The organism is Thermopolyspora sp. NPDC052614, from assembly GCF_040678635.1.
Classification (GTDB): domain Bacteria; phylum Actinomycetota; class Actinomycetes; order Streptosporangiales; family Streptosporangiaceae; genus Thermopolyspora.
On record NZ_JBFATZ010000017.1, the window covers coordinates 1 to 56,269 of the forward strand.

Annotated in this window: 52 protein-coding genes and 1 pseudogene; 29 read left to right on the plus strand and 24 right to left on the minus strand. The window is 71.6% G+C overall.

Annotated elements, in window-relative coordinates; genetic code table 11:
- Positions 1 to 198: ATP-binding protein (locus AB0K60_RS28860; protein ID WP_364061867.1), on the plus strand; the 198-nt coding region annotated here is incomplete at its 5' end.
- Between the two features lie 61 nt (positions 199 to 259).
- Here the strand turns inward: AB0K60_RS28860 and AB0K60_RS28865 are convergent.
- The 12 genes from AB0K60_RS28865 to AB0K60_RS28920 form a co-directional block, all read right to left on the minus strand.
- Positions 260 to 700 carry an Hsp20/alpha crystallin family protein gene (locus AB0K60_RS28865; protein ID WP_364061870.1) on the minus strand — a complete coding sequence of 147 codons (441 nt, stop codon included), beginning with the start codon at positions 698 to 700 and terminating at the stop codon, positions 260 to 262.
- Between the two features lie 382 nt (positions 701 to 1,082).
- The gene (locus AB0K60_RS28870) at positions 1,083 to 2,237 is read right to left on the minus strand and encodes a PAS domain S-box protein (RefSeq protein ID WP_364061873.1); all 1,155 of its coding nucleotides are present in this window, start codon (positions 2,235 to 2,237) and stop codon (positions 1,083 to 1,085) included.
- Position 2,238: 1 nt separating this feature from the next.
- The gene (locus AB0K60_RS28875; protein ID WP_364061876.1) at positions 2,239 to 3,294 is read right to left on the minus strand and encodes a SpoIIE family protein phosphatase; all 1,056 of its coding nucleotides are present in this window, start codon (positions 3,292 to 3,294) and stop codon (positions 2,239 to 2,241) included.
- A 196-nt stretch (positions 3,295 to 3,490) separates the two neighbouring features.
- The gene (locus tag AB0K60_RS28880) at positions 3,491 to 3,958 is read right to left on the minus strand and encodes an anti-sigma regulatory factor (protein WP_364061879.1); all 468 of its coding nucleotides are present in this window, start codon (positions 3,956 to 3,958) and stop codon (positions 3,491 to 3,493) included.
- Positions 3,897 to 4,274 carry an STAS domain-containing protein gene (locus tag AB0K60_RS28885; protein WP_364061882.1) on the minus strand — a complete coding sequence of 126 codons (378 nt, stop codon included), beginning with the start codon at positions 4,272 to 4,274 and terminating at the stop codon, positions 3,897 to 3,899. The genes AB0K60_RS28880 and AB0K60_RS28885 overlap by 62 nt, the downstream gene beginning before the upstream one ends.
- Complete coding sequence (locus AB0K60_RS28890; RefSeq protein ID WP_364061885.1) at positions 4,271 to 5,491, minus strand: PAS domain S-box protein; 1,221 nt, start codon at positions 5,489 to 5,491, stop codon at positions 4,271 to 4,273. The genes AB0K60_RS28885 and AB0K60_RS28890 overlap by 4 nt, the downstream gene beginning before the upstream one ends.
- 169 nt (positions 5,492 to 5,660) lie before the next feature.
- Positions 5,661 to 6,761, minus strand: coding sequence for a 2-oxo acid dehydrogenase subunit E2 (locus AB0K60_RS28895; protein WP_364061888.1), 1,101 nt, complete (start codon positions 6,759 to 6,761; stop codon positions 5,661 to 5,663).
- A gap of 275 nt (positions 6,762 to 7,036) precedes the next feature.
- Entirely contained in the window at positions 7,037 to 8,542 is a 1,506-nt protein-coding gene (locus AB0K60_RS28900) for a PepSY domain-containing protein (protein WP_364061891.1), read from the minus strand.
- A 487-nt stretch (positions 8,543 to 9,029) separates the two neighbouring features.
- Complete coding sequence (locus AB0K60_RS28905) at positions 9,030 to 9,818, minus strand: hypothetical protein (RefSeq protein ID WP_364061894.1); 789 nt, start codon at positions 9,816 to 9,818, stop codon at positions 9,030 to 9,032.
- 152 nt (positions 9,819 to 9,970) lie between these two features.
- Positions 9,971 to 10,135: a hypothetical protein gene (locus tag AB0K60_RS28910; protein ID WP_364061897.1), complete on the minus strand. Its 165-nt coding sequence runs from the start codon at positions 10,133 to 10,135 to the stop codon at positions 9,971 to 9,973.
- A 256-nt stretch (positions 10,136 to 10,391) separates the two neighbouring features.
- A complete protein-coding gene (locus tag AB0K60_RS28915) occupies positions 10,392 to 11,216 on the minus strand; it encodes an undecaprenyl-diphosphate phosphatase (RefSeq protein WP_364062275.1) in 825 nt (274 codons plus the stop codon).
- 374 nt (positions 11,217 to 11,590) lie between these two features.
- Positions 11,591 to 12,169 carry a hypothetical protein gene (locus AB0K60_RS28920; RefSeq protein WP_364061900.1) on the minus strand — a complete coding sequence of 193 codons (579 nt, stop codon included), beginning with the start codon at positions 12,167 to 12,169 and terminating at the stop codon, positions 11,591 to 11,593.
- 354 nt (positions 12,170 to 12,523) lie between these two features.
- Between AB0K60_RS28920 and AB0K60_RS28925 the strand changes: the two genes are divergently transcribed.
- The 4 genes from AB0K60_RS28925 (at position 12,524) to lipB (ending at position 14,536) form a co-directional block, all read left to right on the plus strand.
- On the plus strand, positions 12,524 to 13,051 hold the full coding sequence (locus tag AB0K60_RS28925) for an HAD domain-containing protein (RefSeq protein WP_364061903.1): 528 nt from the start codon (positions 12,524 to 12,526) through the stop codon (positions 13,049 to 13,051).
- A 58-nt stretch (positions 13,052 to 13,109) separates the two neighbouring features.
- Positions 13,110 to 13,328: a PspC domain-containing protein gene (locus tag AB0K60_RS28930; RefSeq protein ID WP_364061906.1), complete on the plus strand. Its 219-nt coding sequence runs from the start codon at positions 13,110 to 13,112 to the stop codon at positions 13,326 to 13,328.
- Positions 13,329 to 13,439: 111 nt separating this feature from the next.
- A complete protein-coding gene (locus AB0K60_RS28935; RefSeq protein WP_364061909.1) occupies positions 13,440 to 13,748 on the plus strand; it encodes a hypothetical protein in 309 nt (102 codons plus the stop codon).
- 140 nt (positions 13,749 to 13,888) lie between these two features.
- A complete protein-coding gene (lipB, locus tag AB0K60_RS28940) occupies positions 13,889 to 14,536 on the plus strand; it encodes a lipoyl(octanoyl) transferase LipB (protein ID WP_364061912.1) in 648 nt (215 codons plus the stop codon).
- Positions 14,537 to 14,613: 77 nt separating this feature from the next.
- Here lipB and AB0K60_RS28945 read toward each other — a convergent pair whose 3' ends face one another.
- The 3 genes from AB0K60_RS28945 to AB0K60_RS28955 all read right to left on the minus strand — a co-directional run bounded on the left by AB0K60_RS28945 (position 14,614) and on the right by AB0K60_RS28955 (position 17,980).
- Positions 14,614 to 16,170, minus strand: coding sequence for an amino acid permease (locus AB0K60_RS28945; RefSeq protein WP_364061915.1), 1,557 nt, complete (start codon positions 16,168 to 16,170; stop codon positions 14,614 to 14,616).
- A complete protein-coding gene (locus AB0K60_RS28950; protein ID WP_364061918.1) occupies positions 16,170 to 17,231 on the minus strand; it encodes a phosphotransferase in 1,062 nt (353 codons plus the stop codon). Before AB0K60_RS28950 ends, AB0K60_RS28945 begins: the two co-directional genes overlap by 1 nt.
- A gap of 215 nt (positions 17,232 to 17,446) precedes the next feature.
- Positions 17,447 to 17,980, minus strand: a complete 534-nt coding sequence (locus AB0K60_RS28955; RefSeq protein WP_364061921.1) for a GNAT family protein — start codon at positions 17,978 to 17,980, stop codon at positions 17,447 to 17,449.
- 329 nt (positions 17,981 to 18,309) lie between these two features.
- Between AB0K60_RS28955 and AB0K60_RS28960 the strand changes: the two genes are divergently transcribed.
- A complete protein-coding gene (locus AB0K60_RS28960; RefSeq protein WP_364061924.1) occupies positions 18,310 to 19,524 on the plus strand; it encodes a homogentisate 1,2-dioxygenase in 1,215 nt (404 codons plus the stop codon).
- A 30-nt stretch (positions 19,525 to 19,554) separates the two neighbouring features.
- Here AB0K60_RS28960 and AB0K60_RS28965 read toward each other — a convergent pair whose 3' ends face one another.
- Entirely contained in the window at positions 19,555 to 20,448 is an 894-nt protein-coding gene (locus tag AB0K60_RS28965; protein ID WP_364061927.1) for a sugar kinase, read from the minus strand.
- Positions 20,449 to 20,602: 154 nt separating this feature from the next.
- The gene (locus AB0K60_RS28970) at positions 20,603 to 21,148 is read right to left on the minus strand and encodes a type 1 glutamine amidotransferase domain-containing protein (RefSeq protein ID WP_364061930.1); all 546 of its coding nucleotides are present in this window, start codon (positions 21,146 to 21,148) and stop codon (positions 20,603 to 20,605) included.
- Positions 21,149 to 21,621: 473 nt separating this feature from the next.
- Between AB0K60_RS28970 and AB0K60_RS28975 the strand changes: the two genes are divergently transcribed.
- The 14 genes from AB0K60_RS28975 to clpB all read left to right on the plus strand — a co-directional run bounded on the left by AB0K60_RS28975 (position 21,622) and on the right by clpB (position 39,199).
- Entirely contained in the window at positions 21,622 to 22,815 is a 1,194-nt protein-coding gene (locus tag AB0K60_RS28975) for a hypothetical protein (RefSeq protein WP_364061933.1), read from the plus strand.
- A complete protein-coding gene (locus AB0K60_RS28980; protein WP_364061936.1) occupies positions 22,815 to 25,307 on the plus strand; it encodes a tetratricopeptide repeat protein in 2,493 nt (830 codons plus the stop codon). The genes AB0K60_RS28975 and AB0K60_RS28980 overlap by 1 nt, the downstream gene beginning before the upstream one ends.
- Positions 25,307 to 26,200: a protein phosphatase 2C domain-containing protein gene (locus AB0K60_RS28985; protein ID WP_364061939.1), complete on the plus strand. Its 894-nt coding sequence runs from the start codon at positions 25,307 to 25,309 to the stop codon at positions 26,198 to 26,200. The genes AB0K60_RS28980 and AB0K60_RS28985 overlap by 1 nt, the downstream gene beginning before the upstream one ends.
- Before the next feature lie 52 nt (positions 26,201 to 26,252).
- Entirely contained in the window at positions 26,253 to 27,545 is a 1,293-nt protein-coding gene (locus AB0K60_RS28990; RefSeq protein ID WP_364061942.1) for a VWA domain-containing protein, read from the plus strand.
- Between the two features lie 11 nt (positions 27,546 to 27,556).
- Entirely contained in the window at positions 27,557 to 28,585 is a 1,029-nt protein-coding gene (locus AB0K60_RS28995; protein ID WP_364061945.1) for an FHA domain-containing protein, read from the plus strand.
- Positions 28,586 to 28,618: 33 nt separating this feature from the next.
- Positions 28,619 to 30,094 (plus strand): hypothetical protein, encoded by a 1,476-nt coding sequence (locus tag AB0K60_RS29000; RefSeq protein WP_364061948.1) that lies wholly within the window; start codon positions 28,619 to 28,621, stop codon positions 30,092 to 30,094.
- 20 nt (positions 30,095 to 30,114) lie between these two features.
- Positions 30,115 to 30,936 (plus strand): glutamate ABC transporter substrate-binding protein, encoded by an 822-nt coding sequence (locus AB0K60_RS29005; RefSeq protein ID WP_364061951.1) that lies wholly within the window; start codon positions 30,115 to 30,117, stop codon positions 30,934 to 30,936.
- 335 nt (positions 30,937 to 31,271) lie between these two features.
- Complete coding sequence (locus tag AB0K60_RS29010) at positions 31,272 to 31,733, plus strand: Hsp20/alpha crystallin family protein (protein ID WP_364061954.1); 462 nt, start codon at positions 31,272 to 31,274, stop codon at positions 31,731 to 31,733.
- 90 nt (positions 31,734 to 31,823) lie between these two features.
- Positions 31,824 to 32,300: a general stress protein gene (locus AB0K60_RS29015; protein ID WP_364061957.1), complete on the plus strand. Its 477-nt coding sequence runs from the start codon at positions 31,824 to 31,826 to the stop codon at positions 32,298 to 32,300.
- Between the two features lie 115 nt (positions 32,301 to 32,415).
- On the plus strand, positions 32,416 to 34,308 hold the full coding sequence (gene dnaK, locus AB0K60_RS29020; RefSeq protein WP_364061960.1) for a molecular chaperone DnaK: 1,893 nt from the start codon (positions 32,416 to 32,418) through the stop codon (positions 34,306 to 34,308).
- 216 nt (positions 34,309 to 34,524) lie between these two features.
- Positions 34,525 to 35,145: a nucleotide exchange factor GrpE gene (locus AB0K60_RS29025; RefSeq protein WP_364061963.1), complete on the plus strand. Its 621-nt coding sequence runs from the start codon at positions 34,525 to 34,527 to the stop codon at positions 35,143 to 35,145.
- A gap of 114 nt (positions 35,146 to 35,259) precedes the next feature.
- Positions 35,260 to 36,195, plus strand: a complete 936-nt coding sequence (locus AB0K60_RS29030; RefSeq protein ID WP_364061966.1) for a DnaJ C-terminal domain-containing protein — start codon at positions 35,260 to 35,262, stop codon at positions 36,193 to 36,195.
- Positions 36,192 to 36,599 (plus strand): chaperone modulator CbpM, encoded by a 408-nt coding sequence (locus tag AB0K60_RS29035; protein WP_364061969.1) that lies wholly within the window; start codon positions 36,192 to 36,194, stop codon positions 36,597 to 36,599. Before AB0K60_RS29030 ends, AB0K60_RS29035 begins: the two co-directional genes overlap by 4 nt.
- Positions 36,581 to 39,199, plus strand: a complete 2,619-nt coding sequence (gene clpB, locus AB0K60_RS29040) for an ATP-dependent chaperone ClpB (RefSeq protein WP_364061972.1) — start codon at positions 36,581 to 36,583, stop codon at positions 39,197 to 39,199. Before AB0K60_RS29035 ends, clpB begins: the two co-directional genes overlap by 19 nt.
- 24 nt (positions 39,200 to 39,223) lie before the next feature.
- Here clpB and AB0K60_RS29045 read toward each other — a convergent pair whose 3' ends face one another.
- Both AB0K60_RS29045 and AB0K60_RS29050 read right to left on the minus strand, forming a co-directional pair.
- Positions 39,224 to 39,772 carry a hypothetical protein gene (locus AB0K60_RS29045; protein WP_364061975.1) on the minus strand — a complete coding sequence of 183 codons (549 nt, stop codon included), beginning with the start codon at positions 39,770 to 39,772 and terminating at the stop codon, positions 39,224 to 39,226.
- An 820-nt stretch (positions 39,773 to 40,592) separates the two neighbouring features.
- Complete coding sequence (locus tag AB0K60_RS29050; protein WP_364061978.1) at positions 40,593 to 40,742, minus strand: Arc family DNA-binding protein; 150 nt, start codon at positions 40,740 to 40,742, stop codon at positions 40,593 to 40,595.
- A 37-nt stretch (positions 40,743 to 40,779) separates the two neighbouring features.
- On the opposite strand from AB0K60_RS29050, the gene AB0K60_RS29055 reads away from it, so the two are divergent.
- Positions 40,780 to 41,931: a transposase gene (locus tag AB0K60_RS29055; protein WP_364061981.1), complete on the plus strand. Its 1,152-nt coding sequence runs from the start codon at positions 40,780 to 40,782 to the stop codon at positions 41,929 to 41,931.
- A gap of 37 nt (positions 41,932 to 41,968) precedes the next feature.
- Positions 41,969 to 43,678, plus strand: coding sequence for a ricin-type beta-trefoil lectin domain protein (locus tag AB0K60_RS29060; RefSeq protein ID WP_364061984.1), 1,710 nt, complete (start codon positions 41,969 to 41,971; stop codon positions 43,676 to 43,678).
- Between the two features lie 61 nt (positions 43,679 to 43,739).
- On the opposite strand, the gene AB0K60_RS29065 is transcribed toward AB0K60_RS29060, so the two are convergent.
- Positions 43,740 to 44,675 carry a fumarylacetoacetate hydrolase family protein gene (locus tag AB0K60_RS29065; protein WP_364061987.1) on the minus strand — a complete coding sequence of 312 codons (936 nt, stop codon included), beginning with the start codon at positions 44,673 to 44,675 and terminating at the stop codon, positions 43,740 to 43,742.
- Positions 44,676 to 44,966: 291 nt separating this feature from the next.
- Complete coding sequence (locus tag AB0K60_RS29070) at positions 44,967 to 45,245, minus strand: hypothetical protein (RefSeq protein ID WP_364061990.1); 279 nt, start codon at positions 45,243 to 45,245, stop codon at positions 44,967 to 44,969.
- Positions 45,246 to 45,449: 204 nt separating this feature from the next.
- Between AB0K60_RS29070 and AB0K60_RS29075 the strand changes: the two genes are divergently transcribed.
- Both AB0K60_RS29075 and AB0K60_RS29080 read left to right on the plus strand, forming a co-directional pair.
- A complete protein-coding gene (locus tag AB0K60_RS29075; protein ID WP_364061993.1) occupies positions 45,450 to 46,625 on the plus strand; it encodes a hypothetical protein in 1,176 nt (391 codons plus the stop codon).
- Between the two features lie 215 nt (positions 46,626 to 46,840).
- Positions 46,841 to 48,187, plus strand: coding sequence for an amidase family protein (locus AB0K60_RS29080; RefSeq protein ID WP_364061996.1), 1,347 nt, complete (start codon positions 46,841 to 46,843; stop codon positions 48,185 to 48,187).
- Between the two features lie 52 nt (positions 48,188 to 48,239).
- On the opposite strand, the gene AB0K60_RS29085 is transcribed toward AB0K60_RS29080, so the two are convergent.
- Positions 48,240 to 49,208 carry an NADP-dependent oxidoreductase gene (locus AB0K60_RS29085; RefSeq protein ID WP_364061999.1) on the minus strand — a complete coding sequence of 323 codons (969 nt, stop codon included), beginning with the start codon at positions 49,206 to 49,208 and terminating at the stop codon, positions 48,240 to 48,242.
- 88 nt (positions 49,209 to 49,296) lie between these two features.
- Here AB0K60_RS29085 and AB0K60_RS29090 point away from each other — a divergent pair, with 88 nt between their 5' ends.
- Together AB0K60_RS29090 and AB0K60_RS29095 are read left to right on the plus strand one after the other, a co-directional pair.
- Positions 49,297 to 49,896 (plus strand): helix-turn-helix domain-containing protein, encoded by a 600-nt coding sequence (locus AB0K60_RS29090; protein WP_364062002.1) that lies wholly within the window; start codon positions 49,297 to 49,299, stop codon positions 49,894 to 49,896.
- A 409-nt stretch (positions 49,897 to 50,305) separates the two neighbouring features.
- Positions 50,306 to 51,058, plus strand: a complete 753-nt coding sequence (locus AB0K60_RS29095; protein ID WP_364062005.1) for an alpha/beta hydrolase — start codon at positions 50,306 to 50,308, stop codon at positions 51,056 to 51,058.
- A gap of 111 nt (positions 51,059 to 51,169) precedes the next feature.
- Here the strand turns inward: AB0K60_RS29095 and fabG are convergent, their stop codons facing one another.
- A complete protein-coding gene (gene fabG, locus AB0K60_RS29100) occupies positions 51,170 to 51,925 on the minus strand; it encodes a 3-oxoacyl-ACP reductase FabG (protein WP_364062008.1) in 756 nt (251 codons plus the stop codon).
- A 52-nt stretch (positions 51,926 to 51,977) separates the two neighbouring features.
- A pseudogene (locus AB0K60_RS29105) lies at positions 51,978 to 52,151 on the minus strand (acetyl-CoA C-acyltransferase); the annotation flags it as partial.
- 429 nt (positions 52,152 to 52,580) lie between these two features.
- On the opposite strand from AB0K60_RS29105, the gene AB0K60_RS29110 reads away from it, so the two are divergent.
- From AB0K60_RS29110 to AB0K60_RS29120, 3 genes are read left to right on the plus strand one after another with little or no spacing between them, the layout of a single operon-like run.
- Positions 52,581 to 53,693, plus strand: coding sequence for a substrate-binding domain-containing protein (locus tag AB0K60_RS29110; protein WP_364062011.1), 1,113 nt, complete (start codon positions 52,581 to 52,583; stop codon positions 53,691 to 53,693).
- A 1-nt stretch (position 53,694) separates the two neighbouring features.
- A complete protein-coding gene (locus AB0K60_RS29115; protein ID WP_364062014.1) occupies positions 53,695 to 55,227 on the plus strand; it encodes a sugar ABC transporter ATP-binding protein in 1,533 nt (510 codons plus the stop codon).
- A complete protein-coding gene (locus tag AB0K60_RS29120; protein ID WP_364062017.1) occupies positions 55,224 to 56,252 on the plus strand; it encodes an ABC transporter permease in 1,029 nt (342 codons plus the stop codon). Before AB0K60_RS29115 ends, AB0K60_RS29120 begins: the two co-directional genes overlap by 4 nt.
- Positions 56,253 to 56,269: the final 17 nt, after the last annotated feature.

Below are 56,269 nucleotides of genomic sequence, written 5' to 3' on the forward strand. Positions count from 1 at the left end.
ACCGACGAGGGCGGACGCGGCCTCCAGCTCATCGCCGCCATCGCCCAACGCTGGGGCACCCGCTACACCCCCGACGGCAAATGCATCTGGACCGAACAGCCTTTCCCCTCGGAGCCGACCGAGTTGGCCGGGTTCGCCGGACTCACCCTGGACGATCTGGCCGAGCTGGACGAGGCGGCCGGGGCGGCCGGGGCGTGACATGAACGGCGGAAGGGGGCCGGTGTGGGTGGGCACCGGCCCCCTTCCCGCTTCTCGCCGCTCAGGCGTTGAGCGCCTTGCTGTCGGCCCGCTGGATCTCGACCTTCCGCGGCCTCGCCTTCTCCAAGACGGGGATGCGGACGGTGAGCACGCCGTTGGCGTAACCGGCGTCGATGTGCTCGCTGTCAAGGTGCTCGGGCAGGTAGACGCGCCGGGTGAAGTTCCCCATGACGCGCTCGCGGACGAACGCCCGGTCGTCCTCGGCGTAGTCCTCCTCACGGTGGGCGCTGACGCTGAGGACGCCGCGGTCCACGGTCACCTCGATCGAGTCGGGGTCGATGCCGGGCAGGTCGAAGTACAGGATCACGTCATCCTTGCGCCGGATGCCGTCCATCGGCATCACGCCGCCGTTGCCCAGGGCGTACCCGAAGGCCTGCCGGGTCAGCCGGTCGAACTGGCGCTCGAACTCCTGGACGAACGGGTCGATGGTCGTCAGCAACATCTCCGATCCTCCTCGGACGTTCCACTCACTCTACCTAGAGGAAACATCTAAGTTCAGTTGTATGTTACCTCCATGAACGAGGCTGGGCAAGCCGTGACACGGCCAGGCTGACCTGCCTGTGCAACGCGGCACATGCGCCAAGACCGGCGGACCCGAAATAGCCGACTTGACCACAAACCAGGCGAGTGCCTAACGGCGTCGCCTGGCGTTGCATCTGGTCGACCGGCACAGCCCGTCGGTGGCGGCGCGGGTGGCCTGGATGATGGTGGTAACGCGCGGCGCAACGGCGACGGGCAACGGCCCTCGCCTCGGGGGGCCGCCGGCGGCCTCGCCGACGTACGCGGGGTGCGGAAGCGGGCACGAGGCCGCGTCGGCGACGGGCTCAGGTCAGGGGGACCCGCCACTCCAAGCGGGTGCCGCCGTCCGGGCGGTCGGCGATCTCGAAGGTGCCGCCGAGGGACTTGGCGCGCTCGCGCATGTTGCCCAGGCCGCTGCTGCGGGTGGTCGCGCCCACGCCGCGCCCGTTGTCGAGCACCTCAAGGACCACCTCGTCGCCGGTGCTCAGCGTCACCGCGGCGGCCGTGGCCTGGGCGTGCTTGGCGATGTTGGACAGCGCCTCGCGGACGACCGCCAGCAGGTGGACGCCGATCTCCTCCGACACGGTGCTGTCGATCGGCCCGTCGAAGCTCACGTTCGGCGCGTAGCCGAGGTTCTCGGCCGCGTCCGCGGTGAGTTTGAGGATCTGCGCCCGCAGGCTGACCGTCTCCTGCGGGGCGGTGTGCAGATCGAAGATCGCGGTACGCAGCTCGCGGATCGTGGCGTCGAGTTCGCCCACGACGTCGTGCAGCCGTGCGGTCACCCTGGGGTTCTTGGCCATGCCCGCAGTCGCCTGCAGCGCGAGGCCGGCGGCGAACACCCGCTGGATCACCATGTCGTGCAGGTCGCGGGCGATGCGCTCGCGGTCGGCCATCACCTCGCGGTCGGCGCGGGCGGCGGCCAGCTCCGCCTCCATGCGCAGGCGCTCGGTGATGTCGCGGGCCACGGCGGAGAAGCCGGTGAGCGCGCCGTCGACGTCGCGCATCGCCGAGACGGTCACGGCCACATCGACCAGGGAGCCGTCCGCGCGGACGAGGCGGCCGTCGTAGTGGCCCGCCCGGTCGCCGTCGCGGACCAGTTCCAGCGCCCCGCCGAACATGCCGTGCGACTCCTCGGGGACCAGCACGTCCACGGGCCGCCCGACGACGTCCCGCTCGCGGTGGCCGAACAGACGCTCGGCGGCCGGGTTCCAGGTCTGGATCACGCCGTGCGGGCTGAGGGCGAAGATCGCGTCGTCGGAGGACTGCACGATCGCGGCCAGCCTGGCCTCCGCCTGCCGGGCCTCCTCCAGCTCGGCGTGGAGCGCGATCAGGCCGCGGTTGGTCTCCTCCAGCTCGGCGTTGAGCGCGGCGATCGTCCGCCGGTCGGCATCGAGCTCGGACTCCCGCCGGGCGAGCGCTTCGAGCACCTCGGCGAGTTCGGGATGGTCTGCGCGCTTCACGTCACCGCTCCCTGTCAATCCCGCCCGCCTTATCCTGTGCCCGCGTGTCCTGGACGACAAGCACGGTCGCGTCATCCGTGCCACGACCATGGTCTCGCTCCAGCGTGGCCGCGACAACCGTCGGGTGGCGGCGCAGCAGGTTCGGGTAGGCGAGCGGGTCCCAGCGGCTGGTGATTCCGTCCGAGGCGAGCACGAGGGCGGCTCCCGGTACCCAGCGGTGCGTGGTGGGGTGGGCGGAGGGCAGGTACGCCTGGGTGCCGAGGGTGCCGCCGCGGCCCAGCAGACGCTCGCTCACGCCGCCGACGATCACCCGGCCGGTGATGTTGCCGACGCCCGCGAAGGTCAGCTCGTCTCGTCCCTGCTCGATGAGGCAGACGCCGAGCACGCCGCCGCGGGTGCCGCGCATGGCCTCGTTGGCTCGCCGTACGAACGCCTCGATGTCGGTCAGATACCCGCGGCCGAACTCGGTCACGGCCGCGCGGGCCGCCTCCGCCGCCGCCGGGCCGTGGCCGAGGCCGTCGACGACGAGGGCGCCCAGCCGGGGGCCGGGCGACACGGCCCAGGCGTCGCCGGATTCGCCGGTTCCGCCGCGCGGGACGTTCACCCCGCCCCACCGCCAGGACGCGTCCGCCGGGGGTACGGCGGAGCCCACCCGGGCGAGGACCACGCTGCCATGGGGGGAGGCGTAGCAGTCGAAGACCGAGGACAGCCTGCGCACCCCGGCCAGGCCGACGCCGAGCCCTCCACCGCCGCCGGACCGGGGCAGGGGCGCGTCGCCGCCGCGTGCGATCGCCCAGGGCGGCACGCCGCCCGGCCGCATGCCGGGCCCGTGGTCGACGGCGACCAGTTCGATGCCCCCGTCGGCCTCACGGCACAGCACGTAGCCGCCGCCGGTGGTGTGCCGCAGGAGGTTCGTGGCCAGCTCGGTGGCCGCCAGCTCCGGCTCGCCGAGCCGCAGCCCGGGCACTCGACCGGCCATCGAGGCGACCGCCCGGCGCAACGCGCCGACATCCTCCTCCGCCCGCACATCGTGACGGCGATGAACCGCCTCGACCATCAACTCCCCCACTCGACGCCACCCGCCGCCGCGCCGCCGATCCTCATCGCGATCCGGCTCCCCCGCTCGCCCCCGACGGCGGCGGACCGCCTCACGGGCGGCGTGCCCGCTCGGCTACCGCAACCGCCACATCGACACGCAGGATCAAAACCCGCATCCCACCACCCACGGCCCCCGACGACGGACCTGCCCACGCTCAACGCGCCCACTTGACGACCGTCACCGTTGTGCCGGATCCGGCGGCGGAGGTGATCGTCATTTCGTCGCAGAGGCGTTTTGCGCCGGGGAGGCCGAGGCCGAGGCTGCGGTTGGTGCTGAAGCCGTCGGTGAGGGCCTGGTCGATGTCGGGGATGCCGGGGCCGTCGTCGCTGAAGGTGGCCTTCACGCCTCGCCTGCCTCGGTTCCGCACCTCCTCGATGCGGACCGTGCCACGTGAGCCGGTGGCGTAGGTGAGGATGTTGCGGGCGAGTTCGCTGCCCGCGGTGATGATCTTCGTTTGGTCGACGAGGCCGAGGCCGACGCGTTGGGCCACTGTGCGCAGCACCTGGCGTACGAGGATCATGTCGGACTCGGCGGAGACGGTGAGGACCACCGCCTCGGCGTCAGTAAGCTCGGCCGCCATCGTCACGCAGCCGGCCCAGCAGCGCCATGCCCTGCTCGGCATTGAGCGCGGTGTGCAGATGGCCCATCGGGACGCCCAGCTCCACCAGCGTGATCGCGACCGCCGGCTGAATGCCGACGATCACCGCGTACGAGCCGAGCAGTTGGATCATCCCGACGACTCGGGTGAGCACCCGGGCGATGAACGAGTCGACGATCATCAGACCGCTGACGTCGATGAGCGTGCCGGTGGCCCCGGTGCGGGCCACCTCCTTGGCGAGCTGGTCCTCGATGCGTAAGACGGTGGCGTCGTCGAGCTCGCCCTGCAGGCTGATCAGGAGCGTGTCCCCGATCCTCATGATCGGGTAGATCTCGTTCATGGCCGCCGCTGCCCCATGAGGGTGTCGGCGGCGGCCTGGGCGGCCCCGGCCCGGTCCGCCACGATCCGCAGCGCGAGCTGGAGCGCGTCGCGCAGCGTGTTGCGGCTGCGTAGCCGGCCGAGGTCGATGCCCAGGTGGACCATGGCCTGGGCGGTCTCCGGACGGACGCCGCTGAGGATGCTCGCCGCGCCCATCAGGGTGGCCGCCTGCACGGTCTTGAGCAGGTGCTGGGCGACCTGGGTGTCGATCGTGGGCACGCCGCTGATGTCCAGGATGATGACCTCGGCCTGGTTTTCGGCGATCTTTTCCAGCAGGCCCTCGGTCAGCCGGGCGGCACGCAGCGAGTCGAGGGTGCCGATGATCGGCAACGCCAGCACCTTGTCCCACACCTGGATGACCGGGGTGGACAGCTCCATGATCTCGTCGCGCTGGCGTTGCAGGCGGAGCTCCTGCTCGCGGCGCTCGGTGACGTCGCGGATCGCGGCCGACACCAGGGTGCCGCGGTCGCTCTCCAGCGGGCCCAGGCTGATCTCCACCGGGAACTCGGTGCCGTCGCGGCGCCTGCCGTACAGCTCGAGCCCGATGCCCATGGGGCGGGTCTGCGGGGAGATGATGTAGCCGTCGCGGTAGGCGTTGTGTCGGGGGCGGAAGCGCTCGGGGACGAGGATCTCGACCGACTCGCCGATCAGCTCGTCGCGGTCGTAGCCGAACATCACCTCGGTCTGCCGGTTCACGAGCAGGATCCGGCCGTCGGACTCGACGATCACCACGGCGTCGGGGGCCGTCTCCAGCAGGCCGCGGAACATCGCCTCGGCGGCGTGGCTCTCGGTGACGTCCCTGATCGCGACGCCGAAACCGGTCGGCTCGCCGGAGTCGTCGCTGATTTGGGCGAGCACCGTGTTCGCCCGGAAGCGGCGGCCGTCCTTGCGGACCCGCCAGCCCTCGATCTCGGCGCGGCCGGTCTCCGCCGCCTTCGCCAGGTCGCTGGCCGGCAGCCCGGCCGCCTGGTCCTCCTCGGCGTAGAAGATCGATAGCGGGCGTCCCACGATCTCGTCGGCCGGGTAGCCGAGCAGGGTCTCGGCGCCGCGGCTCCAGTCGACGACCTCGCCGTCCGCGTTCAGTTTGACGAACGCGTAGTCGGCGATCGCGTCAAGCATCGCCTCCAGTTCCCGGAGGCGAGTCTCCGGGTCCCGCTCACCGACGGGCGATGCCGCCATGCCCAGGCCTCCTGTTCCGCCCAGCGCCCTGACTCGTCATTCTCCGGACGGGCCGTCAGGCCCTTTTGGGGAAATGTTTAACTTCCGCTGGGTGTGTCAGATCGTACCCAAGCGCCACTCTCGTCACCATCCGCCTTCTGAGCGTGAGGGACCCGCTCCGCCGGGGCGCTCAGGTTTCGCCGGGGTTCTTGGTCGGGGCCGGGTTCTTGGGCGCGCTCGGCTCCGCGCGGCCGGGCCGTCGTGCGGCTCCTCGGGCCGCGTTGTTCCGGCGTCGGCCGTCGCCGTCGGGCTCGTGCGCCGGTTCGGGGTCCTGGCCGCGCCGCCGTTTCCGCGCCTGCCCAGGTCTTGGTTCGGGGCTCGGTTCGGGGCTCGGTTCAGGGCTCGGTTCGAGGCCTTGATCGGGGCTCTGTTTGGGCCTCCGTTCGGGCCGAGGTCCAGGCCGCCGCCCGGGTTCGGGTTCCGGGTCGGCCAGGGCGGGCTCGTGCCGCGTGGGGTCGGCGCAGTAGTCGCGTACGGCGTCGGCGAACCTGGCCGCGTGGTAGCCGTCGATGTAGCGATGGTCGAAGGTCGCGGTGAGGGTGAGCATCGGGCGTACGACCACCTCACCGGCGACGGCCACCGGCCGCTGGTGCACCGCGCCGACGAGCACCAGCACCGGGACGCGATAGTACGGCGCGAGCGGCGAGTAGGCACGCTGTACGCCCCACATGCCGACGGAGGTCACCATCGCGCCGCCGAACGCCTGCCGCGGCATGCCGAAGCGGCCGAGATCCAGGTTGAGGTCCGAGGTCAGCCAGGACGCGAACCTGAGCGCGAGCCGCAGCGGCACCGACGGCAGCCGGGTCAGCAGCGCCTTCCCCCTGGCCAGGTCGCTGTCGTCGCCCGCGTGGATCGCCGTGCGGCGGGCCTGGAGTTCCTCGGCGACCTGCGCGGCGGTCTTGCGGTCCACGTCCGTCACCTTCACCCCGGACAGTTCCCTGCCGCCGTCGACGTTGACGATGAAGAAGACGTCCACGCTCTCCCGTTCGCGGAACCGGCCGCCGGGCACCGCCCGCACCCGTATTTCGGGCACGACGGTCATCGCATGGGCGACAGCCCGGCCGACGAGGTGGGTCACCGTCAGCCGGATGCCCGTCGCCTCCCGGGTCCGCTCGACGTAGGACAGCAGCGCGGCCGCGTCGATGTCCATCTCGCCGTAGAACTGCGGATCGCTCGGGGCCGACCAGGCCGCGGCGGCCAGCTTGCGCCAGCTCGACAACTGCTTGGGCATGGGCGCACCCCACCCTCTCCTTCGACGGTATTCCGCCGTGTGAGACCCCTCGCAGGGCCTTCCGCCCGTGCCCGACCCGCCGAAATGCCTGTACCCCGAGGGCAATGCCTGTACCCCGAGGGCACGGCCGTACGCGGCCCCGCCCGTCCGTCTCGCGATCCCGCGCACCGGCGTGCGCCCACGCCGACGCCTCGCCGTACGCCCGGCCCGGCAGTGCTGCCGCTGGGCCGGGCGCGGCCTTCCGGCGTCGGCGCCGCTGGGCGAGGGGCCGGCCGTCAGCCGAAGGCGCGGCGGAGGGCCGGGATGCGGCGGAGCACCAGGAGGTCGAGGAGGAGGAAGGCGAGCATGGTGATGCCGGCGAGGGGGAAGAGCAGGCCGAGCACCGCCATGATGGCGATCACGCCGAGCGTGGTGCGGCGGTCGGTCGGGCGGGCGGGGGCGCCGACGCGGCCGGTGGGGCGGCGCTTCCACCACATCCAGGCGCCGGTGATGACGAGGGCGATCAGGGACAGGCAGGCGGCGAGCATGACGATCAGGTTGACGACGCCGTAGCGGCGGCCCTCGTGCAGCGCGATGCCCTGCTCGACCGCCTTGGCCATCAGGCCGTACTCCTCCCAGCCGAAGGAGACGAGCGCCCGGCCGCTGTACTGGTCGATGTGCACGGTACGGCCCGCGGCGGGATCGACGCGCGACTCCTTGACGACGGTGTAGACGCCCTTGGGACCGTCGGGCAGCATGATCTTGATGGTGCAGTCGGGCGGGGCGCACGGGCCGACGGCGGCGCGCCCGGCGGCCACGGCCTGCTCCACGGGCAGCGCGCCCGGCTGGAGACCGCCGGAGGCGGCATGGTGGCCGGCGTGACCGCCGTCGTTCGACTCGGGCACCGGCAGGCGCTCGGCGGCCCACGGGACCTTGGCGTCCGGGTTGTCGGACAGCTCGCCGGACAGCTTCGCGGGGACGGTGGACTCGCGGGCGAAGGCGGCGGAGTCGGGCGAGGTGGAGCCGGTGGCGGTCTGGACCTTCTGCAGGTTGTCGCCCCAGACGCCGGACCAGGGCAGGCCCGTCATGATCAGGAAGACGACGATGGCGCCGGAGAAGACGCCGGTGAGCGCGTGCACGCGGCGCAGCCGGGACCTCGCCACGCGGCCGGTGCGGGCGGTGCCGGATCGAGGGGCGGGGCGGGGCGTGCGTTTGCGGGCGGGGCCGCGCCACCACAGGTAGACGCCGGTCGCGGTGAGGATGAGGGCCCAGCAGGCGGCGGTCTCCACGATGCGGTCGCCCACCGTTCCGGCGAGCAGTTCACCGTGGATGGTGCGGACGACGCGCATGAACGTCGCCGAGTCGTCGATCTCGCCGATCACCTTGGCGGTGCCCGGGTTCACGTACACCGAGATGCCCTCCGCGTACGGGCCGGACTCGGCGCCCTCCAGGATCACCCGGGTGGTGCGGTCGGGCGCCGACGGCGGGATCACCGATTTGACCAGAACGCCCGGCCGGGTGGCCTGTGCGGCGGCGATCTGCTCGGAGAGGGGACGGGGGGAGGTCACGGGGGCGGACAGGGTCTGTACGTCGCTGTAGCGCCACGCCTCGAAAGGGTCCTTGAACAGGTAGATCGAGCCGGTGATGGCGAGGATGAGCACGATGGGGGCCACCAGCAGTCCGGCGTAGAAGTGCCAGCGCCAGACGGCCCGGTAGCGCTGGGAACCGGTGTCGCGTGCGGGCGGTGCCTGGGTGGACGGCTCGGTGGATGGGCTGTCCGTGGTTTCGGTGGTGGTCGTCATGGAAGGGCTCCGTTTCCGGCTGAGGCACGCGTCGGTGGACGCATGTGTTGTGCGGGGGCCGTCACGCCGGTGATCCGCGGGCTTGATGCCGCGCGGTGCTTGCCCGGTTTTAGGCGTGCTGAGGGTTTCGTCCTCGGGCACCGCTCGCCGGTGACGCGGGGCGTGCCCGGTTCGCCGACCGGCTCGTACGGCAAAGCGGCCGGGGCGGTCCGTCTGCCGTCGGCGGCGGTCAGCGTGCCAAAGCCGACGATCCTGGCCAGGCGCTATCGCCCGGTTCGACGCCGCTATGGGCGCGATGTCATTGCAAACAGCCGACGATCGCGACAGCGAAGGCGGCCCGTGCGACATGGCCTGTCCCGGCGGCGGAGGTCAACCCGCTGATCAAGGCGTGACGGGATCGGCCGCGCGCCGAGGCGGGCGCGGCCCATGGGCGAGCGCGGGACCGACCCCGCACCGGAGAGCCGATGTCACGAGGTCGGGCGCTCGATCAGGAAACGGGATGCCCGAGGGGCGGGCCGCGACGCCAGACGGTGGCGGCCAGCAGGCGCACCGTGGCCGTATCCGGCCGTCCGTAGACGGGGAGCCGGACGAATTCGGGTACGGCCACGGGAGACGGCGACGGCGAGAGCCGGGCCCACAGCCCGGACGCCGAGACGGCGAGCAGGTGCAGCATCGTGGCGAGGGCGCGTTCCTCACGCTCCAGCCACCACGCCGACACAATGGCGGTCATCGCGTGCAGCGCCAGCATCACGACATCCTGCCAGAGCCCGCCGCCGTGTTGATGCCCGGATAGTTCCACAGCGCCGGACATGCCGGACATATCGTGCGACAGGGCCGCAGCCGGTTCGATGGCCGCCAGGCTGAAGACCCGATGCATGCCGTACTGCGCGGCGAAACAGGCGATCAGCAACGCGCCGAAGCCCCGCTGCCGCCCGGCGAGCGCGAACGCCCCCACGGCGGTCAACGCGACCGTCGCGGCGAGCACGCCGGGCCGTACGGTGGAACCGCCGCCGGCGAGCATGTGCACGGCCAGCGACACGGCCACGCACACCACCGCGAACAGCCCGGCCCGCAGCAGCCGGAACAAGGACTGCCCGACCTGCGGCGTCCCCGGAAAGGCGTTCGCGGACGTATGCGGCCCCCAGCGGGCCCGCGAAGAGCCCGCCGAGCGCCCGGAGGAGTCCTTCACCCCGGCCCGCACCGCCCGGTATGCCGGCCGATCCCCCCGCGCGACGCCCGTGCCGGACCGCTCCGGCGGCGTCGGCCGCCGGAGCACCGGCCGACGACGCTCCGCGTCACGCCCAGGAGACGTGTCTGCGGAAGTTGCCGGGTCGGGACCGTCCACAAACGGTGATACGGCACCCGCGCGGCGAAGGTTCATCCCGACTCAAGAAAGATCCGAGGAAATCGCCGCGAGAAGACGCCAGGTCACCCGACGCGCGTACGGGCCACCTCGGCGGCCACCGCGCGGAAGACGGTCAGCGCCTCGGCCTTGTCCACCCGGCCGCGCGGGGACGTGATGATCGACTTGGCGATGACCACACCGTGTTCGGGGGACACGTAGACGTGCCGGCCGCCGACGCCGGCCGTCATGAAGTCCTTCTCGCCGCAACCGCCCAGCGACCGGTGCAGGTCCCCGTGTCATCGCGCCGCCCAGGTACGCCCCGCCGTACGGGAGACGCGGCACGTCCAAGACGACGGGCGAGGTCGCGCCGGAAGCCGGGCCGTGGGGAGAGCCCCCGCGGTCTCCCCGTTATCAGATGGTAATAGGAGAGTCATTGCTTTGTTGCCGTAATCCGACATTTGGGTGGCGGAGTCCGCTACGCACCGTCGGCGGCGGCCCGGGGGCTCAGATGGCGGGGATGAGGCCGAAGGAGACCGCGCCGATGATCAGGATGCCCACGATGACGCGGTAGACCACGAACGGCGTGAAGCGGTGGGTGCTGATGTACTTCAGGAACCAGGCGATCGCCGCATAGCCGACGCCGAAGGCGATGACGGTGGCGAGGATGGTGGGGCCCCAGGCGGGGCTCTGGTCGCCGCCGATCTCCCGCAGTTCGAACAGGCCGGACATCAGCACGGCGGGGATCGCCAGCAGGAACGAGTAGCGGGCGGCCTCCTCGCGCCGGTAGCCGAGGAGCAGGCCGCCGCTGATCGTGCCGCCGGAGCGGGAGACTCCGGGGATCAGCGCGAGGGACTGGGCCAGGCCGTACCCCAGCGCGTGCGGCAGGCCGAGGTCCCGGCTCAGGGTGAGCTCGTTGCGGGCCACGCGGTCGGCCACGGCCAGGAGCAGGCCGAACACGATCAGGCTGGTGCCGACCAGGCGCAGGTCGCGCAGCGAGGTCTCGATCGTGTCCTTGAACGTCACGCCGAGCACGCCGATCGGGATGCTGCCCGCGATCACGTACCAGCCCATGCGGGCGGCCGGGTCGGTGCGCAGCTTCGGCGTCCACAGCGAGCGCATCCAGGTGGAGATGATGTTGATGATGTCCTTGCGGAAGTAGATCAGCACCGCGGACTCGGTGCCGAGCTGCGTCACGGCGGTGAAGGCCGCGCCGGGGTCGTCCCAGCCGAGGAAGGCCGACACCACGCGGATGTGCGCGCTGGACGAGATCGGCAGGAACTCCGTGAGCCCCTGCACCAGCCCCAGCACCAATCCCTCGAACCAGCCGATCACGCCTCGACACCTTCCGGAAACGGGACCGCGAGAACCTCGTCGGGGGGACGTGAGCGGCTCGCGGCCATGCGTGTGCTTGCGGACAGAGCGCACCGCGTCACGGCGGTCTTCACCGCACGCCCGCCCCGGCGCGACACCCGGGCGAGGCTCTTCCGCTCAGGTGAGGTTAGCGGAGATCGGCCGTACGCGCGCACCGGCTGCCGCACTACATGATCACGCCGACATGGCGGGGAGGTGGCGCATGGGAATCCGGCGCCCTGCGGCGGCCCACCCCCTGCCCGTCGCCTGAGCCGTCCGCCCCCTCGGGACCGGGAACGCGACGATCGCCGCGCCTCGGGCGCGCCTTCATCCGCCCGAGGCGCGGACCGGGATCATCGCGACTGGAGCGCGTCCAGCGCGATGGCCATCGCGATGACGAGGCGGCGGTCGAGGCGCGGATCGTTGATGGTCACCGTGTAACGATCGCGAATGCTCCACTTGCGTTCCACGGAGAAGGCCAAATGCGCGCCCACCCCGAAGTCGAAGTGGTAGGGCAGCCACGACAGCTCGTCGATGAACCGGCGCACCAGGCTCACCGCGAAGTTGCGCTCACGCCCGGTGATGGTGGGCAGACCGGGCTGCTGCAGGTGCCAGGTGGAGCGCAGCAGGGACGCGCGGAAATCCTTCTTGAAATAGCCGATCGGCTGCCCGGCGTCGTCCACCACGTCGTAGCCGCTGCCCAGGTCGATCACCTTGCGCGCCTTGAAGCCGGCGAGCACCTGCCCGCGCGACTCGTCGGTGTAGAGGGTGACCTGCTCCTTGAACGCCAGCCGCTTCTGTTCGACGAAGGCGACCATCGGCCCCTCCGAGCCGTCGGCCTCCTCGACGTGTACGACGTAGCGGTTCACCATCAGGGTGATCTTCTGGCGGACGAGCAGGCGCTGCTGCGCTTGAAGCGCGGCCAATTCCATCGGTTACTCCATCTGGGGCAGGGGCTACCAACATATGACTCCCCCAAGCGGGCGAAATCCCACGTCCGCACGTTGTTTCCGGGGTGATATCGGGGTACGCCGAGCGTGCGTTCCGGGGGCGTTAGGGGGGCGTTAGGGGGGCGTCTCGGGGGCGCGTCAGGGCTCGGATGAGGGGCGGTTCCGGATCATCACGGGCGCGCTCGCGCCGCCGTGAAATGAGCCTCGACACGGGACGCTCGCGTTGGTGCCGTATCTTTGGTCAAAGGGGACCTCGCTTGACATCCGTCACTGGCGTCCCTGTGAACCCCCTGAATTCCGGGACGCGGAACCCGACCGTGAGTGAGCATGTTCTGCATGGAAGAACGGCCCCTGCTACTGCTGGACGTCGACGGCGTCCTCAATCCCCTGGGCAGGCACGAGCACGGCTTCCGGCGATACGACGTCACCGTGGAGGACGTGGTCTACACCGTCTTCCTCAACCGGCGGCACGGTGCCGCGCTGCTCGCGCTCGCCGAGGAGACGGGGGCGGAGCTGGCGTGGGCGACGACCTGGGAACATCTGGCCAACCAGTGGATCGGCCCCCGCGTCGGGCTGCCCCGCCTGCCCGTGGTCGAACTCGGCGGCGACGTGTTCGCGAGCCGCGGCGTGATGTTCAAGACCCCGCACGTGGCCGCCTTCGTCAAGAACCGGCCCTTCGTGTGGTTCGACGACGCGGTGGGGCCGCTCGACGTGTCGTACCTGCGGGAACATCCGGATGTCGGCGATTTCCTGCTCGTCGGGGTCGATCGGGACCGCGGGCTCACCGACGAGCACCTCGACCAGGCCCGCACGTGGCTGTCCCGGCTCGCCGCCGAGGGCGGGGACCCAATGCTGGAACGCTGAGCAATTCCCGTTCGTTGCACCTAATGCATAGCCCAAAACGGGGAGAAAGGGGCGCAAGATGCATAGGTCGCGCGAGTACAAGATCCTGGGCGGCGTGTGCGGGGGTATCGCGGAGAGCCTCGGATGGTCACCGACCGTGGTGCGGATTCTGTTCGTCGTCACCATGATCGTGATTCCGGGCTCGCAACTGATCATTTACCCGATCCTGTGGCTTATCCTGCCGAAGCGCCCGCTTCCTCAGTACCCCCAGCACTCGCCGTACGGATACAAGAGCTAGCGAAACAAGAGCCGGAGAACATTCGCCGCGGAACCCGTACAAAGACGTGGAACGTTCGCGCGGTACGGAGTTCGCTTATCCCTGGCAGGCGAATCAACGGGGAGCACGACGATGCGTGAGGGAGACGGTTTCCGCCGTACCACAAAGGTGACCACGGGGGACGCGGCGCAGGAGATCGCCGCCGCGGGCCTGCTCGGCGCGTTGGTCGCGGAGGAGATGCCCGCGGCGGGCGGCGAGTTCCTGAAGGTGGACTGGAGCGTGTGCGCCCCCGTACGGCCCGGCGACGAGATCACCGCGGAGGCCCGGGTGCTGGCGGCCCGCGAGGGCAAGCCGATCAGCCGTATCGCCGCCACCGTCACCAACCAGAACGGCGAGGTGGTCCTGCAGGGCACCGCCCTGATCTACCGCCGCGCCGCGTGAGGAACCACGGCACCGGCCGCGCCCGTGGGGGCGGACGCCGCCGGTCCCGCCGGACCCCCGGTTCGCGCGGTCGCACGCTCGTTTAGTCTTCTGATACGGAGACCGGCCCCGGTTGGGCCGAGTCCGGAAGGAGCGGTACCGTGCGCGAACGCCGTCTGAACCTGATCCAGGATGACGACCTCGTCGAGTACGAGCAGGCCATGCAGCGCATGACGGAGCTCGTCAAGGCCCGTCAGCAGGACGAAATCCCCGACACGCTCTGGCTGCTCAGCCACCATCCCGTCTACACCGTCGGCGCCCGCACCCGGCCCGAGCACCTGCCCTCCCCCGCCTTCGGCATCCCGGTGGTGCGCACCGGGCGGGGCGGCCAGCTCACCTACCACGGCCCCGGGCAGCTCGTCGGCTACCTGATCATCAAGCTGGATCCGGGCGAGGGCGTGGTCGACTACATCCGCGAGGTCGAGCTGCGCATGGTCGCCGCGCTGGAGAAGCTGGGCGTCGCCGCCGAGCGCCGCGAGACCCCCGAGGGCTCGGAGCTGCTCACCGGGGTGTGGACCCGCGACACCGGGCGCAAGATCGTCTCGATCGGCATGCGGGCCGGCCGGGGCGTCACCAGCCACGGCTTCGCCCTCAACGTGGACGGCGACCTGACACCGTGGACGTACGCGGTGCCGTGCGGCATGCCCGACGTCGACATGACCTCGATCGCCCGCGAGCTCGGCGACGCGGCCCCGGACATGAAGGCCGTCCGCGAGGCGGTGGCCGACGCGTTCGAGGCCGCGTCGTAGGGCGCTCGTGGATACGAGGCCGAGGCCGAGCGGGCCCGGGGAGGCGTGCGTCCCCGGACCCGTTCGAAGGTGATGCCTCAGACCAGGGACTTCGGGTCGAGGCCGTCCGGCTCGTCGATGGTACGGCGGGGCCCGGTGAACCAGTGCCGCGCCGACGCCACCCACCAAAGGATGACCCCGAGCATCACCGCGCCCACCACGATCGGCGCGTAGTTGACCGCCGTCCAGGTGAAGTCCGAGCTGAACGGCACGGCCGCGGGCACCAGCGGCATGATGAAGTACACGCAGACCACGGCGATCTCGATGACCGCGATCCAGCACAGCGCCTTGTACTTCGAGCCGAGCGTCCACGGCCCCGGCTCGAACCGGTCGCCCATCCGCAGCCGCAGCCAGATCGGAATGAGGAACGCCAGGTAGAGGCCGATGACCGCGACCGACACGACCGCGTAGAACGCCAGCGGCGCCCCGCCGGGCGCCGCCCACAGCGCCGGCAGGGTGATGATCAGCGCCCAGGTGCAGCCGAACACGATCGCGTTGACCGGGGTCCGGTTCCGGTCCACCTTCGACCAGAGCCGCCAGCCGGGGATGGCGCCGTCACGGGAGAACGCGTACGTCATCCGGGACATCGACGTCACGCAGCTCATGCCGCAGAAGAACTGCCCGATCGTGGAGATGCCGAAGATCACGGTCGCCATCGTCGGGGACAGCGCGGTGTCGAAGATCGCCCCGACGAAACCCCCCGCCTTGTTGATCGCCTCCACGTCCGTGGCCGCGAACAGGAAGGCGAGCAGCAGGATCCAGCCGCCGATCGCCGAGTAGAAGATCGACTGCCAGAGGCCGCGGGCCGCGCTCCTCGCCGCGCCCTGGGTCTCCTCCGACACGTGCGCGCACGCATCGAAGCCGGTGATCGTGTACTGGGTGAGCAGGAAGCCCAGCGGCAGCACGTAGAACCAGTACGCCGAGTCGGAGAACCCGGAGTTGTTGATCCGCTCGGTGAACACGAAGGAGAAGGACTGGTGCTGCTCCGGCCCGAAGATCAGAATCAGCACGACCACCGCCGCGCCGAAGACGTGCCACCACACCGAGACATTCTGCAGGATCGAGATCAGCCGGTGGCTGTAGATGTTGATCAGCCCGTGCAGGATGAGGATGATCGCGAACAGGATGAACGTGTTGAGCAGCGAGATCTCGAAGCCCGGCACGAACCGGTTGATCGTGATGTTCATGAAGGTGGCGCAGCCGTAGTCCACCGACGCCGTCACGCCGATGAGGCCGATCAGGTTGAGCCAGCCGGTGAACCATCCGTGGACGGGCCTGCCCAGCTTCGCCGCCCACCAGTAGATGCCGCCCGCCGTCGGATACGCCGACACCAGCTCGGACATGCAGAAGCCGATGATCAGAATGAAGATCGAGATGAGCGGCCAGCCCCACGAGATCGCGATCGGGCCGCCGTTGTTCCAGGCCTGGCCGAAGGTGGTGAAGCAGCCCGCCAGGATCGAGATGATGGAGAACGAGATCGCGAAGTTGGAGAACCCGCTCCAGGTGCGGGCGAGTTCTTGCCGGTAGCCGAGTTGGGCGAGTCGTCGGGCGTCCTCGTCGGTGGAATCTGGCGTGGGAGCGGGCTTGGCCATCATCAAGCCTCCTTGCGTGTGGCCGGGGGGTGGTGCGTCCGGACGGCGTCGATGAGCCGCCCGAAGTCCGGATCGTTCAGATCTCGTACGGCCTGGCCGAATTTATCGGCGGCCTCCGCCTCGTAGTCGAAGTCCACCGGCTCGCCGGCCTGCGCCCCCGCGGCGGCCCCAGCGGCCCTATCGGCGCCATCCAGGCCCGTGGCCGCTTCGGGCCGTACACCCGTCGGCGCGGGCATGCGTCGCACCAGCCCGTGGTAGATGGCGAACCACAACGTCCACGTGATGTTGGACGCGATGAGGTAGAGCCGTACGCGGGCGATGAACTCGGCGGGGTCCACCTGCCCCACCACCGGCGCCGGGTCGTCCAGGTAGGCGCGGACCAGCCGGGCGACCTGGTCGGGGTCGTAGTCCGCCTCGGCCGCGATGTCACCCAGCTCGAACCCCGGGTCGTTGTTCCCCGAGAGCTGGTAGTCGACGATCCGCACCCGCCCGTCGGCGAGCAGGAAGTTCTCGGCGAGCAGGTCGTTGTGGCAGGGCACCGTCGGCCCCGGCCGCTCCGCGAGCGCGGCCTCGATCTCCGCGACGACCGGCAGGCAGTCGGTGTACCCGGCGGGAATCGCCAGGTCGTGGCGGCGGCACAGCGCCAGCAACTCGTCGAGCTTGCGGAAGATCGAGAAGTCGTTGACGAAGCGCGGGCCACGGTGAAGCGTCCGGCAGGCCTCGGCGATGGCGGGCGTGAGGGCCGGATCGCGGACCGCCGCGGCGTCGAGCGTGCGCCCGTCGATGTACTCCAGCAGCAGCGCGCCCGGCATCTCGCACAGCACCCGCGCCCCGACCCCCGCCTCGGCCGCCCGTACCGTGTTGGCGATCTCCTGCTCCAAAGGGATGCCGAGCCCGGCCTCCGCGATCCGCGGGTCGAGGACGCGCAGCACCCACTGCTCCCCCTTGACCGAGTCGATCCGCGCGATGTAGTGGCTGAGCCCGCCTTTGAGCACGGTGTGCCCGACCTCGCACCCGGCCCACGTCGTGACCATCCCCAGTGCGTCGGTGAGCGCATCTGGCATGCCCGACTCCCTTTTGGTCTACCTTCAGACCATTGATCCGATTTTTGGGCTTTAGTGTTACATCGAGATGGCGATAGCGATACGTCCCCGCGACATGCGATCCCAATGTCGATCCCCACGGCCGGCCTCGACGGCCGGTCCCAGTGCCCCAATGGTCCCCCGATAGCCCCCGATGGCCCCCGGTCGATCGTCGTAGCCGGGCGATGCCGTCGGCGTCAGGCCAGGTGGTCGGCGGCCTCCTCGCGGAGCAATCCGTAGATCACCTCGTCGCGCCAGGTGCCGTTGTGGAAGACGGCGCCGCGCAACACGCCCTCGCGCTTGAACCCGATGCGTTCCAGCACCTTCTGCTCGGCGACGTTCGCCGCGTCGGTCATCGCCTCCAGCCGGTGCGCCGTGGTGAACCGGAACAGATGATCGACCAGCCAGCGCTGCGCCGCCGTACCCAGGCCCTTTCCGCGATATTCCGGCAGCAGCGCCAGCCCGATCTCGTAGCACACCCCCGGCGGGCCGCCCCGGTTGCGCTCCTGCCAGGTGGCGATGCCGGCCACGGTGCCGTCGGACAGCACCACGGCCAGCGCGCTCGACTCCGGGCTGATGTAGCCGTCGCGCTCCCACCGTTTGCGCCGGGCGCGTACGTCCATGAATCCGGGCCATTCGAACGCCCCGAGCGCCTCCGGATCGGTGGACAGCCGATCCAGAAAGGGGAGATCGAATTCCTGGAATGCCCGGAACACCAGCCTGTCATCCACAGGTAACCTCCAGGTCGCCCTCAGGTTTGAGATCGTTGCGATTGAGATTGTGGCGATGTTATGGGCGAACGTGTGGCGATCTAGCCTCTTCGCTGGCTTTGGCCGGACCGATTGTGAACGATCTTCGCCATCCGGCCGCCGCGATCACGCGTTTGCCCAGCGTGGCGGCACAGCCGTACGGGCGAACCGACGGGCGGATCCGGTCACATGAGCCAGCCGCCGAAGACTCCGGCCGCGGACGCACGGGTACGCGCCGACGCGCGGGTATGCAACGACGCGGAGGAGCGCGAGGCCCTTCCCGTGGTCCGAACACGACCGAGGAGATGATCATGGCGTACTACCGCCTGCTCGGTGACGTCCCGCCGAAGCGCCACACCCGGCACCACCGCCCCGACGGGGGCCTCTACTACGAGGAGCTGATGGGCGAGGAGGGCTTCAGCTCCGACTCCTCGTTGCTCTACCACCGGCACCCGCCGTCCGCGATCGTGGACGCGACCGCATGGCAGCCGCCGAACGCCGACACCGAGCCGAACCACCCGCTGCGGCCCCGGCACCTGCGGCTGCACGCCCTGTTCCCCGTCGAGGACGCCAAGCGGCACGACGTCGTGACCGGGCGGCGCATGGTGCTCGGCAACGCGGACGTCCGCATCTCGTACGTCGTCGCGGGCGAGCCGTCGCCGCTGTACCGCAACGCCCTCGGCGACGAGTGCGTCTACGTCGAGTCCGGCGAGGCGACCGTGGAGACCGTCTTCGGCGCCCTGTCCGTACGACAAGGCGACTACGTCATCCTCCCGCGCGCCACCACCCACCGCTGGCTGCCCGCGGGCGGCGAACCGGTGCGGGCGTACGTCATCGAGGCGAACAGCCACATCGGCCCCGCCCGGCGTTACCTCTCCCGGTACGGCCAGTTCCTCGAACACGCCCCGTACTGCGAGCGCGACCTGCACGGACCGGCCGAGCCGCTGCTCGCCGACGGCGCCGACGTCGAGGTCCTCGTCAAGCATCGGGGACGCGGCGGCACGATCACCGGCACCCGGTACGTCTACCCGCACCACCCCTTCGACGTGGTGGGCTGGGACGGCTGCCTGTATCCGTACACGTTCAACGTCGCCGACTTCGAGCCGATCACCGGCCGCGTCCACCAGCCGCCGCCGGTGCACCAGGTGTTCGAGGGCGACAACTTCGTGGTGTGCAACTTCGTGCCGCGCAAGGTCGACTACCACCCGCAGGCCATCCCCGTCCCCTACTACCACTCCAACGTGGACAGCGACGAGGTGATGTTCTACTGCGGCGGCGACTACGAGGCCCGCAAGGGCTCGGGCATCGGGCTGGGGTCGATCTCGCTGCACCCGGGCGGCTACGCGCACGGCCCTCTGCCGACCGCGTACGAGCGCAGCGCCGGCATCGAGTTCTTCGACGAGCTGGCGGTCATGGTGGACACCTTCCGCCCGCTCGAACTCGGCGAGGCCGCCGGGGCGTGCGAGGACCCCGGCTACGCGTGGACGTGGGCCGGTCGGGGGCCGAGCGGGGCGACGGGCGACTGAGGAGCCCGCGCCCGGCGCACGCGCACGCGCTTACGCGCTCACGGTGGCGGGCGGCAGCTCGTCGCGGGTGGGCAGGCCCTGCCAGTGGCTGGGGCTGGAGACCGTGTACGCGGCGAGCGCGGCCCCCCGGCGCAGCCGGGCGGCGGGATGGAGTCCTTCGAGCAGGGCGCTGAGATAGCCGGCGACGAAGGACGCCCCCGCGCCCCCGGGATCCACGACCGTGACGGGGGCCGCCGAGGCGTCGTACCGCATGCCGGCGACCGTCGCGCTCGCCCCCTTGCCTCCCCTGGTCACCACGAGCTCTCGGATCGTTCCAATCGCGTCCTGAATGAGCTGCAGCTCGTCGGCGTTGACGAACAGCACGTCGGCGGAGTGCGCCAGCTCGGTCAGCGCCTCCCTCGCCTCGCGGGGGTCGGGCCACAGCGCCGGACGGTGCGCGACGTCCACGGACACCGTCACCCCGGCGTCCGCGGCGATCTTGATGGCGTGGTGCACGGCGCTCCACGCGGTGCCGCTCAGCGCCGCCGTGATGCCGGTGACGTGCAGGACCCGGGCGGCCCTGATCGGGTCGGCGGGCACGTCGCCGGTGGAAAGCCGCGATCCGGCCGAGCCGTACCGGTAGTGGATGACGTGCCGCGAGCGGCCGATGCGGCGCTGCCGCAGGATCATCCCGCTGTCCGCGTCGCTCTCCACGCGGACGTGGGAGACGTCCACGCCCTCGCCGCGCAGCACGGTCAGCACGCGTGCGCCGATCTCGTCGTCGCCGACCCGCCCCAGCCAGGTCGTCGCATGCCCGAGCCTGGTGAGCCCGATCGCCGTGGTGAGTTCGGGGCCCGCGATGTCCAGGCGGGCGGTCAGGTCGTGACGGAGCCGGTCGGCGGAGACGACGCCGAGTGCCTCTCCGAGGGTGAAGACCTCTGTCATGACGCTCTTCCGTAGCCCACCGGAGGCCGTCGCCTCCGCTCGGAAAGCATGACAGATCAGCTACATCGCCTACAAACAAGGGGCATCGGATCACCGACCGTTAATCGGGCCCGGGATGGTCCGCATCCACCCCAGGCCCGCACGGTCGGTCACGTCAAGCGGCGAAGGCGTCCACGGCGGCCTGGCAGAACGCCTTCAGATCGTCGGGCCGGCGGCTGGTGACCAGCGTGGCGGGGGTGGCGTCGCAGACGACGACCTCCTCGTCCTGCCAGGTCGCGCCCGCGTTGCGCAGGTCGGTCCGCAGGCTGGGCCAGGACGTCAGGGTACGGCCGCGCACCACGTCGGCCTCGATCAGCGTCCACGGCGCGTGGCAGATCGCGGCGACCGGCTTGCCGGCCTGGAAGAAGTCCTGCACGAACCGCACGGCCTCGGGCCGCGTCCGCAGGTAGTCCGGGTTGGCCACGCCGCCCGGCAGCACGAGCCCGGCGAAGTCCCGGGCGGCCACCTGGCCGACGACGCCGTCGACCGGGAAGCGGTCCCCCTTGTCCAGGTGGTTGAACGCCTGGATCTCGCCGGGGCGGGTGGAGATCAGCCGGGGTGTGCCTCCGGCGTTCCGCACCGCCTGCCACGGCTCGGTCAGCTCGACCTCCTCGACGCCCTCCGGGGCGACGAGAAACGCTATCGTCTTGCCTTCAAGCATGATTCCCCCTTCTCAACTTCGTGCGCGCGGGCCCACCACCCGCGGAGCCACCGACGGGCCACGGCATTGGCGGTGCCGCGAGCGCCCCGAGGCGTGGGCCGTACCGACAGCCCCGCCTGCCCGGCCGGGGGCGATGTATGCGCCCGCCCGGCACGCCATCGTGACGGCGTACGGGCCCGCCGCGGAGAAGGGCGCGGCCGGAACGATGATCCAGCCCCGGCCGACGCAGTACCGGAGATCACGGATAGCGTTTCGTCCGTCGCCCGGCGTCCCCCGGAAATGGGTCCGCCGGGAATCCGCGCTGATGGGATCACCTTTTGGACACGATCGGCCGAGCCGCTCGCGCGATTACGGGTTGTGAAAAGAATGGGAATACGAGGACACTTCTCCTGCGGGGTGCGGGTCCTTCTCGTCCAGGTCCGGGGGAGGCACGAAGGGCGTTGACGAGCAGTTCTGGTCATGGCGGGCCGCCGATGAGCCTTGAGGGGGTCGATTACGCCCTCAACCTGCGGCGGACCGAGCGTGACAGGATCTCCAACGACCTGCTCGACCTGGAAGGACACTCCGGCCACCAGTTGCTCAAGGGCGCCGAGCTGAGCGGCGCGACGCAGCGGCGCTGGGAGGAGACGCGGACGCGGCTGGCGACGCTGTGGTGGCTGTTCGACGCCTACCGGAAGGTCGTCGAGGAGGCCGAGCGGCTGCGGGCCGAGCGCTCCCGGCCCGGCGCGGAGGCGCTGGCCGAGCTGAACCGGCTGCTCACCGGGGCGTCGGTCGAGCTGAAGCCCGAGGACGTGCCGGTGGAGCGGCGCTCGCTGGTCCGCGCCGTGGGCGAGCGGATCACCCTCGACGAGGTCGTCGCCCGCATGGACGCCGCCTACCAGGAGGTCGCGCGGGCGGTGGCGGCGGCCGACGACGCCTGGACGGCCCTGCTGCCGAAGGTGGAGGAGGCCGACGCGGCCCGGCGCGCGGCGGAGAACCTGCTCACCGCGCTCGGCGGCGCCGACCCCGAGCTGGAGCGCCTCGGCCGCGAGCTGGCGGACCTGCGGCAGCTCGTGCGCGGCGACCCGCTGTCGTTCGTCTCCGGCGACGCGGTCGATGTCAGCGCGCTTGAGCGGGTCGGCGCCGCGCTCGCCGCCCGCCGCGACCACCTGGAGCACGCGGTCCGGGTACGGGACGGGTTCGACGCGCGCGTCCGCGCCATGCGGGACCGGGTGGCGGCCGTGCGCGCCGCCGAGGACGAGGCCCGCGCGGCGCGGGACCGCGTCCTGGTGAAGATCGACTCCCCGGTGCTGCCGCACCTCCCCGACCAGGCGGCCGCGCTGGAAAACCGGCTGGCGGCCCTGCGCGCGACGCCCGCCGCCGGGGACTGGTCCGAGGTGGCGCGCAGGGTGGCCGACCTGGAGCGCGCCCTGGCCGACGCGCTGCGGCAGGCGCGGGAGGCGACTCAGGCGATCAACGCGCTGCTTGAGCGGCGCGACGAGCTGCGCGGACGGCTGGAGGCGTTCCGGGCCAAGGCGCTGCGCCAAGGCATCGCCGAGCACCCCGAACTGCTGCGGCTCTTCCGGCAGGCCCGCGACCTGCTGTGGACGGCGCCCTGCGACCTCCGCCAGGCGACCCGCGCGGTCTCCGGCTACCAGCGGGCACTACGAGCGATCGGAGCGGACTGATGGGCCAGTGCATGCAGCCCGGCTGCGCGGGCACGGTGCAGGACGGCTACTGCGACACCTGTGGCATGGCGCCTCCCGCCCAGCCCGTCCAGCCGAGCGGGCCGGCCCACTCCGCCCAGGGGTCCGGCCAGGGCGGCTCCTACGGCGGCGCGTACGCGCACCCCGCCGGGACGCACAACGCACCGACCATGCAATCCGCGCAACCGGCCGGCCATCCGTCGGGCCCTCCCGTGAGCGGCCCGGGTGGCGGGGCCGCGCCGTATCCGCCTCCGCCGCCGTCTCCGCCCTCCCCCGGCGGCTCGGTGCCGTCGACGCCGCCCGGATCCGCGCCCTTCCCTTCCGCGCCCTTCCCGTCCGCGCCGTTCACCGCCCCCGGCACCCGGCCGACCGGCTCGGGGCGCACCAGCACGAGCACCCGCTCGCGGCGGGGCATGCTCGGCGCCGGCCTGGTCGAGGTGCCGCCGGTGCCGTACCGGGATCCGGCGCAGGTGGTGATGCGGAACCCGCAGGTGCCCGAGGACAAGCGGTATTGCAACAACCCCCAGTGCGGCAAGCCCGTCGGGCGCTCCCGCGGCGACCGGCCCGGCCGCACCGAGGGCTTCTGTCCGCACTGCGGCACCCGGTTCTCGTTCACGCCCAAGCTGCGCGAGGGCGACCTGGTCGCCGGGCAGTACGAGGTGAAGGGCTGCCTGGCGCACGGCGGCCTCGGCTGGATCTACCTCGCCGCCGACCGCAACCTCGACGGCCGCTGGGTGGTGCTCAAGGGCCTGCTCGACACGTTGGACGCCGACGCGCTCGCCGCCGCCGAGGCCGAGCGCCGGTTCCTCATCGGCGTCGACCACCCGAACATCGTCAAGATCATCAACTTCGTGCAGCATCCCGACCCGAGCACCCACGCGATGGTCGGCTACATCGTGATGGAGTACGTCGGCGGCGAGTCCCTGCAGGACCTGCTGCGGCGGCGGCTGCGCGAGTCCGGCAACAGCGAGGCGCTGCCGCTGGGGCACGCCATCGCGTACGTGCTGGAGATCCTGCGCGCGTTCGCCTACCTGCACGACCGGGGCCTGCTGTTCTGCGACCTCAAGCCGGCCAACGTCATCCAGGTGGAGGAGCAGCTCAAGCTCATCGACCTCGGCGCGGTCCGGCGCGTGGACGACATGGACAGCCCGATCTACGGCACGATCGGCTACCAGGCCCCCGAGATCGGCCAGGACGCGCCGTCGGTCTCCTCCGACCTGCACACCGTCGGGCGCACGCTCGCCGTGCTGAGCTTCCCGTTCAGCCCGGCCACCCGGGACGGGGCCATGCCGCTGCCGCCGCCCGAGCAGGCGTATCCGCTCGCCCGGTACGAGTCCTATCACCGGTTCCTGCTGCGGGCCACGCATCCGAATCCGGAGCTGCGGTTCCAGGACGCCGGGGAGATGTCCGACCAGTTGCGCGGCGTGCTGCGGGAGGTGCGGGCCGACGAGGACGGCCGGCCGTACCCGGCGCTGTCGCAGTTGTTCGGGCCCGAGCGCACCGCGGCGGGGACCGAGCTCGCGCCCGAGGAGTCGGCGACGGTGTTCGCGCCGCTGGACCCGGCCGACCTGGTGGCGGCGCTGCCGGTGCCGCTGGTGGACCCGGCCGATCCGGCCGCCTCGTTCCTCGCCGGGCTCACCGCGCGCAACCCGCGTGAGCTGGTGGACGCGCTGCGGCAGGCCCCGGTGCGGTCGCCCGAGACCGATTTGGCGCTCGCCCGGGTGCTGATCGAGCAGGGCCAGGGGGCCGACGTCGACGAGCCGCTCGCCCGGGTGGCGCAGGAGCGGCCGTGGGACTGGCGGCCCTACTGGTACCACGGGGTGCGGGCGCTCGCCACCGGCGCCGACGCCGAGGCGGTGCGGATCTTCGACGAGCTGTACAGCCGGATGCCCGGCGAGGAGGCGACGAAGCTGGCGCTGGCGTTCGCCCGCGAGCGGTCCGGGGACGTGCGGGGCGCGGCCAGGCTGTACGAGACCGTGTGGCGCACCGACCACTCCTTCGTCAGCGCGGCGTTCGGGCTGGCCCGGACGCGGCTGGCGGAGGGGGATCCGGCGGGCGCGACGCGCATCCTCGACGAGGTGCCGCCGTCCTCCAGCCATCGCATCGCGGCGCAGATGGCCACGGTCGCCATCGCCGTACGAGGGCGGGAGGCGGCCCGCCTCGCCGCCGACGACCTGGTGGTGGCCGGGCAGCGGCTCGCCGACATCGGCCTGGACGCCGGGCGGCGCAACAAGATGGCGGCCGAGGTGCTGCGGACGGCGCTGAGCTGGCTGACGTCCGGCCCGTCCGGTTCATCCGGCCCGTCCGGGCGCGCGAACGGCGCGTCGCTGCTCGGGGTGCCGCTCACCGAACCCGGCGTACGGCGGGAGCTGGAACGCGTCTACCGGGCGATGGCGCGGGCCTCGCAGGTGGTGGAGGAGCGCCGCGAGCTCGTGGACCGGGCCAACGCGGTGCGGCCGAGGACGTGGGTCTGATGGCCGCGTTGTGCCCGGTGTGCTCGCAGCCCGGCCTGCCCGGGGAGAAGTACTGCGAGGAGTGCGGCACCCCGCTCGGCGCGGAGCTGTGCGCGGTGTGCGGCGCGGGCGCGGTCGATCCGGACGGCTACTGCGGGCGGTGCGGCGTGCGGCAGCCGAGCGGCCGCGACCACATCGAGATCGATCATGTCGCGGGTGCGACGCGGGTCGCCGGGGTGAGCGACCGCGGCCTGCGGCACAGCCGCAACGAGGACGCGATGGCCCTGACCCACGTCGGCGACGACTCCGCGCCGACGATCGTCGGCATCGTGTGCGACGGGGTGTCCACCTCGCCGCGCCCGGACGAGGCGTCGCAGACGGCGGCCGACATCGGGGCGGCGGTGCTCGCCAAGCAGTTGCGGGAGGGCATCGAACCTGTCGCGGCGACCGGGCGGGCCGTCCAGGCGGCGGCGCAGGCGGTGGCGGGCCTGGCGGCCTCCGAGTACGAGGCGCCGGCGTGCACGCTGGTGTCGGCGGTGGTGAGCGCCGAGCACGTCACCGTGGGCTGGGTCGGCGACAGCAGGGCGTACTGGCTCGCCGGGCCGGGCAGCGCGGCCCTCACCCGGGACGACGCCGGGCTCGGGCACGTGCTGACCGCGTGGCTGGGCGCGGACGCCGGCGAGGTCACCCCGCATGTGCAGAAGTTCGCCCCGGAGGGGCCGGGCGTGGTGCTCGTCTGCTCCGACGGGCTGTGGAACTACTACCCCGACGCGACGACGCTGGCCGACGCGGTCCCCGACGCCGCCACCGATCCCCTGGGGGCGGCCCGGACCCTGGTGACCATGGCCATCGAGTCCGGCGGGCGCGACAACATCACCGTTCTGGTGATCCCGTTTACAGGAAGGCGGCCATGAGCGGGCGAAGCCGGCGCGGCGTCCGGCTCACGGCGTCCAGCAAGGAGACGGCATGAGCGAGCAGGCACAGTTCACGATCCGGGTTGACCAGAACAAATACCTTCCGGTGGGCGGTCAGGAGGTCAACGCGATCGTGACCGTGGAGGCCACCGGGCCGCTGGAGACGGTCGCCGGGGCCGCCCAGGCCGCCGAGGTGATCATCATCGACACCTCGACCTCGATGGCCACCGAGCGGATCAGCGAGGCGCGCAAGGCGGCGCAGGCGGCGATCGACACGCTGCGCGACGGCGTGCACTTCGCGATCATCGCGGGGACGACCAAGGCCACGATGGTCTACCCGTCCCGCAAGGAGATGGCCACGATGACGGCGACGACGAGGGACGCCGCCAAGCAGGCCGTCAGCCGGCTGATCGCCGACGGCGGCACCGCGATCGGATCGTGGCTGCGGCTCGCCGCCGACCTGTTCGCCCCGTACGCGGGGGCGATCCGGCACGCCATCCTGCTCACCGACGGCCACAACCAGCACGAGACCGCGGCGCAGCTCGACGCCGCCCTCGCCTACTGCCAGGGCAAGTTCGTCTGCGACTGCCGCGGCGTGGGCACCGGCTGGGAGGTCGCCGAGCTGCGCAAGGTCGCCTCGGTGCTGCTCGGCAGCGTGCAGGACATCCCGGACGCCAAGGACCTGGAGGCCGACTTCCGGGCGATGGCGCAGCAGGCGATGGGCAAGGCGGTCGCCGACGTGGCGCTGCGCGTGTGGACGCCGCAGGCGGCCAAGCTGAAGTTCGTCAAGCAGGTCTCGCCGACGCTGGAGGACCTGACCGGGCGGCGTACCGACGCCGGGCCGCAGGCGGGCGACTACCCGACCGGCGCGTGGGGGCGCGAGGTGCGCGAGTACCACATCTGCGTCGAGGTCCCGCCCGGCGCCGTCGGCCAGGAGATGCGGGCGGCCTGGGTGAAGCTGGTGCAGCCGGACCTGGGCACACAGCTCGCCGCGGGCAACATCCTCGCCCAGTGGTCCGACGACCCGGCGCAGTCCACCCGGATCAACCCGCGGGTGGCCCACTACACCGGCCAGGCCGAGCTCGCCGACCTCATCCAGGGCGGCCTGCAGGCGCACAAGGACGGCGACTTCGCGACCGCGACCGCCCGGCTCGGCCGCGCCCGGACCCTCGCCGAGGAGTCCGGCAACGAGGGCACGGCCAAGCTGCTCGACCGGGTGATCGATTACGACGCGGCCACCGGGACGGCGCGGCTCAAGCCCAACATCGACCGGGCGTCGCAGATCGCCCTCGACGTCGGCTCGGTGCGCACCGTGCGCACCCGCAAGGATCCCGACGAGGGATAGAAGGAGTACGCATGCCCATCTGCCCCTCGGGCCATGACTCCGACTCCGGCGACTACTGCGACGTCTGCGGGCTGCAGATCGACGCCGGTCAGGCCGCGCCGGCCGCAGGGCCCTCCGCGGCACCCGCGTCCGGCTCGGCGTCAGGCCCCGGGTCCGTGCCGGGATCGGGGCCGGGACCAGGGCCGAGATCGGGGCCGGGGTCGGGCGCGGCGGCGGGCGTCGAGATCTGCCCCGAGCCCGACTGCGGCACCCCGCGCAGCGGCAGGTTCTGCGAGGAGTGCGGCTACGACTTCGCCACGGGCACGCCCGGCTTCGGCCCGGTCAGCGGCAACTTCGGGGCACCCACCGCGGCCCCCGCGCCCGGCGGGTACGGCCCCGCGACCGGCGGCTATGCTCCGCCGACGGGTGGCTACGCTCCGGGGACCGGTGGCTATGCCCCGGCGACGGGTGGCGGCCCTCCGGGCGCGCCCGGATACGGGCCGCCGCCGGGCGGGGCCCCGAGCGGCTTCCCCTCCGGCTATATGCAGGGCCCCGGAACGGGACAACCCGGCACAGGCCACCCTGGATCGGGCTACCCCGGCGGCGGCCATCCGAGCGCTCAGCAGCCGGGCGCCGGTCACCCGCCCGCCGGGCACACCGGGTGGCACGTGGTGGCGTCGGCCGACCGCCGCTACTACGACTCCGTCGTCGCCCAAGGCGGGCCGGACGCCGCTAAGATCGCCTTTCCGCCGTACTGTCCGGAACGCTTCTTCCCCCTGATCGGCGGCGAGATACGCATCGGGCGGCGCAGCCGGTCCCGGGGCATCACCCCGGAGATCGACCTGAGCGGTGTGCCGGAGGATCCCGGCATCTCCCACCTGCACGCCGTCCTGGTCGCGCAGCCGGACGGATCCTGGACACTGCTCGACCCCGGCTCGGCCAACGGAACGAAAATCAATGAATCACCCGATCCCATCGCCACGAACGTGCCGATTCCGGTCACGGACGGCGACCGCGTCTATCTCGGCGCGTGGACCGTCCTCGTCCTGCGCAAGGGCTGACCGGTCCGGCCGGGATCGGGCGGAGGAACTGCCATGACGACCAGCGTCCTGCCCCCGGCCCAGGCGGTCCCGCCGGCCCCTCCCCCGGCGACGGCGCCGCAGGCCAGGCCGCCGGGCCGACGCCGCGCGCCGCGTCGCCGCCTGCGCCTGCAGACGGTGCCCGGCCGCATCCGCGCCTGGACGGCGGCGGGCGTGGTCGCCGTGCTGGCGCTGTTCGGCGTGACCGCGATGGCGATCGGCGACGCCCGGGACGGGCTGCGGATCATCGGCCACGACGCGGGCCCGCAGGTGGTGGCGACCGCCGACCTGTACTACGCGCTCAGCGACATGGACACCCAGATCGCCAACATCCTGCTGGTCGGCGAGGAACGGCTGGGCGGCGGCCGTGAGGCGTCCATGGCCCGCTACGAGCAGCGCCGCGCCGAGGCCGCCCGGGCCGTGCTGCAGGCCGCCGACCTCGCCCGCGAGGACGCCATCGAGCGGCAGACGGTACGCGCGCTGCTGAATGGCCTGGGCCGCTACGAGCAACTCGCCGCGCAGGCGCTGCTCCTCAACGACCAGGCCGACCACGCCGCCGGGCCGCCGCCCCAAGAGGTCATCGAGCTGTACCGGCAGGCCACCGACCTGATGCGGTACGACCTGCTGCCCAAGGCGTACAACCTCACCCTGGACAGCGGCTCGATCGTGCGCCGCACCTACGAGGAGCAGCGCGCGGCGGTGCTGAACGGCGGCGTCGCCGTGGGCGTCGTCGGGGTGGTCGCACTGGTCGTGCTGGTCGGGCTGCAGATCTACCTTGCCCGGCGGTTCCGCCGCATCCTCAACCCGGCGCTGCTCGCCGCCACGGTCGTGGTGACCCTGCTCGTGGGGCTCGCGGCAGGCCTGCTCCAACGGGAGGCGGAGAACCTGCGCACCGCCAAGGAGGACGGGTTCAACTCGGTGCTCGCGCTGTCGAGGGCGCGGGCGATCGGCAACAGCCTGCACGGCGACCAGAGCCGCTTCCTGCTCGACCCCGAGCGGGCCGACACCTACGGTCAGGTGTACCTGGACAAGTCGCAGTCGGTGCTCTACACCCCGGCCGGAAACCTCGACAAGTACTACGCGGGGCTGCGCGGGATACTCGGCGAGTACCCCGGGAAGATCACCTTCCTCGGCTTCCTCGGCGACGAGGCGCGCAGCGCGGGCGTGGGCGACCGGCGAGCGCTGCTCACGACCACTCTGGAGCGTTACGAAAGCTTCCAGCAGTACGACCGGCAGTTGCGGGCGCTGAGCGCGTCGCGGCAGACCGGCCAGGCGATCCGCTTCCAGATGGGCCAGCTCAGCCGGGGTTTCGAGGAGTACGACACGGCGCTGGTGGGGCTCACCGACATGCACCGGCGCACGTTCGACGCGGCCATCGCGGACGGCGACCGGGCGCTCACCGGCTGGGACTACGCGCTTCCCGGCGCGATCCTGCTCACCGTGGTGCTGATCTTCGTCGGGGTACGGCCCCGCCTGCTGGAATACCGCTGACGCTGGAAGGGAGTTGAGCGATGCGCGCAAGGGTCGTGATCGCCGGGCTCGCCGCCCTCGCCCTGACGGCGGCGGCGTGCGGCGCCGGGGGCGACGAGTCGTCGATCATCGGCAAGGAGCGGTTGATCATCGGCGTGAAGCCGGACCAGCCGGGCCTGGGTCTGAAGAAGAAGGAGGGCGTCTACGAGGGCTTCGACGTGGACGTCGCCAAGGAGGTGGCGGCCCGGGTCGCGGGCAAGGGCGTGAGCGTGCAGTTCGTGGACGCGCCGTCGTCGCAGCGGGAGAGGCTGCTGCAGGCGGGCCAGGTGGACCTGGTCGTCGCCACCTATTCGATCACTCCCGAGCGCAAGACGAAGGTCGCGTTCGCCGGGCCGTACTATGTGGCCCACCAGGACACCCTGGTACGGCAGAGCGAGACCCGCATCAGGAACGTCCGGGACCTGCGCGGCCGGAACCTGTGCCAGGTGACAGGCTCCAACTCGTGGCGGCGGGTGCAGGAGGAGAAGAAGATCCCGGTCAACCTGGTGAAGGCCGCCTCCTACAGCATGTGCATCGACAAGCTCAAGTCGGGCGACGTCGACGCGGTGTCCACCGACGACCTCATCCTGGCCGGCTTCGCCGCCTCCGAGGGAAACCAGGTCAAAATCATCAACGCGCCGTTCACGGACGAGCGCTACGGCATCGGCATCCGGCAGGGCGACATCGACGGCTGTGAGGCCGTGAACAAGGCGATCACCGAGATGTACCAGGACGGCACCGCCCAGAAACTGCTGAAGAAGTGGTTCGGCGCCACCACCCTCACCCTGACGGAGACCGTCCCCCAGTTCGAGGGCTGCGACTGAGGTTCGGCGGATCGCCTACGCCGATCTCTTTGCGCGCCCTCCTCCGTTCCTCCGTTCCTCCTTTCTCCGGGCATCGTTCCTCAAGCACCGGGCCGACGCGAAGCGATCCGCGTCGGCCCGGTGCTCGTTGAGGGGCCGGCTCGGGCCGCTTTGCCGTGCCTCGATCCAGGCTTGACCGAGATCGGGGCGGTAATCCCCGCCCGACGACGGTAGGGATGCGCCGCCTACGGGCAGGACTGCTAACTAGGCGGACAAATAGCAATAAACAGGACGAAACCGACAGTCCCTCGCCGGTGGCGAGGAGCACTGCGCCGACCGTCAGAGGAGGAACCAGGATGAGCATGCTGATCCACCGTCGTGGCCGCGAGCTCGGCCGCCTGTCACCGATGCGCGAGTTCGAGGACCTGTACGAGCGCCTCGGCCAGCTCGTCAGCGCCACCATGGGCGAGATGGCCTTCCCCCGCGAGGGGACGGACATGCCGTGGGTGCCGTTCGCCGACGTGTCCGAGACGGATGACGCCTACATGGTGGAGGCCGACCTGCCGGGCGTGCCCAAGGACCAGATCGACGTGCAGCTCAGCGACAGGGAGCTGTGCATCACCGGCGAGGTGCGGGAGGAGGAGCGTGAGCGGCGGCACTTGCGGACCCGCCGTACCGGCCGGTTCGAGTATCGCACCCTGCTGCCCGGCGATGTCGAGACCGAGCGGGTGGACGCCAGGCTCCGCGACGGCGTGCTGACCGTCACGATCCCGAAGGCCCAGGCCGCCAAGCCACGGCGCATCGAGGTCTCCGCCTGAGACCGGCGCGCGCACCGGCCCGGTCGGCGGGCCGTACCGGCGGAACCGCCGACCCCCGGGCACGGAGGGTCGGCAGCGAAGGAGGGGGTTATGCCGGCGCCATCGATAGAAGCGATCACCCGGAACTATCAGCCGGTGGAGACCTACCGCAGTTACGAGGAGGCCCAGCGGGCGGTCGACTACCTGTCCGACCACGGCTTCCCCGTCGGCGGGACGCTGATCATGGGGGTGGATCTGCGTACGGTCGAGCGGGTCCTCGGGCGGCAGACCTACCTGACCGCGGTGGGGAAGGGCGCGGTCGCCGGGGCGTGGTTCGGCCTGCTGATCGGGCTGTTCTACGCGATCTTCACGCCGCGTGTGTTCTTCCCGCTGTTCTCCCTGGTGCTGTGGGGGCTGATCTGGGGCGCGATCGCCGGGGCGGTGTTCGGGCTGATCTCGCACGCGCTCAATCGCGGGGAGCGGGACTTCGTGTCCACCAACTCGCTCACCGCCGAGCGGTACGAGGTGCTCGTGGAGATCCCGAACGTGAACCGGGCGCACGAACTGCTGGCCGGGCTCAGAGGCTGACGCCCGCGCCCGCCGCGCGGGCCACCGTAAACGCCGACGAAGGCCGTGAAAGCCCACCAAGGGCCGAAAGCCAACGAGGGCCAAAGAGGGCCGAAGCCAAGGAAGGGAAAGGACGATGTCCAAGGCAGTCGGCATCGATCTCGGCACGACCAACTCCGTGATCGCCGCGACCGAGGACGGCCACGCGACCGTGATCCCTAACGCGGAGGGGGCGCGCACCACGCCGTCGGTGGTGGCGTTCACCGAGCAGGGGGAACGGCTCGTCGGACAACTCGCCCGGCGGCAGGCGATCCTCAACCCGAAGGGCACCGTCTACTCGGCCAAACGGTTCATCGGCCGGCGCTTCGGCGAGGTGTCCGGCGAGCGGAACGCGGTGTCGTTCGACGTCGTCGAGGGCCCCGACGGCTCGGCACGGTTCGACGTGCGGGGCAGGCGGTACGCGCCGGAGGAGATCTCGGCCCTGGTGCTGCGCAAGATGGTGGCCGACGCGGCGAAGTTCCTCGGCGAGAAGATCACCGAGGCGGTGATCACGATTCCCGCGTACTTCAACGACGCCCAGCGGCAGGCCACCAAGGACGCGGGGAAGATCGCCGGGCTGGAGGTGCTGCGCATCATCAACGAGCCGACGGCGGCGGCGCTCGCGTACGGGCTGGACAAGAAGGCCAACGAGACCGTGCTCGTCTTCGACCTCGGCGGCGGCACGTTCGACGTCAGCATCCTCGACATCGGCGAGGGCGTCATCGAGGTGCGCGCCACCTCCGGCGACACCCACCTCGGCGGAGACGACTTCGACCGGCGCATCGTGGACCACCTCGCCGACGAGTTCGAACGCGCCGAGGGCATCGACCTGCGGCGCGACCCGCAGGCGCTGCAGCGGCTGTTCGAGGCGTCCGAGCGGGCCAAGGTGGAGCTGTCGTCGGTGGCGCAGACGCGGATCAGCCTGCCGTTCATCACCGCCGACGCGAACGGGCCCAAGCACCTCAACACCACGCTGATGCGGTCCACGTTCGAGGAGATCACCCGGGATCTGGTGGAACGCTGCCGGGGGCCGGTCGAGCAGGCGCTGCGCGACGCCCGCACCACGGCGGCCGACATCGACGAGGTCATCCTCGTCGGCGGGGCCACCCGCATGCCCGCCGTGCAGAACCTCGTACGGCGGCTCACCGGCGGCAAGGACCCGAACATGACCGTCAACCCCGACGAGGTGGTGGCGCTGGGGGCGGCGATCCAGGCCGCCGTCATCCGGGGCGAGCTGAAGGACGTCGTGCTGCTCGACGTCACCCCGCTGTCGCTCGGCGTGGAGACGATGGGCGGGGTGATGACGAAGATCATCGAGCGGAACACCACGATCCCGGCGCGCCGTACCGAGATCTTCAGCACCGCCGAGGACAACCAGGCGGCGGTGGACGTGGTCGTCCTGCAAGGCGAGCGGGAGCGGGCGGCCGACAACCGGGTGCTCGGCCGGTTCCGGCTGGAGAACATCCGGCCCGCGCCGCGCGGGGTGCCGCAGATCGAGGTGACCTTCGACATCGACGCCAACGGCATCCTGGACGTGTCCGCGAAGGACTCCGACACCGGGGCCGAGCAGCGCATCACGATCAGCGAGAGCTCCAACCTGGACCGCTCGGAGATCGAGCGCATGGTCGCCGACGCGGAGCGCCACCACGCCGAGGACGTACGGCTGCGCGAGCTCATCGACGCGCGCAACGAACTCGACGCCGCCGCGTACCAGGTCGAACGCCGCCTGAAGGAGCTGGGCGACGCGGCCCCCGTGCACGAGCGGGCCCGAGCCGAGACGCTCGTCGCCGACGCCCGCCAGGCCGTCAAGGAGGAGGCGCCGCTGGACCGGCTGCGCTCCCTCACCGCCGAGCTGCAGCAGGTCTACCACGGGCTGAGTGCCGTCTCCACGCCCCCGCCGGGCGGCGGGCGGGAGCGCCCCGGCGGCCAGGGCGGCGCCGACGGCGGCGGTGACGACGTCATCGACGCCGAGTTCACCAGCTCGGACTGAACCGTCGCCGCGCCCGCCGGGCGGGCCACGGGCTTGTCCCGCCGCCCGCGGCCCACCCGGCGCGATCAACGGACTCTCGCGGCGACGCTCCACCCGTCCCATAACCTCGGATTGGCCATGGCTGGACACAAGGAACCGGAACACGGCCCGGAGACCCCCCGAGCGGAGCCAGGCAAGCGGACGCCTCCATCGGCGGGCGCGGCACCCTCGCGCGGGGTGACGCCGCCCTCGACGGGACCGCCGCAGGACGCGTCTCCGCCCACCGGCCCCGAGTCCACGGATGCCGAGCAGGGCCGTCCGGCCGAGCCGGGCCGGCAGACGCCTCTGGGCGAGCCCCTCGCCGCCGATGCGGCACCCGGCGTCGAGCAGTCCGCCCTCGCGGCGGAACTCGACGCCAAGATCGCCGAGCTGGAGGATCGGTGGCTGCGGGCGGTCGCCGACCTCGACAATCTGCGCAAGCGTACGGTCCGGGACATCGAGCGCAGCCGGGCCGAGGAACGGGCCCGGGTGGCCAGGGAGTTCCTGCCGGTGCTGGACAACCTGGACCTGGCCCTGCAGCACGCCGACGCCGACCCCGCCTCGCTCGCCGAGGGGGTCCGGGCGATCCGCGAGCAGGCGATCGGCGTCCTGGCCCGCCTTGGCTACCGGCGGCTGGACGAGGCGGGCGTGCCGTTCGACCCCGCCCGTCACGAGGCCGTCGGCACGGCGGCGGACCCCGACGCCAAGCCCGGCACGATCGCCAAGGTGCTCCGCCCCGGCTACGGCGACGGCGGGCAGCAGCTCCGCCCGGCGATGGTGGTGGTGGTGGCGACCGACGCGCGGCGGGACGGGCCATGACGGCGACGCGCGCCCAGGCGACCGGTCGCGCCCGTGCCGCCCGCCCCGATCCGGTCGCCTCGCGGGGCCGGATGCGCGGCGACGCCGTACCACACGTGGGAAGGGGCGGCGGCGATGGCGGCGCGTGACTTCTACGAGGTGCTCGGGGTGCCGCGGACGGCGAGCCAGGACGAGATCCAGCGGGCCTACCGGAGGCTGGCGCGCAAATACCACCCGGACGTGAACAAGGATCCGGGGGCCGCCGACCGGTTCAAGGAGATCTCCGAGGCGTACCACGTGCTGTCCGATCCGAAGACGCGCAAGCGGTACGACGCGTTCGGGCCGGACTTTCGGCAGGTGCCGGAGGACGTGGACCCGGACATGTACGCGCGGACCGGGCGGCCGGGCGGATGGCGGACGACGCGGGGCAGGGCCGCGGGGGCCGGGGTGCCGTTCGGGTTCGGCGGGTTCGAGGAGGAGATCGACCTGGAGGACCTGCTCGGCGGCGTCTTCGGGCGTGGCCGGGGGCCGATCCCCGGGGCCGACCAGGAGGCGGAGCTCGTGCTGACCGTCGAGGAGGCGTACCACGGCGGGCGGCGCACGGTCACGCTGCAAGGTCCGGCGGGGCCGCGGACGCTGTCGGTCACGATTCCGCGTGGCGTCGTGAACGGCCAGCGCATCCGCCTGGCCGGCCAGGGCGGCCGGGGCTTCGACGGGGGTCCGCCCGGCGACCTGTACCTCGTCGTACGGCTCGCCGACCACCCCCGCTACCGCGTCGAGGGCCGCGACATCCACCTGCGCCTTCCGCTCACCCCCTGGGAGGCGGCCCTGGGCGCGAGCGTGGCGATCGAGACGCCCGGTGGGGAGGCGAAGGTGAAGGTGCCGCCCGGCACTTCGAGCGGGCGGCGGCTGCGGCTGCGCGGCTGCGGCCTGCCGAACCCGCGCGGCGCCCCCGGCGACCTGTACGCCGAGATTCGGATCATGGTGCCGCGCGAGCCGACCGACGCCGAGCGGCGGCTGTTCGAGCAGCTCGCGGCCGTCTCCGACTTCGACGCGAGGAGGCCGCGATGAGCTACACGCTGGTGCGCGTCACCCGAGCCGACCGCCTGGACCTGGACGCCTTCGCGCGAGCCGCCGGCCTGCACGCCGACCTGGTGCGGCGCTTCGTCGCGCTGGGCCTGCTGGAGGCGTTCACCGACGAGGCGGGCCGGATGTGGCTTCCGGCGTCGCAGCTCGCGGTCACGGGACGCATCCAGCGGCTGCGCGCGGCGCTGCCGGTGAACTACGCCGCGCTGGGGCTCGTGATCGACCTGCTGGACCGCATCGCCGAACTGGAGGCGGCGCTGCGGCGTCGCCCCGCCGAGCCGGCACGCCGTACCACGGCACGCTCCGCCACCGGGCTTGCGCGCCGCCCGCACAACAACCGCACCGGAGGGGACCGCACCGGAGGGGAACCGTGGATCCGAACCGATTGACGCAGAAGTCGCAGGAGGCGCTGCACGACGCACAGGCCGGGGCGCTGCGTCTCGGGCACACCGAGGTGGACGGCGAGCACCTGCTCGACGCGCTGCTCGCCGACCCCGGCGGGCTCGCGCCCCGGCTCGTCGAACGGGCGGGCGGCGACCCGGCCCGGCTCCGGGCCGACCTGGAGGCCGAGCTGTCGCGCCGCCCCAAGGTGAGCGGGCCGGGCGCGGCCCCCGGCCAGGTGTACGTGACGCGGCGGCTGTCGGCCCTGCTGGACGCCGCCGACCGGGAGGCGCGGCGGCTCAAGGACGAGTACGTGTCGGTCGAGCACCTGCTGATGGCGCTGCTGGAGGAGGGCCCGCAGACGGCGTCGGGACGGCTGCTGCGGGCGCAGGGGCTGACCCGGGAGCGCTTCCTTGAGGCGCTGACGGCGATCCGCGGCAACCAGCGGGTCACCTCGGCGATGCCGGAGGTCGCGTACGAGGCGCTGGAGAAGTACGGCAGGGACCTGGTGGCGGACGCGCGGGCGGGCCGCCTCGACCCGGTGATCGGGCGGGACGCCGAGATCCGGCGGGTGGTGCAGATCCTGTCGCGCAAGACGAAGAACAACCCGGTGCTCGTCGGCGACCCCGGCGTCGGCAAGACCGCGATCGCCGAGGGCCTGGCGCAGCGCATCGCGGCCGGCGACGTGCCCGAGGGGCTGCGCGACAAGACGATCTTCGCCTTGGACATGGGGGCGCTGGTGGCCGGGGCGAAGTACCGCGGCGAGTTCGAGGAGCGGCTCAAGGCGGTGCTGAACGAGGTGAAGGCGGCCGCCGGGCGCATCCTGCTGTTCGTGGACGAGCTGCACACGGTCGTCGGGGCGGGCGCGGCCGAGGGGGCGATGGACGCGGGCAACATGCTCAAGCCGATGCTCGCCCGCGGCGAGCTGCACATGATCGGCGCGACGACGCTGCGGGAGTACCGCAGGCACGTGGAGAGGGACGCGGCGCTGGAGCGGCGCTTCCAGCCGGTGCTGGTGGACGAGCCGTCCGTGGAGGACTCCATCTCGATCCTGCGCGGCCTGCGCGAGCGGCTTGAGATCTTCCACGGCGTGGCCATCCAGGACGCGGCCCTGGTGGCGGCGGTCGTGCTCAGCCACCGCTACATCTCCGACCGCTACCTGCCGGACAAGGCGATCGACCTGGTGGACGAGGCGTGCGCGATGCTGCGTACCGAGATCGACTCGATGCCCGCCGAGCTGGACGAGCTGACCCGCCGCGTCACCCGGCTTGAGATCGAGGAGGCGGCGCTCGCCAAGGAGGAGGACGCCGCGAGCCGCGACCGGCTGGAGGACCTGCGCAAGGAGCTGGCCGACCTGCGCGCCCGCGCCGACGCGATGCGCGCCCAGTGGGAGGCCGAGCGGCACGCGCTGCGCCGGGTGCAAGGGCTGCGGCAGGAGATCGAGTCGGTACGGCGGGAGGCCGACCAAGCCGAGCGGGACTACGACCTGAATCTCGCCGCCGAGCTGCGCCACGGCAGGCTGCCGGAGCTGCGGCGGCGGCTGGCGGCCGAGGAGGAGCGGCTGGAGGAGCGGCTGGGCGGCCGCCGGCTGCTGCGCGAGGTCGTCACCGAGGAGGAGATCGCGCAGATCGTCTCGCGGTGGACGGGGATCCCGGTGAGCCGGCTCCAGGAGAGCGAGCGGGACAAGCTGCTGCGGCTCGACGAGATCCTGCACGAGCGGGTCGTCGGCCAGGACGAGGCGGTCCGGCTCGTCTCCGACGCGATCATCCGGGCGCGGGCCGGGGTGAAGGATCCGCGGCGGCCGATAGGGTCGTTCATCTTCCTCGGGCCGACCGGGGTGGGCAAGACCGAGCTGGCCAAGACGCTGGCGGCGGCGTTGTTCGACACCGAGGAGAACATGGTGCGGCTCGACATGAGCGAGTACCAGGAGCGGCACACGGTGAGCCGGCTCGTCGGGGCGCCGCCGGGATATGTCGGGTTTGAGGAGGGCGGGCAGCTCACCGAGGCGGTGCGGCGCAAGCCGTACTCGGTGGTGCTCTTCGACGAGATCGAGAAGGCGCACGCGGACGTGTTCAACACGCTGCTGCAGATCCTCGACGACGGGCGGCTCACGGACGCGCAGGGCCGTACCGTGGACTTTCGCAACACCGTGATCATCATGACGTCGAACATCGGCTCGGAGTACCTGCTGGAGGGGGTCACGCCCGGCGGCGAGATCAAGCCCGAGGGGCGCGAGATGGTGATGGCGGCGCTGCGGCGGCACTTCCGACCCGAGTTCCTCAACCGGGTGGACGACATCGTGCTGTTCAAGCCGCTCACCGAGCCGGAGATCGAGCGGATCGTCGAGCTGATGACCGGCGACATCCGCCGCCGCCTCGCCGACCGCCGCATCACGCTGCGGCTCACCCCGGCCGCCCGGCGGCACATCGCCCGGCAGGGCTTCGACCCCGTGTACGGCGCCCGCCCGCTGCGCCGGTACATCGCCCGCGAGGTCGAGACCCGGATCGGCCGCGCCCTGCTCACCGGCGAGGTCCAGGACGGGGCGACCATCACCGTGGAAGCGGCGGAGGGCGAGCTGCTCGTCCTGTTCGAGGATCCCGAGGACTGAGATGGGGGTCGCCGGGTGGAGTGGTCAGGGCCGCTCGCCCTTGGGGGTCAGCACGTGCCATTCGCCGCCGAACTGCTTGACGGCGTCGCCGGTGACCTGCCCGGGTTCGGTGTCCTTGACGTGGAAGTACAGGGGGCGGCCGGCGTAGGTCACCTGGGTGGTGTCGTCGGTGCGCTCGGCGGTGCCGAGCAGGTCCGACGTGGCGCCCTTGCCGGGTTCGGGCGCGCCCTGGGTGAGGTACGGCGTCCAGGTCGCGGCGCACTCGTCGTAGCAGCTTGGGACGCCGTCCTCCTCCTTGGTGAAGTAGTAGAGGGTGCGGCCGTCGGCGTCGACCAAAATTCGGCCCAGCGAGGAGTCGGCCGCCTTGACGGGGGCGTGGGCGACGGGCTGGGGCGCTTCGTCCCCCGTGTACGGCTGCGCCTTGTCGGCGGCGGCCTTGGGGGTCGACGTGGCCGCCGTCTCCGTCGGCGGCGACCAGCCGTCCGTGGCGGTGCCCGGTCCGCCGGTGCAGGCGGCCGTGAACGCGGCCGTGGTGAGGAGCGCGCCCGTCCGGGCCAGGAATCGTCGCATCATGCCCCTTTCCCCCGCACGGGCCCGCGTTTTGCCCGCGCCATGGCGACATGTCCGCGTCGCACGCCTCAACGAGAACAACTTCGCGGAACATACCAGACAAGTCGTTACACGTGAGGCATGCCGCCGCCGAAAGAGATCGCGGTACCTCATGCGCCTTCGGCCATGGGCGGCCCTCGTTCCGGCAGGCCCGTCTCCGACCGTGACCATTTCGCCGCAGCGTGCGGCCCCAAGAGCGGCCGAGATTCATTGCCAGGAGTTCACGATCGGAGGCATGCCGCCCACAAGGGGCCCCCATAAATGAATATTTCACATCCCTTTCATAACACCGACCGCGAATGATCAATATCTAAGCAGTTCAAGGCGCAGGCGACACCGTTCAGACATGGCGAATCAAAACCCAATGATAGCCTTCACCACAAATCAATCATCTGAACGGTATTATTCATGTCTCACCTCCGACGATTAATCGATTCGTCTTTCTCCCGGAAACGCGGATCGGGCGTCATGCCGCCCGCCGGATCTCCGCGCATACCCCGTACACACCCGACGAGAATCCTGACGGCCGGCGCCGTCCTGTCCGCTCTCCTGATCGCACCGGGGCTCGGTCCGGGCACATCCGTGCCCGATTCTCCGCCGCCCGTCCCCAGCCCTTCGGTTCCCGCGGTCACCCCGCGGCCGGCCACCGGTGCGGAGCCGCTCGGGTCGCAACGCGGCGAACCCATTCCCAACAGCTACCTGAGTCGTCCGCAGTGCTCCGGCCTTCAGGCCGGGGGTGAAGCGGACCGTCCCGCGTAGCGGGGCAGGGAAAGACGAATCGCCATCAAGGCGGTTCGTCGTGCGCCTCGTCGGCGGCGAGCGCGATCTCGAGCAGGTGCACGATCTGAGAGTTCAGGGATCTTCGTTCGGTCTCGGCGCGGGCGGCCACCCGGGTGTGGACGTCATCGGGGAGCCGGAGCGTAATCCGAATCATGACACCATCGTAGTGTCACACCGGGTAAGATCGAACCGTGCAGCTCAGGTACAACTTCCGCCTCTACCCGACCCCTGGTCAGCGTCGCGCGCTGGCCAAGGCGTTCGGGTGCGCGCGGACGGTGTACAACGACGGGCTGCGCGCCCGGCAGGACGCCTACGAGCAAGGGCTGCCGTACATCTCCGATGGCGAGCTGTCCAAGCGGGTCATCACCGAGGCGAAGAAGGCCCCGGAGCGGGCCTGGCTGGGCGAGGTCTGCGCGGTGGTGCTCCAGCAGGCACTGGCCGACCTTAACACCGCCTACCGCAACTTCTTCGCCTCCCTGTCCGGCAAGCGCAAGGGCCCGGGCATCGCCCCGCCCCGGTTCCGGTCTCGCAAGGACAACCGGCAGGCGATCCGCTTCACCCGCAACGCCCGCTTCGCGGTCACGGCGGGCGGGAGGCTGCGCCTGCCGAAGATCGGCGACGTTACGGTGAAGTGGTCCCGCCGCCTGCCGTCCGAGCCGTCGAGCGTGACGGTGGTCAAGGACGCGGCCGGTCGGTACTTCGCCTCGTTCGTGGTCGAGGTCGCCGCCGAGTCGCTGCCGCGGACGGCCGCCGAGGTCGGGATCGACCTGGGGCTGACGCATTTCGCGGTGCTGTCGGACGGCCGGAAGATCGGCAACCCCCGGTTTCTGCGCCGCGCCGAACGGCGGTTGCGCAAGGCGCAGCAGGCCCTGTCCCGCAAGGCGAAGGGGTCTGCGAACAGGAAGAAGGCCACCGTCAAGGTCGCCCGCGCTCACGCGAGGGTGGCCGACGCGCGCCGGGACTTCGCGCACAAGCTCTCCACGGCGATCATCCGCGAGAACCAAGCGGTGATGGTGGAGGACCTGGCGGTCAAGGGCCTGGCCCGCACGAAACTGGCCAAGTCCGTGTACGACGCCGGATGGTCGGCGTTCGTGAACATGCTGGCCTACAAGGCCGCCCGGTACGGCCGGACCCTGGTGAGGATCGACCGCTGGTTCCCCAGTTCGAAGCTGTGCTCGGCGTGCGGGGCGGTCGCCGGGTCCATGCCGCTGAACGTCCGGTCATGGGCCTGCCCGTGCGGGGCGGTCCACGACCGGGACGTCAACGCCGCCAGGAACATCCTGGCCGCCGGACGGGCGGACAGGTTAAACGCCTGCGGAGGGACCGTAAGACCCGCCGCCTAGCGGAGGGCAGGACCCGGTGAAACAGGAAGCCACAGAAGTGCCGCACACGCGGCACAGGCTGGATCCCCGGCCTTCAGGCCGGGGAGCGCGTCAAAGCGCGAGTGGCCTGCCCGACGGCCTGTCGATCGACGCCGAGACCGGCATGATCTCGGGCACCGCCACCGCCACGGGCACGTCGAAGGTCGAGGTCACGGCCACCGGACCGAACGGCCACACGTCCTCGGCGACGTTCCGCTGGCAGATCGCCGACGGGCCGATCGTCGGTCTCGACGGCATCTGCGCCGACGGAGGCGATCCCACCAGCGCGTACGCATGCAACTTCACCCAGCCGCAGATGTGGACGATAAGGTCCGACGGACGTCTGGAGGTCATGCGGCAATGCGTGACCGTCGCCGGAGGCTCCCGGGTGGTGGGTGAGGAGTGCGGCGACTCGGCCGCACAGGTCTGGCAGCGCGAGCCCGACGGCACGCTGCGCAACACCGCCACGAATCTCTGCCTGACGGCCCCGCACTCGTCCCGGGGGACACCCCTCACCGTCACCCCCTGCACGGGATCGGACGACCAGGTGTGGCGACTGCCTCCCGCCTCCTCGGCGTCCCTGACCAACCCCGGCCGACAGGATCTGGCGCTCTTCTCGCACGTCGACATCGCGGCCGGCGCCACAACCGCGGGAAAGACGTCGCGCAAATACGCCGCGACCGGCCTGCCGTCCGGGCTGTCCATCGACGCCGACACCGGACGCATCAGCGGCCGGACCGACCGCGCCGGCAGCGGAGCGGCCATCGTCACCGCCTCCGACGCGTCCGGCGCCGCCGAGCGGATCACCTTCTCCTGGAGCGTCCACCACGGCAACATCAGAGGCGACATCAGAGGGGGTAACGGCGTCTGCGCCGAGGTTCGCGACGCCTCGATGGCCGAGAACACGCCGATCGTGGCCAGGAGCTGCTCCCACGCGGGCGAGCAGCTCTGGACGGTCCGCGCCGACGGCTCGCTCGAAGCCCTCGGAAAGTGCATGACGGCCGCGACGGACGCCGACGGCGACGACACGCCGATCGTGCTCCGGCTCTGCGGCGACGACGACAACCAGCGCTGGCGGCAGACGGACCACACGCTCCGCCACGTCCCCTCCGGCAAGTGCCTCACCAGGCCGTCGGACCCCGAGGCCGGACTCATCCTCGGCGCCTGCACCGCGGACGACGCCCAGCGTTGGAGCCTTCCGCCGACCGACGGGCGGGACCCTGGGGAGGAGGACCCGCCACAGGATGACGACCCACCAGGTGAGGAACCGCCACAGGATGACAACCCGCCAGATGAGAATCCGCCAGGTGAGGATCCGCCGGCCGAGGAGGAGGACCCCTTCCCCGGCTACGGCACCCCTGGCGGCATCACCCACCGCAGCGGTTCCTGGTGCGTGGACATCCCGCTGGGCGTCGTGGGGGTCTTCGACTGCAATCACACGCCGCCGCAAACCTGGAGGGTCAACGCCGGTGGCAGGGTGCTCAACCAGGAGACGAAAGAGTGCATGACGCCACAGGACGGCAGGAGGGCCGCCGGCACCCCCGTCGTCCTCGCCCCCTGCTCCGACGACGACGCGGCGCAGGAATGGCGGCAACAGGCCAACGGCACCATCCGCAACGTCGCGTCAGGTCGCTGCCTGAGCACCCGGGAACTCACCCACGGGTCGCCGATGGTCCTGGCCGACTGCGCCGCCAACGCCTTCCAGCTGTGGAAACTGCCGGCGTCGTAGACGACGCGACCGCATGACGCCGACGGCGGCCGCGGCAGCCCGTGCCGTCGGCCGCGGGCGGTCAGGGGCGGCGCTCCGCGGGAGCGCCGCCTCGGCCTCGGCTCGCCGGATCGTCCACGGCGTCCGCCAGCCAGCCCATCCCCTCCTTGCCCGACACCACGGAGGCGGCCAGCGTGCCCACCTCGGCGATGGAGATGACGATCCCGTCGCCGGCGCGCAGCGTGAACGGCAGGTCCGGCACGAGGCACGTGCCGGTGGCGAGCACGGCGCCGTCGGGGAACGCATCCTCGCGGAAAAGATAGGCGACCAGATCGTCCAGCTTCCGGTGCAGTTGCCCCGTACTCGCCGTACCGGTCCATTCGACCGCGCCGCCCCGGTTGATCGTCAGCTCGATGGCAAGGTCGTAGGGGTCGGCCACCTCCCATGCGGGCCGTACGGCGGGGCCGACGCCGCAGCCGCCCAGATAGATCTTGGCCTGGGGCAGGTAGAGCGGGTTCTCCCCCTCGATGGTGCGCGAGCTCATGTCGTTCACCACCGTGTAGCCGACGACCTCGGCGTGCCGGTTGAGCACCAGGCCCAGCTCCGGCTCGGGCACGTCCACCTGCGAGTCGGCCCGGATCGACACCGACTCGCCATGGCCCGTCACCCGCCACGCCGCCGACTTGAAGAACAACTCGGGCCGCTCGGCGTCGTACACCAGCTCGTACACGTCGGCCGCCTGCTCGCTTTCGAGCACCCGCGCCTCCCGCGACCGCTCGTACGTCACGCCGCAGGCCCACACCTCCATGCGCCCGTCCACGGGCGGCAGCAGCCGTACCTGCGCGGACTCGTGGCGGGGGCCGTCCGCCGCCGCGCACCGCTCGCGCACCTCGGCGAGCGGCAGCCGCAGCAGCTCGCCCACCGTGGACAACCCGCCGAACTCGGTGATGGTGTCGCCGTCATCGACGCCGATCGCGCTCTGGCCGGTCGCCGGGCTGATGAAACGCACGATGCGCACGCCTGCTCCTTGGGGTCGCCGCACCTCGCCGGTGCGGTGTGCGGAACGGGATGGGACGGTGGAGCGCAGCTTCGAGTATGCCGCCCGGCACGCCGCGCCGAAGCGGCGGGTTGGTGCCCGTTCGCCGCCCAAGTCCCTGTCGGGTTCACGGCGTAACGATGTCCAATCGGGGTCCAATCGGGGTCCAAGCGGGGTCCAAGCGGGGTGCGGCAGGCTCGGCGGCGGCGCATACCGGGATAACCGTTCCGCGGCGGTTGCCGACCGCCGGTCACCGGCGTGGCCGATCCCTGATCAGGCGGCGACGACCTGCTCGTCGCGGCGTCGGCGACCGGCGGGGAAGAGCGCCTCGACCGCGCTGAGGGCCCAGCGCATGCGGCGGGCGGCGAGTTCGGGGTGCTCCCCGTACGCGGCGGCGACCTCGGCCGCGCAGCCGCGGGTGCCGCCGTGGGCGCGGACGGTCGTCCTGATCGCCTCGGCCGCCTCGGCGGCGGTGGGCCGGTGGGTCGCGGACAGGTGGCTGGCGAAAAGAGCCTCGGCTCGGGCGGCGAGCAGGCAGTCTCTCCTTGTCATGGCCGTGCCTCGTTCCCTGCTGTCGGGTGGTGCGTGGTGCGTTAGGTCCACCTTCGCGCCGCCGTTTCACACGAACCATGTCAATGTCCGCAGTCGGTAATAACGCACAGAAGACAGGCCGTACGCGGCTACCGCCGGTAAACCTTGCGCGCACAGTGAGCGCAAACCCTGCGGGCCGAGGTGAGCTGTGGTAGGGATGGCCGGGTGACGCCTCTGCAGACACTGCCGAAGACCCGCGACGGGGCCGGGGACGCGGGTGGCCTCCGGGGCATGCGCCGTCCGGCGGTGGCCGCCGCGCTCGCCCTCGCCGTACTGATCGCCGGCGGGTGCTCGGGCGGGGAGACGGCGGTGAGCTCGCAGGGAGCCGGGCAGGCCGGTGCGGCCGGCGGCGGGAACGATCGCACGTCCTCCGAGGCGGCGAGCCCGAGTGCGGACGGCGCGGATACGTCCGGCGGGGCCGGTCGGGTGCGAAAGGGGCGCGGCGGCGCGACCGGCTCGGGGAGCGCCGCGAGTGCCGGGGCCACCGCGACGGGCCTGGCGAAGCGTCCTCGGATTCCCCGGGGGGTGACGCCCGGCTACATGGTGTTCGACACCGCGGCCGGCAAGGTGACCACGCAATACCGGGCCCACGCGAGGTATCGGTCGGCCTCCGTCGTCAAGATCCTCATCGCCTTGGACTACCTGCAGTCACGTCCCCGAGGGTCCGCCATCCCCAAAAGCGACCTCGCGCTGCTCCAGCCGATGCTGCGGTCCAGCCACGACAACGCGGCCACCGCGCTGTGGCGGCGAGGCGGCCAGACGGCGATCATCAAGCGCATGGTGCGACGGCTGAAGCTGACCGACAGCGGGCCGCCGCCCGCCGACAAGCCGGGCTTCTGGGGATATACGGCGATCAGCGCGGCGGACATCGTCAAGGTCTACCGCTATCTGCTGGACCGCGCCGAGCCCGCACACCGCGACTTCATCCTCGGAAACCTCCGCAAAGCCACCCAATGCGGCGCCGACGGCTTCGACCAGTACTTCGGCATCCCCCGAGCCGTACCCAAGCCCTGGGCCATCAAGCAGGGATGGTCCGGCTACGGCTCGGTGCCACCGGTCCGTTGCGTCAAGGTACGGGCGAACAGCATGCCTCCCCTGCGCGCCGGAAGCGACGGCGCGGCCACGGCACGGAACGCGTCCGCGTCATCCCCGTCGTCCGCAGGAGTGCCGGGGGTCGATTTCACCCGCCCCGTGCTGCACACCACCGGCCTCGTCGGTACGGGCGACCGCTTCATCATCGTCCTGCTGACCTCCCAACCGGCGGGCGCCACGTGGCAGAGCTCGGTGTCCCGGATGACCACGCTCACCAAGGGCGTCTATCGCGCGGGTGGCGGCAGGTAGCGGACCGGGCAGGGTCGTGTCGGGACGCGACGAGACCGCCCACGACCGTCGAGGAGGCATCGGCCAAAGCGGGCGGGCCCTCGCCGAGGTCGCCGCGGTGTTCCTCAAGCTGGGTGTGATCGGCTTCGGCTGACCGTTTCAAAGGTCGTACGGCTGTCGCAGAATCCCGGCCCGCATGATTGCTGCCGAGCGTATTTGCCATGACACTTACGGACATGTCGTGGTTTGGACGCTCTGCAGCGGATATCGCCAAGGCCGTACGCACGGGAAAGACCACGGCGATGGCCGTGATCGACGAACACCTCGCCGTGATCGCCGCACGGAACGACACAATCGGAGCGTTCCGAAGGATCCGGGCAGAGGAGGCCGCGGCGGAGGCGCAAGCCGTACAGAAGCGGCCCGACCTGGCGAATCTGCCGCTCGCCGGGGTCCCCGTGGCGATCAAGGACAACATCGCGATCGCCGGGGAGGCGGCGAGGAACGGCTCCGGCGCGACGAGCGACGCACCCGCCGAGGCGGATCACCCGGTGGTCGCCCGGCTACGGGAGGCGGGCGCGGTGGTCGTCGGCATCACCAACGTGCCCGAGTTCTGCCTGGCGGGGGCCACCGACAACCCGTACGGCATCGCCCGCAACCCCCGCGATCTCAGCCGCACCCCGGGCGGCTCGTCCGGCGGCAGCGCGGCGGCGGTCGCGGCCGGGATGGTGCCGCTCGCGCACGGCACCGACGGGCTGGGCTCGCTGCGCATCCCGGCGGCCGCCTGCGGAGTCACGGCCATCAAGCCCGGCCCCGACCTGGTGCCACCCGTGGAGAACACCTGGTTCGGCCTCACGGAGAGCGGGCCGATCGCCGCCACCGTCGCCGACCTCGCCCTCGGCCTGAGCGTCATGACGGGCCGCGAGTACCGCGTCGGCGGCTTGGACGCCCCCGACGATCTGCGCATCGCCGTCGCCCCGCAGCCGCTGCCGGTCGGCTTCCGCATGGACCCCGAGTTCCGCGCCGCCGCCGTCGAGGCCGCGGAGACCCTCCGCACCGCCGGTCACACCGTGGTCGAGCACGCCAAGCGCTACCCCGTCGTCCTCGGCCTGGCCACCATCGCCACCTGGTACGCCGCCGCCGCCAGCGAGGCACGCGGCTTCGACCCGCACCGCCTGGAGCCCCGCACCCGCGCCCTGGCCCGCGCCGGCCGCCTGCTCACCGCACTGCGCCTGGACGGCACCCAGACCAGGGAACGTTGGCGCGCCTACGGCGCCGACCAGTGGTTCGGCGACGTGGACGTCCTCGTCACCCCGACCGTGGCCACGGTCCCGCCCCGCGCCGACCGATCGGGACGCCACGGCCTGCTCCGCACGACGCTCCGCAATGTCACCTTCGCCCCCGCGACGGGCGAGTGGAACCTGGCGGGCTGGCCCGCCCTGTCGGTGCCCTTCGGCACCCACTCCAGCGGCATGCCCATCGGCGTCCAGCTCATCGCCCCGCCCGGCGGCGAATCCCACCTGCTCAACCTCGCCGCCCAGCTCGAATCCGCCCGCCCCTGGAAACGGCACGCCTCCATCGAGTAGACATCCGTTCCCGGTCGCTCACCTTCTGACAGGCAGCGCATCGCGTGGTGCTTTACATGCTGACGACGAGTTTTCCTCTTGTGTGTTCGCGGACGAAGTCCACACATGCCTGCGCGCCCTGGTCGAGGGTGTAGCGACGGCTGATCACGGCCCGCAGCCGGCCGTCGGCCGCGAACTCGCCGACCTCCCGCATTCCGCCGTACGTGCCGTCGAGGTCGAGCACGAACCGCGACTCCACGTCGTCGCGGCCGATCTGCTCCTGGGACGGCGGCGGATAGACGATGGTGAACAGCCGCCCGCCGGAACGCAGCGCCCTGGTCAGGCCGGTCAGCCGGTCGCCGGGCAGAGTCAGGTTGAACGCGACGTCAACGCCACTGGGATAACCCGCTTCGTCGTACCCGATGATCTCGTGGGCCCCGAGATCGCGCAGGATGTCGGCGTCCGCGGCGGTGCCGGTCGCGATCACCCGCGCTCCGGCCGCCGCGATCAGGGGGATCACCGCCGTGCCCACGCCGCCGCTCGCGCCGACGACCAGTACGGTCTCGTCCGGCTTCAGCGGGGCCACGCCCATCAGGGCCAGCGCGGTCAGGCCGACGGTCGGCAGCGCCGCCGCCTCCTCGGGCGGCACCGACGGGGGCCGGTGCGCGATCATCGGGGTGTCGGCCTCGAACACCGCGTACTCGGCCAGCGACCCGGTGCTGAGCGACGGCCGCGTCGGGCTGGCCATCGCGCGCAGGACCCTGGGCACGGCCTGGCCGAAGATCTCGTCCCCCACCTGGAAGGCGGTCACCCCCGGCCCGACCTCGGTCACGGTGCCGGCGAAGTCGTTGCCGGGCACGTGCGGGAACGCCAGCGGCGCCTGCTCGTGATACACGCCGCTGGGCAGGGCGATGTCGGTCGGGTTGATCGCGGCGGCGGCGATCCGGACCTGCATCTGCCCGGGCCCCGGTCGCGGCATGGGAACGTCCGCCACCACGAACTCCTCCGGCGGGCCATAGCCGTTCACGACGACCGCTTTCATGTACGCCTCCATAAACGGACCAGTTGGTCACCTTACGGCCCGACCGTAGCCGTAAACGGACCGTGCGGTCAAGTTGTAGTCTGGCCGGGTGACCTCGCACCGCCCCCTCCGCGCCGACGCCGCACGGAACCGGGAACTGCTGCTCGCCGCCGCGGCCGAGGAGTTCGCCGAGCGAGGGCTGGACGCGTCCGTCGCCGACATCGCCCGCCGCGCCGGAGTCGGCAAGGGAACGGTCTTCCGCCACTTCCCCACCAAGGACGACCTACTCGCCGCGATCGTCCACGACCGGATCACGCGGCTCATCGAGGCCGCCGAGCGCCTGCTGGAGGCCGCGGACGCGGGCGCGGCGCTACTGGAATTCCTCGACCTGGCGGCCCGCCAGCAGCAGGAATTCGACCAGTCGTTTCTGCAGAGGTCCGAGCGCCTCACACCCGAGATGACCCGGCTCCGGGAGCGCCTGTTCCAGGTCATCAACGCGCTCGCCGACCGGGCCCGCGACCATAAGGCGATACGGCCCGACGTCACCGGCGAGGACGTCATCCTCCTGATGTGCGTGCCGAACCACGTGGTCGGCTACGTACCGAACCCCCCGCCCGACCTGTGGCGACGCTACCTCGCGATCATCTTCGACGGCCTGCGCCCCGAAGGCGCCCACCCACTGCCACATCCGCCGCCGAAGACGCTCTGACCGAATCCGCCTCGCACGATCCCGATCCCGCCAATGTCGGCAGGCGTACGGACCCGGCATCCGGGCGCACGCGGGGGCGGTCCCGCGCCCGTCATCAGTCGCCCGGAACCGCCGCATCCGTGCAAGCACCGCGTGCTGAGGGCCGGCATCGAGGCGTGCCGACGGCGACAACGACCCGCGCGCCCGCGTAGGCCCAGGCGATGGCCGCAGGCTCTTGCGTACGTGCCTGGCGTGCGGTTAACCTGCGATCCGCGTTACATAGAACGAAACGTAACGACGGTGGCGCCGGCGCCGCTCGCCGGGCCGAGATCGCGCCCTGCTTGGCGGCTGCCGCGCGGGGACGTACGAGGGAGACGATGGCTCGATGAGCACCACGACAATCAATGGCGACGTCATCCACTACGACATCGTGGGCGAGGACGGTGCTCCGGCCATCCTCTGGGGGCATGGCTTCATGATGGCGTCGCACCTGTACGCCGAGCTGGCCGCCCTCCTGCCGGAATACCGGCACATCATCCCCGATCTTCGCGGTCACGGCGGCTCGGCCAAGGCCGAAACCGAACCGACGTTGCGCAGGATGGCCGACGATCTGTGGGAGCTGGCGACCCGACTGGGGCTGCGCGAATTCGGTTACGTCGGCCATTCCATGGGCAATGCCGTGGGCGTCCGGCTGGCGGCACGGCACCCGGACGCGGTTCGCGCGGGCGTCAGCATCGCCGGCATTCCCGTGACCGGAAAACTCGAGGAGACCCGGGAGGACGTCGCCACGCTCGTGGATGTCGCCGGCGACGGCGACGCCATCGCCCAGGTGCTCGCGGGGCTCTTCGTCCACGAGGCGCCCGATTCCCCGCTCGTCGCGGCGTGCGGGAAATCGGGGAGCCTGGTGCCACGAGAGGTCGTCTCGCATATCACGTCGACCGAGTTCTATCTGAACGAGTCCGCCGAACTGCTGCCCAACCTCACGCAGCCGTGGCTGTTCCTGGTGCCCGCCGAGGACGCCACCGAACCGGAGCACTATCAGATCTCGCAGGCGGCCCTTCTGCCCGGCTCCACCGTGGTCCGGCTCCCGGGAGAGGGACACATGGTGCCGCAGGAGAACCCGGCGGCCCTGGCGGCCCCGATCCGCGACTTCTTCGGCGCCGTGGACGGTCTGCGGCCGTAGCGCCGTGCCGAGCGCGCGCGGACCGCGAGTGGCCGGCGGCGCTACGGGCTCATCCCCGATCTCCTCGTGCGGCCGTCGACCACGACGGTACGTCGACGGCCGCGAGGGTTCTCACACCGTCGGCCCACCGGCGACGTAGAGCACCTGACCGGACACGAACCCGGCGCCTTCGCTCACGAAGAACGCCACAGCGTGCGCGATATCGGCGGGCAGACCGGTGCGAGCCACCGGAATCCGGGCCACCGTGTCCTTTTTGAGCTGTTCGAACGACACACCGATGCGCTCCGCGGTGGCGGCGGTCATGTCCGTCTCGATGAACCCCGGGGCGACCGCGTTCACCGTGACGCCGAACTTGCCCAGCTCGATCGCCAGCGTCTTGGTGAAGCCCTGCAGCCCGGCCTTGGCCGCCGCGTAGTTGGCCTGACCGCGGTTGCCCAGCGCCGAGGTGCTGGACAGGTTCACGATCCGGCCCCAGCCCGCCTTGACCATGTACCCCTGCACGGCGCGCGCCATCAGGAACGAGCCCCGCAGGTGCACGTTCATCACCGCGTCCCAGTCGTCGGCGGTCATCTTGAACAGCAGGTTGTCCCGGATGATCCCGGCGTTGTTCACCAGCACGGTCGGCTCACCGAGCTCGCCGGCGATCCGCTCGACCGCGGCCCGTACGGCGGGCTCGTCGCCCACGTCGACGCCCACGGCGAGCGCGCGGCCACCCGCGTTCTCGATCTCCTCGACGACCGGCTTGCCGGCGGCCTCGTCCAGGTCGGCGACGGCCACGGCGAAGCCGTCGGCGGCCAGCCGCTTGGCGACGGCCGCGCCGATGCCACGGGCGGCTCCGGTGACGATGGCGGTACGGGTGATGGTCATGGGGGTGAGCTCCTCGAAGTCTTTCCGGTCGGGCCGAAGGAAACGCGTACGGTCATGACAACCGCTTCGGCACCATGGCCATGCCCTGGCCGCCGCCGACGCACATGGTCTCAAGCCCGAACTGCTTGTCGTGGTACCGCAGCGAGTTGATCAGCGTGCTGGTGATCCGCGCGCCGGTCATGCCGAGCGGGTGACCCACGGCGATCGCGCCGCCGTTGACGTTCAGCGACGTGGGCGACCTCGAGGATCTCGGCGATGGCGGCGCGTGGCGCCGAATCGGGGCGGTAGCCCCGGATGTCCCGGATGCTCTGGATCGGCCGCGCCGTCATCAGGGCGCGCAACCGGTCGAGGTCCGCTGCCCGCCGCGGGTCTCGGCGGCTCGTCCCATCGTCGCTCTCCTCGTCCGGTCGCCTCCGCCGGGTGACGTGGCGGCGACCGCTCGACATTAGTGCAAATCCTAATATGTAACATCCTGCCCGTCCAGGAGCGGGGGGTTCGACGGCAACCGCGGGTTTACGCCTCGGCAACAACCCGTTGACTCCCGAGGCCCGACAGCGTTACGTTCCCGGATTAGTAACACAAAATGCTGCGGGGGCTCACCTGATCCACCGGGGGGATGGCCTGTTGCCGTCCCTGCTCTCCCTAAGGAAATGTCATGACAAGACCACGTCGTCTGTGTCGTCTGTTCGGTCTCATGGCGGGTGCCGCGCTCCTCGCGGTCCTCGGTGGCTGCGGGTCCGGCGCGGCCGGACCCGCCGGCGGCGAGGCGGAGGCGTCCGCCGCCGTCAAGCGACTCGAACAGGAGCCCGTCGCGATCCCCATCACGACGCCGCTGCCGCGCAAGCCGGAGCCCGGCGGCACCATCGCCTTCCTGAAGTGCGAGGTCCCGCAGTGCACCCAGCAGGCCCAGGGATTCCAAACCGCCGCGAAGGCCGTCGGCTGGCGGGTGGTCGAGATCCCCTTCGTGACCACGGATCCGGCCTCGCTGGCCCCGGCGTTCCGGCAGGCGCTCGACCTCAAGCCGGCCGCCGTCGCGTTCGGCGGCATGCCGTACGAGCTCTGGTCGCGGTACCTGCCGGACTTCCAGCGCATCGGCGCGATTCTCGTGCCGAACTACGTCGGGCCGGTGCCACAGAGCGAGACCGTGCCGGTGATCGCGGCGGGGCCGGTGAACGACGAGGCGATGGCCAAGTCCATCGCCCGCTGGGTCGCCGACGACTCCGGCGGCAAGGCCCACGTCCTCGTCCAGAAGATCAGCGCGTACAAGGCCGTCGTGGGCTGGGCCGACGCGGTGAAACGCGAACTCGGCGGGATCTGCCCGGGATGCCGGGTCAGCGAGATCGAGAACTCCGCCACCCAGATCACGGGAGCGGGCGCCGCGCAGTCCATCGTCTCGGAGATCCGCCGCGATCCGACGATCGACTACGTCATCGGGTACAACGGCGCCTTCTTCGGCGGGCTGAACCAGGCGCTGGCGAACGCCCAGCTCAATGTCAAGGTCGGAGGCCTGTTCCCGCTCCCACAGAACGTCCACGACGTCATGAACGGATCGGGCGGCGCCTTCGTGGCGGTGAACAACCAGTACGCGGCCTGGTTCTCCGTCGACGCGGCCCTTCGCCACGCCCAGGGCGCCCCGCCGGTCTCACCGGCGGAGCAGGTCTTCCCGGAGAAGCTCGTGACCAAGGCCTCCGCCAAGGAGTCGGACGGCGACTTCGCCGGCCCGGCGGGCTTCGAAGAGCAGTTCCTGAAGCTGTGGAAGGTCCGCTGACGTGGCCGAAGCCGTGCTCCGCATCCGCGACGTCGCCAAGACATTCCCGGGAACGATGGCGCTCCGCGGCATTGATCTCGACCTGTACCGGGGCGAGGTGCACGCCCTCCTCGGCGCGAACGGCTGCGGAAAGTCCACCTTGGTCAAGATCCTCTCGGGCTACCAGGACGCCGATCCGGGCAGCGCGATCAGCGTCGCGGGCGCGCCGCTGCCGCCGGCGTCACCACGGGCCTCGTACGACGCCGGACTGCGGTTCGTCCACCAGGACCTCGCACTCGTCGACGACCTGTCGGTGGCCGACAACGTCCTGCTCACGAGCGGCTGGCCGACCCGGCTCAGGACGATCAGCCGCCGCCGCGCCCACGCGCGGGTGCGGGCGGCGCTCGACGAGCTCGGGGCGGACCTCGCACCGGAGGCGCCGGTACGCACGCTCTCCCCGGCCATGCGCACGATCGTGGCGATGGCGAGGGCGTTGCTGCGGGACCGAGGCGACGCCGACCCGATCACCGCCCTGGTCCTCGACGAGCCGACGGCCACCCTGCCCCGGCACGAGGTCGCCGTCCTCACGCGCGTCGTCCGCGAGGTCGCGCGCCGGGGGACGGCGGTCCTGGTCATCAGCCACCACCTGCAGGAGGCGCTCGACCTGGCCGACGTCGTGACGGTGCTGAGGGACGGCCGCAAGGTGCTCTCGGCCCCGTCGGCGGCGCTGACCCGGACCGACGTGATCACCGCGATGATGGGTGAGGACTACGAGGAGCGGCTGCGTGAACGGCCCGCCGTGTCCTCCGCCGACCCGCGCCTGGAGTGCGCGGGGCTGCACGGGACGTCCTTCGCCGACGTGACCTTCACGGTCCGAGCCGGCGAAGTGGTCGGGATCGCCGGGCTCGAAGGCTCCGGCCGCGATGACCTGCTTCCGACGATCTTCGGGGACCGTCCGCGCTACCACGGAACCATCGCCGTCGACGGCAGGCCGCTGCCGCCGGCGGGCCCCCAGGCCGCGATGGCCGCCGGGCTGGCGTACGTGCCGGCGGATCGCAACCGGCTCGCCGCGATACCCGAACTCACCGGCCGCGAGAACCTCACCGTGGCGGACCTCGCCGCATGCTCGCGATGGGGACGGGTGGACCGCGCCGGGGAACGGCGGTCCGCGCTCGACTGGTTCGACCGGGTGGGCGTCCGCCCGCCCGGAGCGATCGAGCAGCGCCTCGCGGACTTCAGCGGCGGAAACCAGCAGAAGATCGTGCTGGCCCGCTGCCTGCGGCGCCGGCCCCGCGTCCTGCTGCTCGACGAGCCGACCCAAGGAATCGACGTCGCGGCGCAGGCGGCCCTCCACTCGCTGCTGCTCGACGCCGCGCGGCGGGACGGCATCGGCATCGTCGTCAGCTCCTCCGACGAAGAGGAGCTGGCCGCGATCTGCCACCGCGTGCTGGTGCTGCGGCGCGGCCGGATCGCCGGCGAGTTGCGGGGATCCGCCATCACCCCGTCGGCGATTGCCGACCAATCGGCCCACGTCGTCCGCAAGGAGCCCGTATGAGCGACCGGATCCGCTTTCGCCTCCAGTTCGACCGGTTCGCCGGCCTGTATCTGTGGCTCGCCTTCATCGCGATATTCGGCGCGTGGAAACCGGATCTCTTCCTCACCACCGCCACCCTGCACAGCGTGGCGTCCGCCAACGCGGCGACCGCCCTGCTGGCCCTCGCCGTACTGATCCCGCTGTGCGCCGGCGCGTACGATCTGTCCGCCGGCGCCGCGATGAACCTGGCGACGGTGGTCGCGGTCTGGTTGCAGACCGAACGCGGCGTGCCCATGGTGCCCGCCGTCGTCGCCGCCGTACTCGTCGGCGTTTTGATCGGCCTGGTGAACGGCGTGGTGGTCGTGCGGTTCAAGGTGAACTCGTTCATCGCGACGCTCGGCATGTCCTCGGTGGCGCTCGCCGTACAAGCCATGATCGTCGGGGCCACTCAGCCGGTGCCGCCGAACTCGCCCGCCTGGGTGCGGCTGACCACCACGACGGTCTTCGGCTTCCAGATCATCGTGGTCTACGTCCTCGTCATCGCCTTCGCCGTGTGGTGGCTGCTCAGCCGCATGACGGCGGGCCGGTACATCTACGCGGTCGGCGGGAACGCCGACGCCGCGCGGCTGGCCGGCGTCCACGTCGGACGGCACGTGCTGCTCGGCTTCGTGCTGTCCGGGCTGATCGCCGGCATCGGCGGGGTCCTGTACGGATCGCTGTACGGCCCCTCCCTGACCTACGGCCCGGCCCTGCTGCTTCCCGCGTTCGCCGCGGCCTTCCTCGGCTCGGTGCTGCTGCGCGGCACCTTCAACGCCTGGGGCACCGTGGCGGCCGTCTACATCCTCGCCACGGGGATCCAGGGGCTCCAGTTCGTCACCAGTGCCCAGTGGCTGGGTGATCTGTTCAACGGGGTCGTGCTCGTGGTCGCGGTGGCCTTCGCGAAGTGGCGGCAGTCGGTGGCCGGCGCCAAGCGCGCCCGGGCGAAAGCCGAGGAGCTGCGGCTCCAGGTCGACGCGGACGGCGTCGCCGCCGGCCATCGGACCTGACCACGGGCGGTCCGCGG

Excerpts from the sequence above, each read along its gene's own strand:
- AB0K60_RS28865 (WP_364061870.1), bottom strand. The coding sequence starts at position 700 with ATGTTGCTGACGACCATCGACCCGTTCGTCCAGGAGTTCGAGCGCCAG.
- AB0K60_RS28875 (WP_364061876.1), bottom strand. The coding sequence starts at position 3,294 with ATGGTCGAGGCGGTTCATCGCCGTCACGATGTGCGGGCGGAGGAGGAT.
- AB0K60_RS28880 (WP_364061879.1), bottom strand. The coding sequence starts at position 3,958 with ATGCCGAGCAGGGCATGGCGCTGCTGGGCCGGCTGCGTGACGATGGCG.
- AB0K60_RS28885 (WP_364061882.1), bottom strand. The coding sequence starts at position 4,274 with ATGAACGAGATCTACCCGATCATGAGGATCGGGGACACGCTCCTGATC.
- AB0K60_RS28890 (WP_364061885.1), bottom strand. The coding sequence starts at position 5,491 with ATGGCGGCATCGCCCGTCGGTGAGCGGGACCCGGAGACTCGCCTCCGG.
- AB0K60_RS28895 (WP_364061888.1), bottom strand. The coding sequence starts at position 6,761 with ATGCCCAAGCAGTTGTCGAGCTGGCGCAAGCTGGCCGCCGCGGCCTGG.
- AB0K60_RS28900 (WP_364061891.1), bottom strand. The coding sequence starts at position 8,542 with ATGACGACCACCACCGAAACCACGGACAGCCCATCCACCGAGCCGTCC.
- AB0K60_RS28910 (WP_364061897.1), bottom strand. The coding sequence starts at position 10,135 with ATGACGGCCGGCGTCGGCGGCCGGCACGTCTACGTGTCCCCCGAACAC.
- AB0K60_RS28920 (WP_364061900.1), bottom strand. The coding sequence starts at position 12,169 with ATGGAATTGGCCGCGCTTCAAGCGCAGCAGCGCCTGCTCGTCCGCCAG.
- AB0K60_RS28925 (WP_364061903.1), top strand. The coding sequence starts at position 12,524 with ATGGAAGAACGGCCCCTGCTACTGCTGGACGTCGACGGCGTCCTCAAT.
- AB0K60_RS28930 (WP_364061906.1), top strand. The coding sequence starts at position 13,110 with ATGCATAGGTCGCGCGAGTACAAGATCCTGGGCGGCGTGTGCGGGGGT.
- AB0K60_RS28935 (WP_364061909.1), top strand. The coding sequence starts at position 13,440 with ATGCGTGAGGGAGACGGTTTCCGCCGTACCACAAAGGTGACCACGGGG.
- AB0K60_RS28945 (WP_364061915.1), bottom strand. The coding sequence starts at position 16,170 with ATGATGGCCAAGCCCGCTCCCACGCCAGATTCCACCGACGAGGACGCC.
- AB0K60_RS28950 (WP_364061918.1), bottom strand. The coding sequence starts at position 17,231 with ATGCCAGATGCGCTCACCGACGCACTGGGGATGGTCACGACGTGGGCC.
- AB0K60_RS28960 (WP_364061924.1), top strand. The coding sequence starts at position 18,310 with ATGGCGTACTACCGCCTGCTCGGTGACGTCCCGCCGAAGCGCCACACC.
- AB0K60_RS28965 (WP_364061927.1), bottom strand. The coding sequence starts at position 20,448 with ATGACAGAGGTCTTCACCCTCGGAGAGGCACTCGGCGTCGTCTCCGCC.
- AB0K60_RS28970 (WP_364061930.1), bottom strand. The coding sequence starts at position 21,148 with ATGCTTGAAGGCAAGACGATAGCGTTTCTCGTCGCCCCGGAGGGCGTC.
- AB0K60_RS28975 (WP_364061933.1), top strand. The coding sequence starts at position 21,622 with ATGAGCCTTGAGGGGGTCGATTACGCCCTCAACCTGCGGCGGACCGAG.
- AB0K60_RS28980 (WP_364061936.1), top strand. The coding sequence starts at position 22,815 with ATGGGCCAGTGCATGCAGCCCGGCTGCGCGGGCACGGTGCAGGACGGC.
- AB0K60_RS28985 (WP_364061939.1), top strand. The coding sequence starts at position 25,307 with ATGGCCGCGTTGTGCCCGGTGTGCTCGCAGCCCGGCCTGCCCGGGGAG.
- AB0K60_RS28990 (WP_364061942.1), top strand. The coding sequence starts at position 26,253 with ATGAGCGAGCAGGCACAGTTCACGATCCGGGTTGACCAGAACAAATAC.
- AB0K60_RS28995 (WP_364061945.1), top strand. The coding sequence starts at position 27,557 with ATGCCCATCTGCCCCTCGGGCCATGACTCCGACTCCGGCGACTACTGC.
- AB0K60_RS29000 (WP_364061948.1), top strand. The coding sequence starts at position 28,619 with ATGACGACCAGCGTCCTGCCCCCGGCCCAGGCGGTCCCGCCGGCCCCT.
- AB0K60_RS29005 (WP_364061951.1), top strand. The coding sequence starts at position 30,115 with ATGCGCGCAAGGGTCGTGATCGCCGGGCTCGCCGCCCTCGCCCTGACG.
- AB0K60_RS29010 (WP_364061954.1), top strand. The coding sequence starts at position 31,272 with ATGAGCATGCTGATCCACCGTCGTGGCCGCGAGCTCGGCCGCCTGTCA.
- AB0K60_RS29015 (WP_364061957.1), top strand. The coding sequence starts at position 31,824 with ATGCCGGCGCCATCGATAGAAGCGATCACCCGGAACTATCAGCCGGTG.
- dnaK (WP_364061960.1), top strand. The coding sequence starts at position 32,416 with ATGTCCAAGGCAGTCGGCATCGATCTCGGCACGACCAACTCCGTGATC.
- AB0K60_RS29030 (WP_364061966.1), top strand. The coding sequence starts at position 35,260 with ATGGCGGCGCGTGACTTCTACGAGGTGCTCGGGGTGCCGCGGACGGCG.
- AB0K60_RS29035 (WP_364061969.1), top strand. The coding sequence starts at position 36,192 with ATGAGCTACACGCTGGTGCGCGTCACCCGAGCCGACCGCCTGGACCTG.
- AB0K60_RS29045 (WP_364061975.1), bottom strand. The coding sequence starts at position 39,772 with ATGATGCGACGATTCCTGGCCCGGACGGGCGCGCTCCTCACCACGGCC.
- AB0K60_RS29050 (WP_364061978.1), bottom strand. The coding sequence starts at position 40,742 with ATGATTCGGATTACGCTCCGGCTCCCCGATGACGTCCACACCCGGGTG.
- AB0K60_RS29070 (WP_364061990.1), bottom strand. The coding sequence starts at position 45,245 with ATGACAAGGAGAGACTGCCTGCTCGCCGCCCGAGCCGAGGCTCTTTTC.
- AB0K60_RS29080 (WP_364061996.1), top strand. The coding sequence starts at position 46,841 with ATGTCGTGGTTTGGACGCTCTGCAGCGGATATCGCCAAGGCCGTACGC.
- AB0K60_RS29085 (WP_364061999.1), bottom strand. The coding sequence starts at position 49,208 with ATGAAAGCGGTCGTCGTGAACGGCTATGGCCCGCCGGAGGAGTTCGTG.
- fabG (WP_364062008.1), bottom strand. The coding sequence starts at position 51,925 with ATGACCATCACCCGTACCGCCATCGTCACCGGAGCCGCCCGTGGCATC.
- AB0K60_RS29110 (WP_364062011.1), top strand. The coding sequence starts at position 52,581 with ATGACAAGACCACGTCGTCTGTGTCGTCTGTTCGGTCTCATGGCGGGT.
- AB0K60_RS29120 (WP_364062017.1), top strand. The coding sequence starts at position 55,224 with ATGAGCGACCGGATCCGCTTTCGCCTCCAGTTCGACCGGTTCGCCGGC.